The sequence below is a fragment of the Elusimicrobiaceae bacterium genome (assembly GCA_017528825.1).
Lineage (GTDB): Bacteria > Elusimicrobiota > Elusimicrobia > Elusimicrobiales > Elusimicrobiaceae > Avelusimicrobium.
Genome location: JAFXOI010000023.1, coordinates 1 through 57,671 on the forward strand (window position 1 = coordinate 1; position 57,671 = coordinate 57,671).

At 43.4% G+C, this 57,671-nt stretch carries 58 protein-coding genes and 1 tRNA gene (1 of these 59 running past the window's edge); 25 read left to right on the top strand and 34 right to left on the bottom strand.

The annotated features are described in order from the left end of the window. Together IKN49_04740 and IKN49_04745 are read right to left on the bottom strand one after the other, a co-directional pair. A partial coding sequence (locus IKN49_04740) for an AIDA repeat-containing protein (protein ID MBR3632343.1) occupies positions 1–1,448 on the bottom strand: 1,448 nt, incomplete at its 3' end. Beyond that, entirely contained in the window at positions 1,445–2,848 is a 1,404-nt protein-coding gene (locus IKN49_04745) for an autotransporter strand-loop-strand O-heptosyltransferase (protein ID MBR3632344.1), read from the bottom strand. The genes IKN49_04745 and IKN49_04740, both read right to left, overlap by 4 nt. A 62-nt stretch (positions 2,849–2,910) precedes the next feature. On the opposite strand from IKN49_04745, the gene IKN49_04750 reads away from it, so the two are divergent. Continuing rightward, entirely contained in the window at positions 2,911–3,423 is a 513-nt protein-coding gene (locus IKN49_04750) for a hypothetical protein (GenBank protein ID MBR3632345.1), read from the top strand. Positions 3,424–3,491: 68 nt separating this feature from the next. On the opposite strand, the gene IKN49_04755 is transcribed toward IKN49_04750, so the two are convergent. The 11 genes from IKN49_04755 to IKN49_04805 all read right to left on the bottom strand — a co-directional run bounded on the left by IKN49_04755 (position 3,492) and on the right by IKN49_04805 (position 11,650). Then, positions 3,492–3,582 (bottom strand) — tRNA-Ser (locus IKN49_04755). Positions 3,583–3,678: 96 nt separating this feature from the next. Beyond that, entirely contained in the window at positions 3,679–4,239 is a 561-nt protein-coding gene (locus tag IKN49_04760; protein ID MBR3632346.1) for an inorganic diphosphatase, read from the bottom strand. A gap of 42 nt (positions 4,240–4,281) precedes the next feature. Then, positions 4,282–5,250: an NAD-dependent epimerase/dehydratase family protein gene (locus IKN49_04765; GenBank protein ID MBR3632347.1), complete on the bottom strand. Its 969-nt coding sequence runs from the start codon at positions 5,248–5,250 to the stop codon at positions 4,282–4,284. After that, positions 5,247–5,762, bottom strand: a complete 516-nt coding sequence (locus IKN49_04770) for a hypothetical protein (GenBank protein MBR3632348.1) — start codon at positions 5,760–5,762, stop codon at positions 5,247–5,249. Before IKN49_04770 ends, IKN49_04765 begins: the two co-directional genes overlap by 4 nt. A 1-nt stretch (position 5,763) precedes the next feature. Further along, a complete protein-coding gene (locus IKN49_04775) occupies positions 5,764–6,486 on the bottom strand; it encodes a TonB family protein (GenBank protein MBR3632349.1) in 723 nt (240 codons plus the stop codon). Beyond that, a complete protein-coding gene (locus tag IKN49_04780) occupies positions 6,487–6,888 on the bottom strand; it encodes a biopolymer transporter ExbD (GenBank protein ID MBR3632350.1) in 402 nt (133 codons plus the stop codon). 3 nt (positions 6,889–6,891) lie between these two features. Continuing rightward, positions 6,892–7,530, bottom strand: a complete 639-nt coding sequence (locus tag IKN49_04785) for a MotA/TolQ/ExbB proton channel family protein (GenBank protein MBR3632351.1) — start codon at positions 7,528–7,530, stop codon at positions 6,892–6,894. Positions 7,531–7,582: 52 nt separating this feature from the next. Then, positions 7,583–8,077 carry a phosphatidylglycerophosphatase A gene (locus IKN49_04790; GenBank protein ID MBR3632352.1) on the bottom strand — a complete coding sequence of 165 codons (495 nt, stop codon included), beginning with the start codon at positions 8,075–8,077 and terminating at the stop codon, positions 7,583–7,585. After that, a complete protein-coding gene (pgsA, locus tag IKN49_04795) occupies positions 8,061–8,687 on the bottom strand; it encodes a CDP-diacylglycerol--glycerol-3-phosphate 3-phosphatidyltransferase (GenBank protein MBR3632353.1) in 627 nt (208 codons plus the stop codon). Before pgsA ends, IKN49_04790 begins: the two co-directional genes overlap by 17 nt. Position 8,688: 1 nt before the next feature. Further along, positions 8,689–9,339, bottom strand: a complete 651-nt coding sequence (locus tag IKN49_04800; protein ID MBR3632354.1) for an outer membrane lipoprotein carrier protein LolA — start codon at positions 9,337–9,339, stop codon at positions 8,689–8,691. Continuing rightward, the gene (locus IKN49_04805) at positions 9,320–11,650 is read right to left on the bottom strand and encodes a DNA translocase FtsK 4TM domain-containing protein (protein ID MBR3632355.1); all 2,331 of its coding nucleotides are present in this window, start codon (positions 11,648–11,650) and stop codon (positions 9,320–9,322) included. The genes IKN49_04800 and IKN49_04805 overlap by 20 nt, the downstream gene beginning before the upstream one ends. Before the next feature lie 299 nt (positions 11,651–11,949). Between IKN49_04805 and IKN49_04810 the strand changes: the two genes are divergently transcribed. Further along, positions 11,950–12,486, top strand: coding sequence for a prepilin-type N-terminal cleavage/methylation domain-containing protein (locus IKN49_04810; protein ID MBR3632356.1), 537 nt, complete (start codon positions 11,950–11,952; stop codon positions 12,484–12,486). A gap of 84 nt (positions 12,487–12,570) precedes the next feature. On the opposite strand, the gene IKN49_04815 is transcribed toward IKN49_04810, so the two are convergent. The 17 genes from IKN49_04815 to IKN49_04895 form a co-directional block, all read right to left on the bottom strand. Then, on the bottom strand, positions 12,571–13,596 hold the full coding sequence (locus tag IKN49_04815) for a hypothetical protein (protein ID MBR3632357.1): 1,026 nt from the start codon (positions 13,594–13,596) through the stop codon (positions 12,571–12,573). Positions 13,597–13,731: 135 nt separating this feature from the next. Beyond that, positions 13,732–13,971: a hypothetical protein gene (locus IKN49_04820; protein ID MBR3632358.1), complete on the bottom strand. Its 240-nt coding sequence runs from the start codon at positions 13,969–13,971 to the stop codon at positions 13,732–13,734. 2 nt (positions 13,972–13,973) lie between these two features. Beyond that, positions 13,974–14,474: a hypothetical protein gene (locus tag IKN49_04825; GenBank protein ID MBR3632359.1), complete on the bottom strand. Its 501-nt coding sequence runs from the start codon at positions 14,472–14,474 to the stop codon at positions 13,974–13,976. Between the two features lie 62 nt (positions 14,475–14,536). After that, positions 14,537–15,925 (bottom strand): trypsin-like peptidase domain-containing protein, encoded by a 1,389-nt coding sequence (locus IKN49_04830; GenBank protein MBR3632360.1) that lies wholly within the window; start codon positions 15,923–15,925, stop codon positions 14,537–14,539. Next, positions 15,922–17,019, bottom strand: coding sequence for a UDP-N-acetylglucosamine--N-acetylmuramyl-(pentapeptide) pyrophosphoryl-undecaprenol N-acetylglucosamine transferase (locus IKN49_04835; protein MBR3632361.1), 1,098 nt, complete (start codon positions 17,017–17,019; stop codon positions 15,922–15,924). The genes IKN49_04830 and IKN49_04835 overlap by 4 nt, the downstream gene beginning before the upstream one ends. After that, on the bottom strand, positions 17,020–18,255 hold the full coding sequence (gene ftsW, locus IKN49_04840; GenBank protein MBR3632362.1) for a putative lipid II flippase FtsW: 1,236 nt from the start codon (positions 18,253–18,255) through the stop codon (positions 17,020–17,022). A gap of 1 nt (position 18,256) precedes the next feature. Then, positions 18,257–19,342 carry a phospho-N-acetylmuramoyl-pentapeptide-transferase gene (locus IKN49_04845; protein MBR3632363.1) on the bottom strand — a complete coding sequence of 362 codons (1,086 nt, stop codon included), beginning with the start codon at positions 19,340–19,342 and terminating at the stop codon, positions 18,257–18,259. Positions 19,343–19,345: 3 nt separating this feature from the next. Then, entirely contained in the window at positions 19,346–20,689 is a 1,344-nt protein-coding gene (locus IKN49_04850) for a UDP-N-acetylmuramoyl-tripeptide--D-alanyl-D-alanine ligase (protein ID MBR3632364.1), read from the bottom strand. 18 nt (positions 20,690–20,707) lie between these two features. Continuing rightward, positions 20,708–22,417, bottom strand: a complete 1,710-nt coding sequence (locus tag IKN49_04855) for a penicillin-binding protein 2 (GenBank protein ID MBR3632365.1) — start codon at positions 22,415–22,417, stop codon at positions 20,708–20,710. Continuing rightward, on the bottom strand, positions 22,418–22,672 hold the full coding sequence (locus tag IKN49_04860) for a cell division protein FtsL (GenBank protein ID MBR3632366.1): 255 nt from the start codon (positions 22,670–22,672) through the stop codon (positions 22,418–22,420). It abuts the gene before it with no gap. After that, on the bottom strand, positions 22,669–23,553 hold the full coding sequence (rsmH, locus tag IKN49_04865) for a 16S rRNA (cytosine(1402)-N(4))-methyltransferase RsmH (GenBank protein MBR3632367.1): 885 nt from the start codon (positions 23,551–23,553) through the stop codon (positions 22,669–22,671). Before rsmH ends, IKN49_04860 begins: the two co-directional genes overlap by 4 nt. After that, a complete protein-coding gene (locus IKN49_04870; protein MBR3632368.1) occupies positions 23,553–24,806 on the bottom strand; it encodes a hypothetical protein in 1,254 nt (417 codons plus the stop codon). The genes rsmH and IKN49_04870 overlap by 1 nt, the downstream gene beginning before the upstream one ends. After that, positions 24,806–25,438, bottom strand: coding sequence for a 16S rRNA (guanine(527)-N(7))-methyltransferase RsmG (rsmG, locus tag IKN49_04875; GenBank protein ID MBR3632369.1), 633 nt, complete (start codon positions 25,436–25,438; stop codon positions 24,806–24,808). Before rsmG ends, IKN49_04870 begins: the two co-directional genes overlap by 1 nt. After that, positions 25,419–27,203 (bottom strand): tRNA uridine-5-carboxymethylaminomethyl(34) synthesis enzyme MnmG, encoded by a 1,785-nt coding sequence (gene mnmG / locus IKN49_04880; protein MBR3632370.1) that lies wholly within the window; start codon positions 27,201–27,203, stop codon positions 25,419–25,421. Before mnmG ends, rsmG begins: the two co-directional genes overlap by 20 nt. Next, on the bottom strand, positions 27,204–28,562 hold the full coding sequence (gene mnmE / locus IKN49_04885) for a tRNA uridine-5-carboxymethylaminomethyl(34) synthesis GTPase MnmE (GenBank protein ID MBR3632371.1): 1,359 nt from the start codon (positions 28,560–28,562) through the stop codon (positions 27,204–27,206). Positions 28,563–28,663: 101 nt separating this feature from the next. After that, positions 28,664–29,578, bottom strand: a complete 915-nt coding sequence (gene era / locus IKN49_04890) for a GTPase Era (protein ID MBR3632372.1) — start codon at positions 29,576–29,578, stop codon at positions 28,664–28,666. A gap of 23 nt (positions 29,579–29,601) precedes the next feature. Then, on the bottom strand, positions 29,602–29,880 hold the full coding sequence (locus IKN49_04895; protein MBR3632373.1) for a TIGR03905 family TSCPD domain-containing protein: 279 nt from the start codon (positions 29,878–29,880) through the stop codon (positions 29,602–29,604). A 149-nt stretch (positions 29,881–30,029) separates the two neighbouring features. On the opposite strand from IKN49_04895, the gene IKN49_04900 reads away from it, so the two are divergent. The 9 genes from IKN49_04900 (at position 30,030) to ribF (ending at position 39,513) form a co-directional block, all read left to right on the top strand. Next, the gene (locus tag IKN49_04900) at positions 30,030–31,583 is read left to right on the top strand and encodes a hypothetical protein (protein ID MBR3632374.1); all 1,554 of its coding nucleotides are present in this window, start codon (positions 30,030–30,032) and stop codon (positions 31,581–31,583) included. Between the two features lie 169 nt (positions 31,584–31,752). Beyond that, a complete protein-coding gene (locus IKN49_04905; GenBank protein MBR3632375.1) occupies positions 31,753–32,211 on the top strand; it encodes a ribosome maturation factor RimP in 459 nt (152 codons plus the stop codon). 26 nt (positions 32,212–32,237) lie between these two features. Then, positions 32,238–33,599, top strand: a complete 1,362-nt coding sequence (locus IKN49_04910) for a transcription termination/antitermination protein NusA (protein ID MBR3632376.1) — start codon at positions 32,238–32,240, stop codon at positions 33,597–33,599. After that, positions 33,583–35,820, top strand: a complete 2,238-nt coding sequence (gene infB / locus IKN49_04915) for a translation initiation factor IF-2 (protein ID MBR3632377.1) — start codon at positions 33,583–33,585, stop codon at positions 35,818–35,820. The genes IKN49_04910 and infB overlap by 17 nt, the downstream gene beginning before the upstream one ends. Before the next feature lie 309 nt (positions 35,821–36,129). Next, positions 36,130–36,483 (top strand): DUF190 domain-containing protein, encoded by a 354-nt coding sequence (locus tag IKN49_04920; protein MBR3632378.1) that lies wholly within the window; start codon positions 36,130–36,132, stop codon positions 36,481–36,483. 59 nt (positions 36,484–36,542) lie between these two features. Further along, positions 36,543–36,905, top strand: a complete 363-nt coding sequence (rbfA, locus tag IKN49_04925; protein ID MBR3632379.1) for a 30S ribosome-binding factor RbfA — start codon at positions 36,543–36,545, stop codon at positions 36,903–36,905. After that, the gene (locus IKN49_04930; GenBank protein ID MBR3632380.1) at positions 36,898–37,890 is read left to right on the top strand and encodes a bifunctional oligoribonuclease/PAP phosphatase NrnA; all 993 of its coding nucleotides are present in this window, start codon (positions 36,898–36,900) and stop codon (positions 37,888–37,890) included. Before rbfA ends, IKN49_04930 begins: the two co-directional genes overlap by 8 nt. Continuing rightward, complete coding sequence (truB, locus tag IKN49_04935) at positions 37,880–38,602, top strand: tRNA pseudouridine(55) synthase TruB (GenBank protein ID MBR3632381.1); 723 nt, start codon at positions 37,880–37,882, stop codon at positions 38,600–38,602. The genes IKN49_04930 and truB overlap by 11 nt, the downstream gene beginning before the upstream one ends. Further along, positions 38,599–39,513: a riboflavin biosynthesis protein RibF gene (gene ribF, locus IKN49_04940; protein MBR3632382.1), complete on the top strand. Its 915-nt coding sequence runs from the start codon at positions 38,599–38,601 to the stop codon at positions 39,511–39,513. Before truB ends, ribF begins: the two co-directional genes overlap by 4 nt. Here the strand turns inward: ribF and IKN49_04945 are convergent. After that, complete coding sequence (locus tag IKN49_04945) at positions 39,510–40,877, bottom strand: hypothetical protein (protein MBR3632383.1); 1,368 nt, start codon at positions 40,875–40,877, stop codon at positions 39,510–39,512. The two genes, ribF and IKN49_04945, sit on opposite strands and share 4 nt — an antisense overlap. A gap of 113 nt (positions 40,878–40,990) precedes the next feature. On the opposite strand from IKN49_04945, the gene IKN49_04950 reads away from it, so the two are divergent. From IKN49_04950 to traF, 4 genes are all read left to right on the top strand, one after another. After that, positions 40,991–42,343 carry an acetate kinase gene (locus IKN49_04950; protein MBR3632384.1) on the top strand — a complete coding sequence of 451 codons (1,353 nt, stop codon included), beginning with the start codon at positions 40,991–40,993 and terminating at the stop codon, positions 42,341–42,343. Positions 42,344–42,404: 61 nt separating this feature from the next. Beyond that, positions 42,405–43,022, top strand: coding sequence for a DUF47 domain-containing protein (locus tag IKN49_04955; GenBank protein ID MBR3632385.1), 618 nt, complete (start codon positions 42,405–42,407; stop codon positions 43,020–43,022). 1 nt (position 43,023) lies between these two features. After that, positions 43,024–44,073, top strand: a complete 1,050-nt coding sequence (locus IKN49_04960) for an inorganic phosphate transporter (protein ID MBR3632386.1) — start codon at positions 43,024–43,026, stop codon at positions 44,071–44,073. A gap of 107 nt (positions 44,074–44,180) precedes the next feature. Continuing rightward, entirely contained in the window at positions 44,181–45,749 is a 1,569-nt protein-coding gene (gene traF, locus IKN49_04965; GenBank protein ID MBR3632387.1) for a conjugal transfer protein TraF, read from the top strand. 85 nt (positions 45,750–45,834) lie between these two features. Here the strand turns inward: traF and IKN49_04970 are convergent, their stop codons facing one another. Further along, a complete protein-coding gene (locus IKN49_04970) occupies positions 45,835–46,584 on the bottom strand; it encodes a magnesium transporter (protein ID MBR3632388.1) in 750 nt (249 codons plus the stop codon). Between the two features lie 88 nt (positions 46,585–46,672). Between IKN49_04970 and IKN49_04975 the strand changes: the two genes are divergently transcribed. The 7 genes from IKN49_04975 (at position 46,673) to lptB (ending at position 52,566) form a co-directional block, all read left to right on the top strand. Continuing rightward, on the top strand, positions 46,673–47,848 hold the full coding sequence (locus IKN49_04975; protein ID MBR3632389.1) for an ATP-binding protein: 1,176 nt from the start codon (positions 46,673–46,675) through the stop codon (positions 47,846–47,848). Further along, positions 47,841–48,368, top strand: a complete 528-nt coding sequence (locus IKN49_04980) for a pilin (GenBank protein ID MBR3632390.1) — start codon at positions 47,841–47,843, stop codon at positions 48,366–48,368. The genes IKN49_04975 and IKN49_04980 overlap by 8 nt, the downstream gene beginning before the upstream one ends. A gap of 28 nt (positions 48,369–48,396) precedes the next feature. Then, positions 48,397–49,224: a 3-deoxy-8-phosphooctulonate synthase gene (gene kdsA, locus IKN49_04985; GenBank protein MBR3632391.1), complete on the top strand. Its 828-nt coding sequence runs from the start codon at positions 48,397–48,399 to the stop codon at positions 49,222–49,224. 189 nt (positions 49,225–49,413) lie between these two features. Continuing rightward, positions 49,414–50,409: a KpsF/GutQ family sugar-phosphate isomerase gene (locus IKN49_04990; protein ID MBR3632392.1), complete on the top strand. Its 996-nt coding sequence runs from the start codon at positions 49,414–49,416 to the stop codon at positions 50,407–50,409. Then, positions 50,406–50,942: an LPS export ABC transporter periplasmic protein LptC gene (gene lptC / locus IKN49_04995; GenBank protein MBR3632393.1), complete on the top strand. Its 537-nt coding sequence runs from the start codon at positions 50,406–50,408 to the stop codon at positions 50,940–50,942. Before IKN49_04990 ends, lptC begins: the two co-directional genes overlap by 4 nt. Beyond that, positions 50,939–51,835, top strand: coding sequence for a hypothetical protein (locus IKN49_05000; protein ID MBR3632394.1), 897 nt, complete (start codon positions 50,939–50,941; stop codon positions 51,833–51,835). Before lptC ends, IKN49_05000 begins: the two co-directional genes overlap by 4 nt. 11 nt (positions 51,836–51,846) lie before the next feature. Further along, positions 51,847–52,566: an LPS export ABC transporter ATP-binding protein gene (gene lptB / locus IKN49_05005; GenBank protein MBR3632395.1), complete on the top strand. Its 720-nt coding sequence runs from the start codon at positions 51,847–51,849 to the stop codon at positions 52,564–52,566. Positions 52,567–52,627: 61 nt separating this feature from the next. On the opposite strand, the gene IKN49_05010 is transcribed toward lptB, so the two are convergent. After that, positions 52,628–53,155: a hypothetical protein gene (locus IKN49_05010; protein ID MBR3632396.1), complete on the bottom strand. Its 528-nt coding sequence runs from the start codon at positions 53,153–53,155 to the stop codon at positions 52,628–52,630. Positions 53,156–53,199: 44 nt separating this feature from the next. Beyond that, positions 53,200–54,378 (bottom strand): [FeFe] hydrogenase H-cluster maturation GTPase HydF, encoded by a 1,179-nt coding sequence (hydF, locus tag IKN49_05015; GenBank protein ID MBR3632397.1) that lies wholly within the window; start codon positions 54,376–54,378, stop codon positions 53,200–53,202. A gap of 89 nt (positions 54,379–54,467) precedes the next feature. Here hydF and IKN49_05020 point away from each other — a divergent pair, with 89 nt between their 5' ends. The 3 genes in view from IKN49_05020 to IKN49_05030 are tightly spaced (at most 9 nt apart) and all read left to right on the top strand, a layout consistent with a single transcriptional unit that may run on beyond the window. After that, on the top strand, positions 54,468–55,523 hold the full coding sequence (locus IKN49_05020) for a polyprenyl synthetase family protein (GenBank protein MBR3632398.1): 1,056 nt from the start codon (positions 54,468–54,470) through the stop codon (positions 55,521–55,523). Positions 55,524–55,532: 9 nt separating this feature from the next. Beyond that, on the top strand, positions 55,533–57,386 hold the full coding sequence (locus IKN49_05025) for a 1-deoxy-D-xylulose-5-phosphate synthase (GenBank protein MBR3632399.1): 1,854 nt from the start codon (positions 55,533–55,535) through the stop codon (positions 57,384–57,386). Continuing rightward, positions 57,383–57,671, top strand: the start of a protein-coding gene (locus IKN49_05030) for a TIGR00730 family Rossman fold protein (protein ID MBR3632400.1). The gene runs 548 nt beyond the window's last position; the window shows 289 of its 837 coding nt (coding positions 1–289); the start codon lies at positions 57,383–57,385; the stop codon falls past the right edge of the window. The genes IKN49_05025 and IKN49_05030 overlap by 4 nt, the downstream gene beginning before the upstream one ends.

Below are 57,671 nucleotides of genomic sequence, written 5' to 3' on the forward strand. Positions count from 1 at the left end.
ACGGTATAAGTGGTACTATCAAACGTAAAAGGCACATCGCTCCAACCGGAAGAGACACAAGCTACCCCCCCACTATTTACAACAGGGACTAAAGACTGTCCACCAGATGAAATAATATAGATGTTATCGGGATATATATAGGTACGATATGCCACACCATTACTTTCAATAATTTGTGTTCGGCCATTGCTTTCATGAATTATAAAGGGTACTCCAGCTATTGTTATGACTCTCGAATCAAAGGTGTTTATTGCACTTCCATTAATGATATGTTGACTACCATTAGAATTAAAGTGATTGGTAATAGCTACCGCATTATTGTTAATTTCTTGCGTACCCTTGCCTATCCAATTGGTATGAGCAGAACCACCATGCACAAATTGACCACCATCCAATTCTTCATCATCATTATAAAAATAGTTACTAACTGCTATTCCACCATGAATAGATTGCCAAGCTCCATTTCCGCTGATCGTATTTACAACCGCCAATCCGTCTTTAACAAATTGAAATCCTGCATTGCCTGCTTGTCCAATAGTGTTTGAAACAGCCGTTCCACCGGAAACCAGTTGTGCCCCGGCGTTAATGGTAGTTTTGAAGGCAGAACCGCCGCTAATACTCCATTTGTAAGCCGTTAAATCTTCTAGATTGTCTTTGTCATAGGCCCCGGAAGCTACGGTAGTGCTGATTGCAGTACCCCCCGTAATTTTTACGGCACCTCCTGCATAGACATTGGTATTACTAGTGGTTCCTCCTTTTACATTTTGGGAACCATTGATTAAAATTTGAGTGTTACTTGCGACACCGCCAGACACTACTTGTTGTCCGCCTCCACTGATGATGCTGCTTGTCGCAGTTCCATTGTAAACGATTTGAGAACCGCCATTTGATATGATGGTACTACTGGTTTGTCCTCCGATACGAACAAATTGAGAACCGCCGTTTGATATGATGGTATTAGATGTAACACCATAGTTGGAAACTACTTGGGATCCACCATTGTAAATAATGGCAGAAGAAGCAACCGCTGAACTGGTTGCATTCCCTTCTACATATTCTATTCCACCATTATAGACAGATGTTTGTACAGATCTACCACCGGAAGAAATAGTAATATGTCCCCCATTGTTTACTACAAATTTAGAAAATGTATCACCATCATTCGCCACATATCCATAAACCGGAGGATCAACATCTAAATTCGGCACTACATACCCGGTCCAAGTATCTGCATATGCCGGTAAAGCCATGTTTTGCGCTAACATGGCTGCCATTGTACCCGTGTACACAATGCGCTTCCCGCCTTCAACAATACGGCTGTAATGAGCCGCAAAACCACAACTGCTGGAAAGCAAATACTCACTGGTAAGTGCTGCACGGCTGGCGCACCATTCGTGCTCCAAATTTACAATACATGAACTGACGGGAATATTTTGATGTTTTTTCATTTTTTCTTATCCTTGTTTGGCGGTGTTAAGCGCAAATCCGCCATTAATCTTTTAATATGGCCAATGACTTGTTTGCCCGTAATTAAACGGGTGCATTCATACTGACGGTCTGTGTTCTTAAACTTTGGACACCAGAAATAATCATAGTGGTCAAAGTTTTCATTCACATTATCCCAACAGCCTTTGCAGCCGTGGGTACTATATACACGGTACGGCGTAAAAAATTCACAAATGGGCAAAGTAAATCCGCTAATCATAATTACCGGCGTATGGGCACACCAGGCTAACCATGAAAGACCGGAGGAAAGCCCAATAAAGAAGTCCGCATGTTCCAAGAGGGCAATCCGCTCTTGCAGCGGTTTTGGCCCTGTAAAATCTTCCAGTCCCTGCGGCATGCGATTCCATACAAAACCGGAACCTACTATGGGTTCTTTATCAATGCACAACACGCGATAACCCATTTCTTTCAAGTAAGCAATTACCTGCTCCCAGCCATATCCATTATTCCAAAACTTAGCTTGGGAACTGGATTTTGTGGCTACTACTACATAGCGTTCTTTAATCGTACGTTTATTTCCTAAACGCACACGAGGAGCTTCTTCTCTCGGGTCTACCCCTAAAATATATCCTGCTGTTTTGTGTAGGCCTACTTGACGGAAATCGAACGGTTGGTCTATGTTATTACCCCGGAAAAATAGTCCCATACGATAAGAGGCATAGGGTTTTGGAAAGCGAAATTTTTTCGTGGGCAAATGTGTAAAAAATAAATTAGGATATTGTGCTTCAAAAATTTCTGCCATTGGTTTAGCCAGGGTGATTTCTGTCGCACATTGGTGTTTTTCTTGAAAGCGGTGCGCGTAGGTCATCCAACCGATCGTGTCACCCAAGGTGCCCACCGGAAAATTGATTTGTACTTCTTTGCCTTTCAAATTCATGGTATGATTGAGAATCGGTTCTGCTTGCCCCTGTATCCAGACTTTCAAACGGAAGGGAATGTAATACTTTTTGGCACTTAATACCCAGCCTTCTTCCGTGTCACAGGCAAAGATGATATTGTCGCTTTCATCATCCTCAATTTGCACGTGCCATTTACCTTTGGGTAATAAAATACGCGCTCCGTCGTTAAAATCATACCGGATGCCCATGGGCCCTTCTTGGGTAGGAATAGCCGGAACAGGCACTTGGAAAGGGTTGTAAGGTTGATTTTTACCTGCCGTGTTGACCGAGCCGGTTACATCTTGCGGAGCTGCAACAGCGGAACTGACCTGTACGGTTCCTTGCGGAGGTACAGAGGCTTGGGCCGAAATCCCTGAGGTAGTAACAGCCGAATTTTGGGCAGTATTTACCGTCTGAGAATTAGTATTTTGAGACGCAGCAGATGCAGATGTATTTTCTGGCATAAAATTCCCTTAAAAAGTTAAAAATAGTTTCCTACGTACGCGAGGAAAGACTCGCTCTCTTTATGATACAAGAATTTTTGGATTTTGTCTATAGAAAATTTCAAGAACCGAAAAATGATTATTTACTGGGAATGGTAGCACCCACTGTGGCAAGATGGAAAATAGGACGAAAAAAACGGAGAGAGATGAATTTGAATAATCAGTTCCAGAAAAAGTTTTTCAAAGTAAAAAGCTCTAATTCTAGGCGTTTGCGAGGAAGGTATATTGTCGGAAACGCGCGCGGAAGCGCGGAAGTATCCGACCGAGCAAATAACAAAGAATTAGGGATTTTTAGGCAGAAAAAAAACGGAGAGGGAGGGATTTGCCTTCCGGTCATTTTCCTGACAGAAAATGCCTGCAGTCCGGCCTCGCGGTTTTTGCCTTTTGCCGCATACTACAGCGGCTCAAACAAAAACATCGCTCCGGCTTTCAAATCCCTACGCGGCATAAAGCAGTTTATGCCGTTCCAACCTATCACATTTTTTCTAACTATTTCCCCCAGTAACAAGGCCGCAACGACCGAGCGTGTACTGTAAAAGGGCAGAGCCCGAAGTACCCGAGGGAGTGAGAACGAAGTTACCGGGGAAAATAGGACGAAAAAAAACGGAGAGGGAGGGATTTGAACCCTCGATACAGGAGTTAACCTGTATGGCGGTTTAGCAAACCGCTGCCTTCAGCCTCTCGGCCACCTCTCCTAAACAAAGCTGTCTTATACCTCAAACAGCTATTATTATTATAACAAAAATTTGTCCATTCGTTCTAATTTTTCTCAACTGCTACATTGCGTCCAATTAGAAATTACTGAATTTAACAAATTTATTTTCGTACGCTTCAAAAGCTTCTTGTAAGACCTTAACGGCCGTGTCTTTATCAAAAATCTTTTCCACAACCACAGTTTTGTTTTCCAGCTTTTTATAATCTTCAAAGAAACTCATAATTTCGGATACTAAATGTTCCGGAAGTTCGGATATATTACGATAATGGCTGACATTAGGATCCCCTTGTGCCACGGCAACAATTTTGTCATCGGCTTCTCCATTATCTAACATGCGCATTACTCCGATAATCCGTGCCGGAACGATACAAAGAGGCACCACTTCTGCCTGAGATAAAATTAAGATATCCAACGGATCTTTATCAGCCCCGTAAGTACGCGGGATAAAACCGTAGTTGGCGGGATAATAAACGGACGAATAGAGTACGCGGTCCATTTTTAATAATCCGCTTTCTTTGTCCAGTTCATATTTTGCGCGGGTTCCTTTCGGAATTTCAATAATACCGTTTACAATGTCTGGCAAGGTTTCTTTATTGCCGGGGGATACATGATGCCAAGGATTAAAATTGGTAAACATATCAACCTCTCTAAATAGATGCGGTGAGGTACTAACACCGATTTAAGAATTTTTTGTAAAACTTTTTTGTAATCCTTCTTTCAGAGGAGTAAAATGTTGTCCGCTCAGCGCACGCCATTTCGCTGCACTGCAAATCCAATGTCCGGGCACCACGGCTTCTTTCACTTTATCGTAGTTTAAGGCGGGCTGTGTACCGGTTAGACGGGCTATCAGCATATACACTCCTCCTGCTAAATGCAACATCCACTGAGGAGCTTGCGGCATAAACGGAGTGCGCACGCCCATTGCCTGCGCCATTTGCTCAATAAATTCAGTCCACGGATAATCTTTCTCTTCGCATACAAAGAAAGTTTCTTTCTCTGTTCCGGGCAGTGTCAGTACCTGTATTAAGGCTTCCACCAAATCATCCACATGTACAAAACTAAACAAAGCATTGCCCGACGTATTTACCATCAATCCGCGTTTAACCCAAGTGGCAATTTTAGAGACACCCGATTCACTGCCTCCATAAACAATGGGGGCACGCAGAATGGTCCAGTTTATCCCCTCTCGCAACGTTTTTACGGCTTTTTCCCCTTCTAATTTTGTAATCCCGTAATCAGAAATCGGATGGGGTTCATCTGTTTCAACGCGCGGAGAATTAGTTTGCGTGGCAAATCCGCTGGCAGCCAAGGAGGACATATAAATAAACCGCTCCACTTCGGGTGTTGCATTGGCGGCTTGTACTAAATTTTGTGTAGCTATTGCATTGGCTGATTTGAAATCTTCATAGTTAAATCCAAAGATAGCGGCGGCTAAATGATACACCACACTGCAACCCTGCATGGATTGTTGTAAAGCGGCTATGTTCTGGTAGTCTGCTTGTATGACAGAAACATCCGGGTTAACAGGTTGTTTTTTAGGAAGGCGGCGGGAAAGTATCCGCACTTTATATCCTTCTTGTAAAAGCGCGTCTGTTAAACGTTTGCCGATAAACCCGTTTCCTCCGGTAACTAATGCTATTTTTTTCATTCCTCTTCCTCAGGTTTGAATTGTTCCACCACAATATCTAAAGTTTCTTGTTGTTTTTTTACTATCTTTTTGATTTCTTGGGTGGTTTCCGTGGTAGTTTCCTTGCCATCATCTAATTTTTGATTAATGTAATTAGCATCTCGATGCACATTGCGGCGCACAAAATCAAAATTAAACGTAAGCTGTTTGATGCCTTCTTGTATATCCTGCCCGGAGGGCCACTGGTTCGCTTTTAAGCGTGCCCAAGGTGTTTGATGGTTAATCAACGGAAAATAGTACAATAAGCAACCTGCCATGACTACCACAAAGACAATACTGATAATACGGTGCAACCATTCTACTTTGTAAATGGCAAACATATTGATCAGTACGGACAATAAAATAGTGATACAGGTCCACAGCACAAAATACATTCCCAAAAATGCAAGGCTTGCTCTATTATATTGAGGCCATAAAATCAAAGTAACAAGACAACAGACTAACAATAAAAAGAATCGTGCCCATCCGTTCATACTATTTCTCCTGTTTGAATTCTACAGTTACCGTTAACTCATCCTTTTCATATAGCATTGGTAAAGGCGGGAAAGGCCCCGCATTGATAACCGATGATCTGGCTGCAAAATCAAAACTGTCATCTTCTGAAGATTTAACTATTTTCAAATCTTTTATTTTACCGTCCCGTGCAATGGCAAATGAAACCATCGTAGCCAAAGTAGATCCGATAGGACGACGTTTCTCCCATTCACTCCACAAGCTGTTACGTACTTGCGTAATATACCAAGGATAAGGGAAAGTGGCAAAATCTGTTTGGATGTTTCCCCCCTCAAATTCGCCTTCTTCGTCGTTACTATCCGAAGGCGGAGTATCTGCCGGTTTTTCTTCATCATCCAATATGCTTGGAGTTTCCAAGGGGGCTGCCGGTTTTGGCTCCTCTTTTTTCTTAGGTTGTTTTTTGGCTGAAATTTCAGCCTTGGAGTCATATGCTTTTTTAGTCTGTTTTTTTGCTTCGGGAGCTTTTTCAGCCGGTTTTTGTACCTCTTTTTTGACTTCCTCGGCTTTAGGAGTTTCAACCGGCTGTTGCACTTTGGGCTGTTGCATAGACACCACTTTCCCAGTGCCGATAAAGTCTATCGTATAAGTGGCTTTTTCTTCTTTTTTTGACGACGAAAACGCCACCAGCACTATTAGCGCTAGCAACAAATGAAATGCACAGGATAAAGCAAAATAGCGATTCATTTAGTTTTTAGAAAGCACTCCGATTCCCAATTTGGCAGCTCCCAATTTTTTCGCCACATCAAATACATCTACCACGGTTTGTATGGGTACAGATTTATCGGCTTCTACCAAAATGGTTTTCTTATTGGCTTTTCCCATTCGTAATACTAGTTCACGCTCCAGATTTTTAAGCGTATAGGTGCGGTTATCCAAACGGATATTCCCATCCTTTTGCACCTCAATCCGGATCACATCATCTTCTGCTGTGGTATTAATAGCATTAGACTTAGGCAAATCTACATTCATTTGCATTTGAACCAAGAGTGGACTCATGACCATAAAAATAATCAACAAAATTAACGTGATGTCTATAAAAGGCACCATGTTAATTTCTGCCATGACAGTTCGTTTCTTATGAGACATAACTTACCCGCGCTGTTGGAAGATAATTTCGTCAGAAATATTTTCTAATTCTTTACCAAAATAATTTGTTTTGGATAAGAAATAGTTATACGCAATTACGGCCGGAATAGCTACAAATAAACCGGCTGCCGTGTTTACCAAAGCCTCTGCAATACCGGCAGCTACAACGGAAGCCCCTCCGGCGGAAGCAGAAGCGGCGGCCAAATCCTTGAAGGCATGAATAACGCCGATAACAGTACCGAATAACCCAATAAACGGAGTAATACTGCCTAGCGTACCCAAAATGGTCAGTTTCCGTTGTAATTTAGTCACTTCCCAATCAATAACTGAATTGGAGATTTCTTTGAGTTCTTCTTTATTACGGTCACGTTTGTTAAGCAGGGCCATAATTACTTTAGCGGCAGAAGTTTCTTTGGTCGATTCTTTTTGGCAAGCATCTTGTACTTTTTCGTAATTATTAGAGTGAATAGGATGGCGGCAATATGCGATTAATTTGCGTGACATTCCGATATTTGTACGAAACTTAAAAAAACGCTCTGCAATAACTGCCCACGAATAAATGGACAATAATAACAGCAAAATAAATATGGGTCCTCCCGCGGCAAATAACTCCCGCACATTTGTCATACTTGATAATTCCATGTTTTTTCTCCTTTACTTATCTAAATCAGCGGTAACACCGCAAACACGCAGGTTATAAAAGACCCGCGTGGGTTAAAATTACAAAAATCTGTATCAATATATTAGACACCGCTCCGGCGGCCACATCGTCTAATACCACTCCCCAAGCATTGGGAATGCGGTCAAAATAAGATACCGGCCACGGCTTAAGCGTATCCAAGGTGCGAAACAGCACAAAAGCCGCCAATAAATACGGCCACGAATGAGGCAACAGCCACATGGCTGTAAAATATCCCACTATTTCGTCTAGTACAATTTTAGGGTTGTCATGCCCTTTGTATTGCCCGGGCAATTTGGCTTTCGCACATACCCATACACTAAATAAACAAAAAACGACTAATAATACAGTTTGCCATACGGCTTGTTTAGGCCACAGTAAATAAACACAAGGAACGGCAAGCAATGTCCCCAAAAAACCGGCTCCCGTATTTTTCTTGAAGGGAATTACTAAAGCTGGTAAATAACTAATGTAAAAACCGCTAGCTAGTAAATTAATGAGTTTTTGCATTTGGCAAACTCCATGATTTTCGGAGCAATTCCCAATTATTTTTCAAATAAGAAATAGCACTTAGCCAAGTTACCACGGCTGCAATAGCAGTAATGGCATATGGAATCTTGTGCAATGTAATAAAAATAATACAGCACACCGTTTGGGCAGTACCCTTGAGCAGATGTGACAAATGATAAATATCTAATACAAAAAAGACAACTCCTACCGCTACCAATTGAATAACTGTTTTGAATTTCCCCCACCGCTCAGCTGCCATCACTTTGCCTTCCAAGGCGGCAATCACGCGTAAGGTGGAAATCATCAGTTCGCGCAGTAAGATAAAAAATACAGCCCAAATGGGGACATCTAATTCTTTAATCCCCACAAAGGCAAATAAGGCAGCCGCCACCAAAATTTTATCTACGAACGGATCTACAATCGCCCCAAACGGAGTGACGGTATTGGTCTGACGGGCAATTTTGCCATCCACCCAATCAGTAGAAGCGGCTACGATAAAAATCAGCGTAGCAGTAAAACGAGCCCATCCATACGGCAATAAAATGAAAATAAACATGACAATGGAGAGCGCCGCACGAATTAAAGTGATTTTGTTGGCAAGAGTCATCATTTTATTTTAACCCCTTAAATGTATCAGCTTCCATAGGCTGATTAAGTTGTGTATTATCTAAAGTTGCAACGGTAACCATTAAGTCCGATTCAATACTAATCTTCATGGGGAAACAAGTATCGGCCGTCACCGTAATATGCAACACATACAAATTTTTCTCTTTATCCTTCGGCTCTAACCGTAACACAGCGTCAGAGGCATTTGTCTTGGTTACGGAAACCTGGTGTTTTTGAAGTAAAGCCGTATAATTGCCGAAATCAAATAAAGCCTGATTAGGTTGTCCGACGAGCCAATCTTTCCAAGCAATTTTATCTATTTCTTTTCCCTTTTCATCTAAAATGTAAATTTGTTTTTTATTCGTCAAGGCAGTTTGGGTAATTTGACCCTCTTCCAAATTATCTAGGCGCAATTTTGGGCCTTGTTGGCTGTAAGCAATACGCCCCTTTGAATGGCTAATAGGTATATTATCGTACAGGGTCTCTTGCGTAAAATCAGTTTGCAAAGTATTTAGTTTACTGTCCCATTCCATCAAGCAGGCTGCGTAATCTTTTTGCACAGGAGTCTTGACCGGCTCGGAGACTTCAGCCCCCGTCACTAAAACGGGACAACAGATGATACAACCCACCAACAGTTTATTTATAAACCGTTTCATATTCAGGTTCCTCCTCTGCATATTTATTAAGTTCCCGATTTTGCAAAGCCTCAATTTGGCTGTCAATTAAATCATAATGGATTTCCCACCGATTAGAACCTTCCGGTTTGGTAATAAATCCTTTCATCTCCAGCACACTTAAAATGTTGGTGGCGCGTGCCGATGAGCCGAAATTAGCTTTTAGTAAATCTTGCGATACCCGGCGACGTTCTTTAATAAGTTGCAATGCCTGCAATAATTCCTCCGGGGTAGTGCCTAAGCCATCCTGCGGGCGCATGGCCGCAGAATGGTCTTCCATAATTTGCACCGGGTAATCCGGCCCGCCTTGGGCACGTAAGAAATCCGCCACGGCTTGTATTTCTTCCGGAGAGACATAAGCTCCCTGGATACGTAGCGGCGTTTGAGTCGAAGAATCCAGTAGCAACATATCTCCACGCCCCAATAGATTTTCGGCTCCGACAGCATCTAAAATAACCTTAGAGTCAATACCGGAAGCGACTTGCAAAGCAATGCGAGACGGCATATTGGCTTTAATAATACCGGTTACTACTTTCACGGACGGACGCTGCGTACACAAAATCAAGTGAATGCCCATCGCGCGGCCCATTTGTGCCAAACGTTGTACGGAATCTTCAATGGAGGCTTTTGTCTGCAACATTAAGTCTGCCATTTCATCAATAATGACGAATACATAAAACATTTTTTCTTCATTATTCTTTTTGGCCCACGCATTATAACCTTCGATATTTTTCACCTTGGCAAGCTGACACATATCCAAGCGCTTTTCCATTACTTTCACTAACATCTGCAAGGATTTAGCCGCATCATGTGGTTTGGTAATAATATCTGCATCATCGCAAGAGGTTTTCGGGTCGTATAGGTAGGGGATCCCTTCATACAAAGTTAATTCCACCCGTTTAGGGTCAATCATCAAAAATTTAACTTCGTCTGGTTTGTGTTTGAACAACAACGACATAATAATCGTATGCAAACAAATAGATTTACCGCTGTTCGTGGCTCCGGCAATTAAGATATGCGGCCATTTTTCGGCAACGGTGGCGGCAGGATCTCCGTTTGCATGGCGGCCCAACGCAATCGGTAAAATGGCTTTGGAATGAGCATAGACCGGAGATTCCAAAATTTCCCGCATAGTTACCATGACTGATTTTTCATTCGGGATTTCAAAACCCATGGTATTTTTGCCCGGAATAGGCGCCTGCACACGGATAGAGCGCGCCTGCATACTGGCTTGAATATCTTGTGTTAAAGCCGTAATGGAGGACATTTTCACCCCTGCATCAGGCAAAATTTCATATCGCGTTACTACCGGCCCGGGTGATACGCCGGTCACGTGTGCCCCTACTCCAAAGTTTTTAAGGGTGTTTTCTAAATGTTTAGTAGCTTTTTCGATTTCTTCGTCGGTGGGCCCCACCACCCCATTATTGGCTGCGCTGGCTAACAGATCTAAAGAGGGCAACTGAAAAGTAGCAGGGTCAAAGGGTTTGACTTCCTTTTCCGGTTCTGCTTCCGTATCTGTTTTTTCTTCAGTTGGCTTAGTAGTTTGGGAGCGCGGTAATTCTTTCACAAGCCCAGCCACCGGCGCTTTAATGGCAGAAGCGGAGCGGTAAATGGTAGGCTTTGCGGGAGTTTTTTCGCCAATTTCTTCTTCCGTTTCTTCCGTCTGTGCTTGCACTTGTGGTTTTTCTTTTTTCATTTCCGCTTTGGCTTCTTGCACTTTTTCTTTCAATTCCGCGCGGGCTTCCATCCACCCCTGAAAATCTCGTTGCAAAAATTCAATACTTTTCTGCCATACCACTTTCCAGGGGATAGATACCAACATATTTCCCCCCACCAAAAGTAGCGCTAGCGAAAATAAGGAAGCCCCGACGGGTCCCACCACTTGGGCAAACCCTTCAAATACTTTGCTGCCCAGTAAGCCGCCGTTGATATGAGAGGCCTCAAAAATTTTACGTAGCATGGTCAACACAGAAGAGAAGGCAGTTAGGGTAACTACCGCTCCCAATAAGAAGAAAAAGAAAGCGGTCGTTTTCTTAACAATACTGCGTATTAACCAATACGTCAATAAAACAGGAATAAGCGGGGCACTTTGCCCAAACATCTGATAAAGATAGTGAGATACGGTTTCCCCTACATTACCGCCGCGAGAGGCATTAAACCATAAAATAGCCAACAACCATAAATCCGCGGCAAACCCCAAGATGTACAATACCGAGGCTAACCAACGCACAGAGCTTTGTTGTTTTTTAGTTTTCTTTTTAGATTTTTTATAGGTGGAATAATATCTGGGCATATAGAGATATTCTACAATTTTATTACTAAATATGGAAATATATTTATCTTGCGCAGTGGAAATAACTTTGATAGAATAAATCTGAAGTTAAAATTTACGAATTATTTGGTGGAAGTACAGGGAAAGCCTGTATTAGCAAAGCGGTTTAACCGCAGCGCCTATTCCAGTCCAACAAATAATCGTCTGCTTTTACGCCTATCCCAATGGGATAGGCGGGCGACGGTTATTACATGGGTTACTGGAATAGCTTAGGTGATAATCTGTCGCTTTTTTTGCGCCTTCTGCCAAGAGGAGAAAGTATGCAAAAAGTAAAAACAGGGTTTACCCTCATTGAACTATTGGTGGTGGTGCTTATTATTGGTGTTTTGACAGCCATTGCATTGCCGCAATATAATATTGCTGTCATTAAATCTCGTACGGCCACTATGCTCCCTATTCTAAAAAACCTCGCTGAAGCACAAGAAGTCTATTATATGAACAATGGAAGATATGCCGGCAAAATAAGCGAATTAGATATACAGTTACCCAATAGTTGTTCTCATGTTGATCATGCTTCTTATGATTCTTCTGAAAGAGGAGAACTCATCAAATGTGATGAGTTTTTTCTGATAGATAACGATGGTAATGGAATGAGTATAAATGCCAACTATTGTCCCCAAAATAACACTTCGTGGAGCACTTGTTCTCCTAATAGAGATTTTCAAATTGCTTTTCGTTTGGCACACAGAGATTCCCTATATTCTGGTGAAGGAAATAAAAGATATTGTGCGGTGTATAATCAAAAACTAGGGAAACAAATTTGCTCTGCATTTGGTGGATTGGAATATAAAAACTAATCTTATTTCTTATTCAAATCATATCACACAAAAAGGGCGGGCACTCCGTAGGAGCTCCGCCCTAAGATTGAACCCAAAAAATACTTATTTTGCTTCTGCACCCTGTTCGCTGTCATATGTTTGCAATAATTCTGCACTAATATGCACCAGCGTGCAATACTTGGCTGTATTGTCAATTTCCCTCGAAAGCCAGTTTGCATTCGCGGTACCCTTTAAGTAATCCCACCATGAAGCGTGCCGTTCCTCAAGATGGCGTATATATTGTCTGATATAGACATCCTTAATTCTACGCTTCTGCCGTTTAATTTTCGCATGAATGTCGGTAGTGGAATCTTGTTTTTCCTTGATAATATGCAACATTTTATCCAAATCAAATGAAGGGTCACTGTACTTGTGATTTAAGATAACGGCGTTTAGCGTGTCTTGCACGCACTCATTAAACCAAGGCAATTCCTTCATATATTGTGCCATGCGTTTGGCAGGCATTCCCTGTTGGCGGTAGTGTACAAAATTATATCGTGAGCCTTCTAAAACCTGATACGGAATTTGGAGAAATTGCAAGGCTAACAAACGATGTAGGATTTGTGTGTTATCGGGTACCTCTTCAAGTTCCTTTTTCTTTTTCATTTTCTCCTCATCTAGTTGCCAATCGGGTTCGGACTGGACCATAGGAGCATACCGCGGAACTCTGGGATTGACCACTTTTTTAAGTTCATCTATTTGTTTCTCCGTCAGCGCGCAGATAAGCATTAAGTAGGTAGGCCCTAAGAAATAGTTAGTGCCTAAGACATAATAATAATCCCGCATCATATCAATTATTTCCCAATCTAACCATTTTTCATTTTCTTGCGGGTAAGAGGACGAATCCGGCTGTTTCCACTCGGTAAAGCGGGAGATTTCACCTATATTGTATTTTCTAGAATGAACGGAATGGTGTAACGTAGTTTTATCCAAGTCCGGAGATATAATCCCGGCCTGATAGGCCTGCATGGCTTTGATACGCAGCTCATCAAATTCCTCTGCACTCAAAGGAGCCAGCCGCTCGGCCATAACTGCGGTGGTGGAAAAAAACATAGATAAAGTTAATATACAAGCGATTATTTTGTTCATATTAAATCCTTTTTATAACCTCTCCATATTATCTCAGAAAAGAAAGCCCCTGTCAACGTGCCTTTATACCTAATGCTTCTCTAGAACTTTTGGCCTGTAGACATTAAAAAAGGCCCCAATAAGAGGGCCTTTTGATTAGAAGGGATTATTATTGGGCGGTAAATCCGGCACCGGCAGAGAAACTTTATAGTTAATACCATCGGCTTCTAGACGGATTTTACCTTGTTCTTGCAACATGCCCAAGCATAAATAAAGCACAGAACTGGACACATGCAGAGCCAATTTGACCTGCCAAGAAGAAACTTCTTTTTTCTCTTGCAGATATTCCATAATGCGCCCGCAGGCGGCTTGAAGCGTTTCTTGTAATGGAGTCATAGTTAGATCCTTTCAATGGCAAATAAAGCGTCCCCTTGTTTAATGGGTTTGCCATTTTCTACCAATACTTTTTCAATAGTGCAGTCAAATTCTGCGCGCACTTCGTTAAATACCTTCATGGCTTCAATTAAGCAAATCACTTCGCCTTTTTTCACCGTGGCCCCTTCCCGAACAAACGGAGGAGCACTGGGCGTGGACCCACGGAAGAAAATGCCCATTAACGGAGAGGCAATAACCTCTTTATATTGTTCTTGCGCGGCAACAGCAGATCCGGTGGAAGTCCCCGCGACGGATACTTGCCCCGCTACCGGAACGGGTACTACGGCCGGTTTGGCCTTCACCAAACGCAGATACAGACCGTTTTGGTCATATTCAATCGTGTCAATGGAATTATCCTGCATAAAAGCATACAGTTGCTTCACATCTTTCAAAATGGGAGATTCCTTCTCAGTCTTTTTCACAGCGGCCTTTTTGGTAGCTGATTTTTTAACCGTTTTTTTCATATGTAAACCTCTTGAAATCTGTTTCTATTATTTTACCTTATTTTGAAGTGCTTTGTCCGTCTTTAATCTTGCAAATCAGATAACTCATCCGGATTTATAGGTTGTGATATCCCCAAAGTACGAGTTACTTCAAAACTGGATATCGCAAAATTTAAGCCATGCGTTCCCCGCCGTAAGGAGCGGGTATCCGGTTCTGAAATCCGGCCCCAGCTATTTACCCCTAACACCTTACCGGTTTTAACATCAATCAAAGGCCCTCCGCTATTGCCACCATTGATGGCCGTATCCGTTTGAATCGTATCCACCCCATTTTGGTCACGGGTGGCACTAATAATGCCTCTTGCCGCACTCCATTCAATGCTGAGCGGAGCGCCTAAAGCCACCACTGCTTTACCCGTTCGATAGGCATTTCGGTTAGTTTCTAATTCTAACCACGGATAATTATCTCCCTCGATTTTTAATAAAGCTAAATCGCGCCCCTTATTTCTTTTAAGCACTTTGGCAAAACGCACCTTATTTCCCAACGTTTCTGTAGTAGGGAAAGCCGTGGCATCTGTTTTATCCATTATTTGACGTTCATCGTACAAGATAACACTCACATCCCGTTGTCCCTCCACCACGTGAGCATTGGTTACAATGTATCCGCGCGGATCAATCAAGAAACCGGATCCCATACTATCTCCGGAATGAATATATACCGTGGCTCTCATGAAAGGCATAAACTCTCCGTCCACACGGGTGTTGGTTTTTTCGGTGAGATGCTCTTTTGTAAAGTTCAGGCGGTCATCGGCCATAGCCGGCATAATTTTTTGATGCAAAGTATAAGCAATATTCTTTTCTATAACCTTGCGTAACTTGCCGCCAAAAATCTGTATTTCTAACGGAGTCAACAGTCCTAAACTTAATACCTTTAATAGGCCGGCCGTCCACAGTAAGCCGTCCGTATCCGAAGTGGGTACTAGCGAAGTAGAGTTTTCGTTATAACGTGCTACGGCATAGCCCGTTTGCGGATTGCGCATAGTGATGACCAGATGGCTGGTTAATTCCGGATACACTATGTAACGAAACCAAATAGGATTAGGTAATAGAAAACGCCCCAAATGTATCGTGACATCTGCGCTATAGTCAATTTCGGCAACATAATCATAATTTTTGCGATAACGTTCTTCATTGACTTCCACTTCCGTGAACAAAGTACCTAATGCATCTGCTATTGCTACCGGCAGGCCGTCTGCCAGACGATAAGAGTATTTGGCTTGAGCATCTTCTACTGAAAGAGTGACCGGGAAATGTTTGTCGGATACTACCATCACGCGGGAATTTATCTTTTTATCAAAATCGCTATGCTTATAAATACCGCGATGAATTTTGCCATGATATGTACAACCGCTTATTAATAACGTTGTGGCACATAACATACAGATACTGCGTAGTAGAAAACGATTCATCATATGTTTTTAAGCAACTCCGTTATTCGTTCTGCGGCAGTTAAAGGATCGGGTAAATCCAGTTTGGCATAATTGGCTTTCATCGTTTGCAATATGGAATTGTTCGCCGAGTTCAAAATCCGGTCCATCAATGTGTATAACTCTTCCTGTAATTGGGGGCCTTCCTGCACCAACGCAGCACATCCAACACTCTGCAAAATCTTAGCATTATAAAACTGATGATTAGCGGCAGCCGTCGGCAACGGTACCAAGAGAGCCGGTTTTTTACAGCAAATCAACTCTGCCAATGTCCCCGCCCCGCTACGACATACCACCAAATCGCTGGCTTGGATCAGATCATAAATTTCATTAGAATAAGGCAAAATTTGTACGCGATTTACTTTACCATAACGATTGACGATAGTTTGATACCAACGGGTCCCGCTGATATGTATAAACTGAATATCGTCATTTTCAGCTACCAGCTTTTTTACGGCATTTATTAAGGCCGCATTCAAGGCCTTTGCCCCTTGACTTCCCCCAAACAGCAGAACCGTCTGAAAAGAAGGATTAAGCCCTAAATCTTTTAATACTTTGTTGCGATTTATCGGTTCGGCAAATTCTTTGCGGATAGGCGTTCCCACCAACACACTACGCGGCATTTTTTTATGCGTAGGCAACCCTAGCAATAATACATTAACAAAACGGGCACAGACTTTGTTGGATAAACCAATTTTAGTATTGGAATCGTGAACGGCTGTTTTAATTCCTTTCAGCCACGATATAAAGACCAGCGGAAACGATACATATCCTCCCGTACCAATAGATACTTGCGGCTTAAATTGAGTGATTGCTTGATTTGTTTGTCGTAAAGCCTTTATAAAATGCCACATAAAACGAATGTGTTTCAAAGGATTAATGGAACGCGGCAAAGCGCAGATATCAATTTCTTGATACTTTAGTTTAGCCTCTTTCAAAACCTCACAAGAAGAATCCCCCCTCCTCACGATAAAGAGAACGGCGCAACCTTGTTGATTTAACGTTCTCCCTAAGGAAAATCCCGGATAAAAATGGCCGCCTGTTCCGCCGGCAGCAATCATAAAACGTTTGTTTTTCATTTATCTATTCCTCGCACGATAATCCGTCGTCTCTTCTGCGTAACGGTTTTTGGGGGCAGATGCTTGCGCCGCCAAATTGGCAATGATCCCCATCATCACCAACGTCATAATTACTGAAGATCCGCCGTAAGAGAAAAAGGGCAACGGAATCCCTTTGGTAGGCAATAGGCCAATTGCCATAGCCATATTAAAGAAAGCTTGACCGCAAATCGTAATGGTAAGTCCAAAAATGAGTAAGCTATGGAAACTATTTTTACAAAGACGTGCCAGCCCAATTCCTCTACCCAATAACCAGCAGAATAACAAGATGATAATCAGCAAGCGGATAAGTCCTAATTCCTCACTCATGATGGAAAAGATAAAATCTGTATGAGCGGCCGGTAAATACTCTAATTTCAGTTCGCTATTTCCAAGCCCTTTTCCAAACCAACCGCCGGAACCCACCGCAATCATGGATTGCCACAACTGATACCCCGCTTTTTGCGCCTGAGCTTCCGGATTTAAGAAGGACAATACACGTTCCAACCGGTACGTATAAAAAATTAATTGATACAACACATAGGGCACCGCGCATACACCTAACACCAATAGATATTTTAGACGGGCCCCCGCCACAAACAACATCATCATCACTACCACGGCCATTAACATAACCGTTCCCAAGTCCGGTGCTTTTGAAATAAGAGCAAATGTAATACCGCTAATAAGTAGCGGTTTTACAAGCAGCCGCCAATTTCGAGCTAATTTGCCTTGTACTTGGCTTAAATAATCGGCAATATAAATCACCAAAGTTACTTTGGCTACTTCGGAAGGTTGCAAATTGAAAAAACCTAAATTAATCCAACGATGCACGTTGGCAATAGGCTGCGTAAACAACACTATCACTAATAAAATCCAAGTGATATACATCAGCCAAATGGGTTTGATATGCGCTTGGATACGCGTGTAAGTCTGGCTTAAAAACAAAGCGGCCGCCACCCCTATTAGATCAAAAATCAGTTGTCGCTTAAAGTACGCCGTGGAGTCAAAGGCCGAAGAAGAATAGGTGAAAATTAATCCAAAACATAAAAAGAAAAAGCAAATAAAAGCTAATTTTTTATCTATCTGCAACCATTGCCAAGCCGGAGTTTCTTTGCGGGGTTTTTTGCCAAAAGAATAGCGCCCCTCTCTGTCTGCTCCACTGAGAGAATGCCCCGTCGCTCGTCCGGATGCGGATTTATGATATAAAATAGCCATATTAACGTATTTTTAGGGAAGCTAATGCCAGCAACATTAACATTGCCCCGGTAATCCAAAATCTGACAATTACTTTTGACTCCGGAATACCGCACAATTCAAAATGATGATGAATGGGAGCCATTTTGAATAAACGTTTCCCATGTGTCAACTTAAAATATCCCATTTGTAACATTACAGAAACAGTTTCTAATACAAAAATACCGCCGGCGATAGGGAGCAATAATTCTTGTTTAACACACAAAGCTGCTGTTCCCAAGACTCCCCCTAAAAACAAGGAGCTGGTATCTCCCATAAACACATTGGCCGGATAAGCATTAAACCACAAAAATCCCAAACAAGCACCGACCAATGCTCCTAAAAATACGGAAATTTCCCCGGCACCCGGCACATAAATGATTTTCAAATAGTCTGCAAAATTTATGTTACCGGCCAAATAAGCAAATACCGCATAAGTAATTGCCGCAAAAACCATACATCCGCTGGCTAACCCGTCTAATCCATCGGTCAGATTAGTTGCATTGGAAGCGCCTACAATGATTAACATTGAAAACGCTAAATAAAATGCAGATAGGTCAATAAAGGTTTTGCTGACATAAGGAATAATCAAAGAAGTGGCATATTCCCCGTTGGGAGGATTAAAAGCCAAATAGCCTACTACTCCCACAGCTGTAATGAGTTGAATCGTTAATTTTACAGAAGAAGGAATGCCTTCTGGGTTACGTTTGACCAATTTAGTGTAATCATCCAAGATGCCGGCAAACGCCAAACTGACCGTCGTAAATAACATGAGTCTGACATACGGGCTGTCCAACCGTGCCCAAAAGAACACACTAATCAGTAAAGTGAACAAGATGAGTAATCCCCCCATGGTCGGAGTACCATTTTTAGCCAAATGAGAGGCCGGACCATATTCCCGCTCAATTTGTTGCACTTTGAAAGCACGCAATTTAGCAATCAAACTGGGTCCAAAAATCAGCGAGAGCACAAAAGAAGTCACAATCGCGCCACCGGTGCGGAATGTAATGTAGTTGAAGATATTTAAAAAACTAATATCGTCGGTAAATAAAGACAAATAATATAGCATGACTTAGATCTCCTTAAGTAGATTTTCAAATTGCATACTTCTGGAAGCCTTCAGCAAGCATACGCCGCCTTTTTCTTGAAGTAGTTTTTGTAAAGAAGCCGTCCATACTTGTGGGGTTTCTCCGTAGTACCAACGCAGCGAAGTATTTCCTTGTAATACATCTGCCGCGTGTTTCATTTCTGCACCTGCTAAAAAGGCATAATCAATCCGGTTGTCTAATAACCAGCGGGCAATTAAGCGGTGAAAGTTCTTAGAGGTTTCTCCTAATTCTTTCATATCCCCCAGCACTGCAATGCGCGGTGAATCTGCGGTATGGCCCAAAATTTCCAAGGCATTTTTCATACTAGCCGGATTAGCATTATAACAATCTAAAATAAACTGTGTATTTCCGCGTTTCATGCGTTCCATACGCATAGGCATTGGCGTATAAGAGAGTAGTCCCTTTTTTATTTCATCCATAAACAGTCCAAGCCCTATAGCGGCTGCACAAGCCGCCGCGGCATTGAGTTTATCATGGCGTTGTAAATTCAAGCCAATTACGTAGGCCGTATTTTTGTAAGTAAACGCAAAACCTTCTGTGTCTAAGATACGCAGGTCTGCCTGCGGATTAAATCCAAAACTAATACGCTTGCCTTTGTAATCATTCAAACGGGCCAACATCTCGTCATCACTATTATATACTAATGTGCCCGACGGTGCCATACAATCCACTATTTCCGTTTTCGTTTTATATACCGTCTCTACATCTTTAAAGAATGCCAAATGCGCGGCTGACACATTGGTAATCACCGCTACATCCGGTACTACTAAAGAAGCTGTTTCCGTGATGTCACCCGGATGAGAAGCCCCCAATTCAAACACACCATATTCGTGTTTGGTTTGTATCTCTAACAAGGAAAACGGAACGCCAAATTGATTGTTAAAATTTCCCATATTAGCCACGGTTTCTCCCGCTTGGCTACAAATAGATTTAAGCATTTGTTTAGTCGTGCTTTTCCCGTTAGAACCGGTAATGGCAGCTATTTTGAGGGTGTGATTTAAGCGGTGGTATTTGGCCAATTCCTGCAATGCTATTAAACTATTCTTTACGGTAATGCTGGATACTTGCGGAGGCAAAACAGGGATACGGTTTTCTTCTCCGATAATCAGCGTAGCACCTTGTTTCACAGCCTGCTCAATAAATTGATGACCGTCATGCGTAGCCCCTTTTAAGGCCCAAAAGCTATCTCCGCTGGCAATTACTCGGCTATCTGTCACAAAAGACTGTATGATCCGATTAGGCTCGGCAGTGTGTAAGGCGCCCTTTATAACAGAAGCCAATTTGGTTAAAGATAAGTTTAATTTCATAATTTCTCCTTAAATTCGTTATTTGTTTTGTTTCACTAGTTCTTCCGGCTTGTCCGGTGCAACCGCTTGCATGGATAACAATCCCTCTGCTACTTCCTTAAATACCGGAGCCGCTGCCGTACCACCAAAGGTGTATTTGGCAGGATTATCTAAAATAATCAAAATCGTAAATTGCGGATCTCCAATGGGAGTAAAACCGCAAAATGATACCACGTGTCGCCGCTTGGCATAGCCGCCTTCTTTATCTAATTTTTCTGCCGTTCCGGTTTTGCCGGCCACGCTGTAACCGGGTATTTGAGCTTTTTTACCGGACCCTTCTAATACGACGTGCTCCAACACTTTTTTCATAATTTCAACGGTTTCCGGTTTAATGACACGGCGAATTTTTTGCACTTTGGCTTTAACTTCTTTGCGGCCGTCGGCATATTCAATACGGTCTATTAAATGCGGTTGTAACAGCCAACCGCCGTTGGCAATAGCCGAGTAAGCACTAATCAACTGAATGGGAGTTAAAGAAATACCATAACCGTAACCTTTGGTGGCAGTATCTACCTTCGTCCATTGGTTATAGGGCGGTACATATCCTTTTGATTCCCCGGTAAAATTGATATCTGTTTTAGTGCCAAATCCAAATGCCTTAATATAGTAAAACAAATTTTTGGCCCCTAATTCCAAAGCTATTTTACCGGCCCCGATGTTGGAGGATAAGGCCATAATTTCAGGAATTGTCAATTCCTCTTGTTTATGTTGTTTGTCTTTTACCACCACTCCCCGAGCAATTTCCCAATTGCGACCACTCATGTCAATGGAATCATTAATAGACACTGTACCGGCATCTAAAGCAGCGGTAATGGCAATTGTCTTGAAAGTAGAACCCGGTTCGTAAGTGAATTGAAAAGGTAAGGACTGACCATCTTTTTGCGGATAGGAAGCGGCGGCCAAAATACGTCCGGTTTGGGGCTGTTGTACCACAATAATGCCGTGTTCCGGCTCATAATCTTTAACCGCTTTAGCTAAAGCCGTTTCCGCATAATATTGCGCCAACATATCAATTGTTAAATACAAACTACCCACCGATTTTTCTTCTTTCAAACTGCGATTATAAATCACTTCTCCCCGACGGGCACGCTTAGCGCGGCGTTTACTAATATCCTGACTTAACTCATCATTAAACATCAGTTCTAAGCCGGAAAGTCCTAAATTTTTAGAATTGGCTGCACCCAATAGGTCAATCGCACTATCCCCGTACGGGTGAATGCGCTCATATTCCGGAGTCACTTCTAGTCCTTGACCTAATGTGGTGTGTAATACCGGTGCCAAATTCATATACACATCAGGCTTTATTTTTTTAGCCACGAAGAAAAATTTACTATCCTTGCGGCTCCACTTCCGTTCTAAATCTTTACGTGAAATTCCCAAAGTATTTATCAGAAATTCTTGTGTTTTGGCTGGATCTTTAACATATTTCTTACTGATTCCGCACGAATGAGTTCGCACCGATTCCGCCAAAGAACGGCCTCGCACGTCATAAATTTGACCGCGCAGGCGATCTTCTTTTAAGTAATCGTAAATAGAGCGTTCCGCTTTACTGACAAATTTATCGTGCTGAAAAGTCTGCATATAAAACAAACGCCCCATAATGATGAGCGGTGCCACCAAACAAATGATTCCGCATAGTTTCATGCGGGCTTTGGCATCATACATAAAAGGGGTTTTCTTCTTCAGCATTTATTTATCCAATACCACAACCGATTGCGGCGGTGTACGACGCAATTTTAATTTCTCTTGTGCCAAGGGTTCGATAGTCTGCGGACCGCCCAGACGTGCTTCTTCTAATTTTAGGTACTGATTACGCGCTTCTTTAATTTCCACTTCGTTTTGTAATTTACCAATCGTTCGGCCGGAGCGGGCTACTTCTATGCGCATCATGACAATTCCAAAGGTGATAATACTGATGATAAATACGATTTTGAATAGTTTCATTTTATTTTCTCAATGACTCTTAATTTTGCACTACGTGCACGTGAATTTTGCCGAATTTCTTCATAGGACGGCACAATAACATGTTTATTAACCAGTTGCCATTGGCCACCAGCCACTAACTCTTTGAAACGGCGTTTAACCAAACGGTCTTCCAAAGAATGAAAGGTTAGTACCGCTGCTCTCCCACCCACACCTATCACCTGCGGCAACAAAGAAATCATTTGTTCAACGCATTTTAATTCCTCATTGACCGCAATGCGTAAGGCTTGAAAAGTTTGAGTAGCCGGATGAATTTTCCCGCGTCCGTGCACCACACTCTCTACTAATTTTTTGAGTTGTCCGGTCGTAGTAATCCTTTCTTGCCGGCGGCTGGCCATAATAGCCATAGCAATGGCATGGGCATGAGATTCTTCGCCATATTCTGTCAAAATCCGTTCTAATTCAGCCAAGCCCCACTCATTCACTATTTCTTCTGCCGTTAAGGAAGAATCTAAATCAAAACGCATATCCAGCGGCCCGTCTCGTAACAAACTAAACCCTCTGGCAGGATTATCTAATTGGTAGGAGCTAAGCCCCAAATCAAACAGAGCGCCGTTTACATCCTTCACTCCATACTGATCTAACACTTCCCGTGCTTGCGTATAGGAAGCATGCACCGCGGTCAAGCGATCATCCGCTACATTACGTTTAGCCATTTGCAAGGCTTGCTCATCTTTGTCAAATCCAAATAAACGTGCTTGCGGCCCTAAGTGGCTCAAAAATAATTTACTATGTCCCCCCAGTCCTAAAGTACCGTCCATATATACCCCATTGGGCTGGGTTAATAGAATGGCCGCAATTTCCTTAGCTAAAATAGGAATATGAGTCCATATCTCTTGCATTAAAAATTCCCCTGATATCCATTCGTTGGCACCATCTTCAACTTAGGAATTACCGTATGCTGTTGAGTCTTCTGAGTAGGTTGTGTAACCGGTATAGAAACGGTTTGGGTAGAGGACAAAACCTGATTGGATACGGCACCGCCAGCAGTCTTAGAATTAGAAGCCCCTTTTTTCCCTACCTTTTTAGACAAATCAAACAACCATACATTTTGCAAGACAGATATTTTATTAAAAGGCATACCATAGGCACGATAGAGCGCCTGATATACGGGGGTGCCGTCTTTTAACTCATTACAAAAACGGTAAAACTCGTCGCGGCTATGGCTGTTGAGCAAATAATCCACAATACTATAGGATTCTGTATACCACAGTTCAGCCTGTTGCGTGGTCAAGGAAGAAATATCGTTTGTATTCATCAAGTCTTCCAATTGAATATATTTCCCGGCCAAAATTCGCTGTAACCCGTCGTCTACCCAGCTTGGTTTGCGATTGGTCACATTGATTTGCATATACACGGCCATTCCTTCCGATAACCACAAAGGAGAAACACTAGGTAAGAAATAACCGTCGAAGTACAAATGGGTCAATTCATGTACGGAGAGTTGATAAAAATCTTTCCCTTCCAACACATACATAGTATCCGCTCGTAAATCCGAAGCCGCGCCAGACCAAGACGGACGTTTTGTGAAATCCATGTAGCTGTCTTTATTTCCAAACAGCATAATCAGAACCTTATTGGGTTTCATCACCAATGTAAAGGGTGTCAAATCCAACATCAAATTGCCATGAATATTATCCAATACGGTCTTTAACTTATCGGTTACGGGTTGATCCTGGCGATAAATCAAATAACTGTATGTTTCTGCCGTCATAAACCCCGGCGGTGGCGGAACCCAACGCACTTTATGTTGGGCACTGCTGTCATAGCGGAACATAGAAGGAACTTCCTGCACTTGGCTACCGGCCACAGACAAATCCTTATGCACGCTTTCCAGTCCACTCAACATTTTTTCAAATTCATTCTTGGCATTATCTCGCTCTTGCGGTGTTTCGGGCTCATTAAATAGTTCATCAAATACTTCCTGAGATACCTCATGACGGGTAATTGAGCCATCCTGCGAGGAAGAGGAGTTTTCTGGCACGGCAAGTATTTTACGATACACTGCTTTAACATCTACATTAAAATGGCGCAAAATAGGCGGGGTAATGAGTAAGATTACCAATACCCAAAGCAAAATTTTAATTTGTTTCATTATATCCATGATGAGAATACCGCCAAATATCGTATTTTCATTTCATCCGGTAAGATATATTGTATCGGATTTTGAGCTTGTATGCCTAGACGAGTTACTAAAGCCTCGTTTGCTTGCCCGGGTTGACTTTGATAGGCAGCCAATGTCCCCCCCTTTTTTACACAAGGAGCCAGTAGCGGCAATATATCATTAATCTGTCCCATAGCACGCTCAGTTACTAAATCAAAGCTGCCCGCTGTATCCTGTCCCAAACGGATATTAGAAACTGTCACATTTTTTAACCCCAGTTTCAAGACAGCCCAATTCAAAAAAGTACAGCGTTTTTGCAAACTTTCCACCAAGGTTACTCGCACGTGCGGACAAAGAACCGCCATTGTAATTCCAATATATCCGGCTCCGCTTCCCATATCAGCCGCCAGGCTGTTTGCAGGTAAATGCTTGCATATACCGGCCACGGGGAAAGCATCCGCAATATGACGAGTAAAAATCTCATTTTTATCAGCTACGCTGGTCAAATTCAATACTTCTTTTTTTCCCCAAACCAAATCTACGTATTGGGCCAATATGTCCCATGCCGTATCGGTAATTGTAAGGCCTAGTCCAAGGGCAAAATTATTCAACTTTTGACGCATGTTTAAGTCTCCGATAGCGTTCTATATGGATGGCCAAGAGTTGAATATCAGCCGGTGTAATACCCGGGATACGAGAGGCTTGTCCCAATGTGCGCGGGCGCACCGTTTTCAATTTTTGACTGCTTTCAATTAAAAGACCTTTCACTGCGGCAGGATCAAAACCTTCCGGAATAATAATGTTATCGGCCTGAGCTAATTTTTCAGCATCTTTTTTGTTACGTTCATAGTATCCGGCATATTTTTGATGAACATCTACGTGAAAACGTACCTTCTCAGCAGTCCACGGATATAAACCGTCTTCTTCTACGACGTGATTGCTATTTTCAAGCAGTTTCTCCACTTGTTGGCGATATTTTTCAAAAGCCGGTTGATACTTTTTGTCTAAAGTACCCAACTTAAATCCGTGCGGGCACAGCCGCAAATCCGCATTATCATTACGCAGCAAAATACGATACTCTGCCCGGGAAGTAAACATACGGTATGGTTCATTAACGCCTTTGGTAACCAAATCGTCAATTAATACCCCGATATAGGCTTCATCGCGCCGCAAAACAAAGGGAGCTTTACCCAGCACTTTATGAGCGGCATTGACCCCCGCCATAAACCCTTGTCCGCCGGCTTCTTCATAACCGGTGGTACCATTCATTTGCCCCGCACAAAATAATCCGGGTACAATTTTACTTTCCAAAGAGGGATACAAATCCATCGGATCCGAGAAATCATATTCTACGGCATAACCGGAGCGAGTAATAGTTGCTTTCTCTAGCCCGGGGACAGATTTCAATAGCATTCGTTGTACTTCTTCAGGCAAACTGGTTGAAAAGCCTTGGATATAATACTCTTCGGTATTATTTCCCTCCGGTTCCAAGAAAAGCGGATGGCTTTTAACATCGGGAAATTTTTTAGTTTTATCTTCCACCGAAGGGCAATACCGCGGCCCCATGGCATGGATTTTGCCGCTATACATAGCCGAACGGTGCAAGTTTTCGCGCAAGATTTTATCCGTTTCTTCCGTTGTGCGCGTAATGTAACAGGATAAAAATTTTCGTTTAGCCAAGGCACTGGCATCACTAAAATGCGAAATGGGTTGAAAAGGATTGTCCGATGGTTGCAAACGAAATTGCGAGAAATCAATATAGCGGGCATTAATGCGCATCGGCGTGCCCGTTTTGAAACGAATAATATGCAATCCTAACGCTTTCAAACTATCGGAAAGGCGGTTACTGGGCATATCGTTATAACGACCACCCGGGAACATTTCTTCTCCGATATGAATAGTACCGCCTAAAAAAGTACCCGTGGATAGAATAACTGTTTTTGCGGAATAGAAAGTATTACGTAAAGTTAAGACGCCGTTCACGCCTTGGTCACCGGTGGTAATTTGCACCGCTTCATCTTGCATGATATCCAGATTAGGTTGCAATTCCAAGGTATGTTTGAAGGTGAATTGATAGGTTTTTTTATCGCATTGTACCCGCGGTGAATGTACCGCAGGGCCTTTGCCGGTATTGAGCAAATGATAATGTACGGCAGCTGCATCGGTTACCAATCCCATGGCTCCACCCAAAGCATCTACCTCACGTACAATTTGGCCTTTTGCAATGCCGCCGATTGACGGATTACAAGACATTTGAGCAATGGTATCTAGGCTTTGCGTAAGTAGCAAAGTACGTACTCCGATTTTAGCCGCGGCTAATGCGGCCTCACATCCGGCATGTCCGCCGCCAATTACAATCACATCATATAAATCTGGACAAGTAAACATTTATTTTCCTATGCAAAATTTAGAAAAAATAACATCTAATACATCATCGGGAGTTACCTCCCCCGTTAAATCTTTCAGCGCACGCAAAGCCCCGCGGATATGTTCGGCATAAAGCTCCAATCCGCGTTGATGATTTAATTGCACTAAGGCACTTTCCAATTCCGTTTGCGCCTCTAAAATGGCTTGGTATTGCCGCAAATTGGAAATCAAAATACCCTCTTGGGCTTGGGCAGGTGGCACCTCCACAAATTGCAGCAACTGCTTACGCAGAGTCTCAATTCCTTCTCCGGTTTTGCAGGACACATACACCGTATATTGAGCCCTCCCTTCCAAGGCGCAACGTTCCTGCGATGCCTTATCAGTTTTATTTAATACAAGTACCGTCGGTTTTCCCGTATGCTCTACATTGTCCCACAAGGCCTCTTCCTGAGTCGTTAAAGAACGAGTTAAATCTGTCACGAAGAAAACTACGTCTGCTTTTTCCATGGCTTTTAAGCTGCGTTTCATGCCTTCTTGTTCCGCAGGGTCTAAAGCATGGTCTCGGATGCCCGCTGTATCGGTTAGAATAATTTTTTGACCCTCTATATCCAGGGTTTCTTCTACCGTATCTCGTGTAGTGCCGCTTTGTGCAGACACGATAGCCCGTTCAAATCCTACCAAGGCATTAAGTAAACTGGATTTACCGCAATTGGGAGCCCCTACTAAAGCGACTTTCAATCCTTCCTTAAGCAATCTGCCAACGGAAAAAGTATCTGCCAAACGTCCTAAAAGATTTACTTGTTGGCGTAAGGCTTTCATCACACCTTCTTCATCTAATGGAGACATTTCTTCGTCCACGTCATCTAGGCGTACTTCGATTTGAGCCAATGTTTCCGTCAGAATTTGCTTTGTGTTTTGTAGTTGATTACTCAGTCGCCCGTCTAAAGAAGAAAGGGCTACTTCGTGAGCCGATTTATTGCCCGCCGCGATTAAATCACACAGAGCCTGGGCCTGTATCAAATCCATCTTTCCGTTTAAGAAAGCCCGATAAGTAAATTCCCCCCGCTTGGCCGGCACGGCACCCAAAACACATAACAGTTCAAGTAAACGTCCGCGAATATAAGCAGAACCATGTAGAGAAATTTCCACCACCTCTTCTCCCGTAAAACTACGTGGGGCCGGAAAATAAGTAACCAAGGCCTCATCTAGCAATTTGTTCCCATCATATAGACGGCAAAAAGTTTGCACCCGCGGCAGAAATTCTTTCTTTCCGTTTGTTAATTGCAGCAACAAAGACAGTGCTTTCGGTCCGCTGATGCGCACCAAAGACACTGCACCTTGTCCCGCAGCAGTTGCGGGGGCGCAGATAGTGGTAATCATATTTATTATTTTATAATTTTTTGAGAGGTCTGTGAAGGATTTTTTCCGTACGCGCGCGAAAAATCCCGCCGTTTGGCGGGAGATAATAGAAAATTGTGCGGTTAGCTGTCTTTTTCAATATATCCAAACCGCTCCAAAAAGGAATCTTCGTTACGCCAGTTGGGGCTAACTACTACTTGCAATTCCAAGCGGTAAGGGCGTCCGAGGAATTCTTCAATGCGTTTTTGTGCTTTTTGCCGCAAAGCCGCAATAGCACTGCCGCCTTTGCCAATCAAAATTGGTTTTTGGCTTTCACGTTCCACATGGATAATGGCCCGAATATAATTCTTAGCGCCCAAATTTTCTGTGAATTTTTCTATTTCCACTTGGGTACTGTACGGAATTTCTTTTTGATAAAGTTTGAAAATCTGCTCTCGAATAAATTCAGCCGCATAAAAACGTTCCCAACGGTCTGTCCACTGCCCTGCCGGAAAATAAGCCGGGCTTAGCGGCAAAGCGGATGCAACGGCATTTTTGAGAGCGTCCACCCCTTGTCCGCGCAAAGCACTAATTTCAAATACTTTTTCAATTTTAGGTAATGCCTGTTTAATGCTTTCCTGCAAAGCTGCCAACGCAGTTTTGTCTTTGACAAGATCTGCTTTATTAAGCACCAAATAAACAGGACAATAAGTCGTGGCAATTTTGGCAAATAAATCCTTATGGGCCGGCAAATCCGGCGCAGAAGCATCTATTAACAACAAAATAATATCGGCATCTTCTCCCACCGCTCGATCAACGCAAGAGACCATCGTTTGTTGTAATTTGTAATGAGGGCGTAGGAAACCCGGTGTGTCGACAAATACAATTTGAAAATTTTCCCCCTCGGCAATGGCCAAAATGTTTTGCCGCGTGGTTTGAGGCTTATCAGTCACGGGCGATAGAAGCCCTCCCGCCAGTGCATTAAGCAAAGTGGACTTACCGGCATTAGGTAATCCGGCCAGTACAGCAAAACCACTGTGAAAATTTTCGGAAGACATATATATATTGTACCTGATTTTCCTTATTTAGAAGCGTGTGTTTTTAACGCTTGATGAGCTAGGGCCTGTTCCACCGCTATAGCCAGTTGATCCGCACACGAAGTGCCCTTGCCGCCGCAATCGTTTCCTTTTAATAATTCTACAATACGTTTGGCCTCTGTGCCTTGTAACAGTTTAGCAATGGCCGCCGTATTACCCGGGCAACCGCCATCGAAGCGGATATCATAAATTTTGCCATTTTCTAAAGCAAAAGAAATTCCAGACGGGCAAATACCTTGCGTAGTAAAAGAATAGGTTTGCATAAAAATACTCCTATATAGTTTTTTATATTTTACCATTTAGAAGGGCCTATCTTGCAACATAGGTCCTTTGAACAAGAAAAAATAGGTCTAAATTCCCTTGTAATATTAGGATGGATTAGCTATGATATAGGTATATAAAAGGAGAAAATATGAAAAAACAAATCACAACTGTTTTGCTAGCTATTGCCTTTCTTTCTACTAACTTGTTCGCTATCACACCGCAAGAACAAATAGATGGCGTGGATAAAGAACTTCACAAACAATCTGCTGCACAAGCCCAGGCTGCACAAGAAGATAAAGAAGATGAAGAGGAAGAGGAAAATCAAGCCAGCGGAGAAATAGACTCCATGGTCGATGAGGCTAATCAATCTAATTCTTCCAAATCCGCCTCTGCAAAAGAGAAATCGACTGCGTCACAAGCCAAATCTTCTAAAACCAAAGAAAAACGCCTATCCAAAGAGGAAAAAAGACAAGCTGCCGTCGCACAGAAAGAAAAAGAACTCCAGTGGGAAAAGCTGCGCAATGAATTGGATCATTATGTAGCAGACAGCTATTGGATTACGTGGAAATGGGAAAGTATCGGAGATGTACAAATGGCTCTGGGCATAACCAGATTAGGATTTATTCCTGTTAGACTGGTTACGGCTGTGTTCGGCGCAAGCTCTCTGTCGGACAGTCTGGAAGATTGGATTACAAAGATATTACTTAAAGATCGAGGCAAAAAGTTCTTTGCCCTATCTCCCTCACACAGAATGGAGTCGTTGTATGTCAGAATACAGTACAATGCTTTTAACTTATTGCGGATTTCTACGGATGATTATTTTGATTTAATTGAAGAATATCCGGAAGTTGAATATTTATTTAACGACTTATATACCTTTTTCAAATGGCGCTCTCATTTGCACGGATATTATGCCGAATATGCTGCTACAACCAATAAAGATTTAGCAAAAATTTATGAAACATATTCGGAAGCAACTGATAACAATGAGAGTTTCTACTCCTATCTGCTCAAAAATGCTGACAAAAAAATACTGGCGGAATATTTACAAGCACCTAATGATTATCGGTACAATGAGTATTTCCTTTACAAAATATTTCAAAGAGCAGTGAGAAGAAATTCTTTCTTGGCTTGGGAACAATTGTCCCGTATCGCCAAACAACAAATGTTACAAGCTATTGAGAAAAACGCTACTTTGTTAACGACCCAAACAGCCGAACAAGAAGAAATATCTTTACAGGATTATGCATTTCAGGCGTACAACGCCCTTGAAAAAGGCCGCAAATGGAATGGCTATCAGCGTTACGCTGTGTGGCACAACAATGCTCTTCCTCTGGCTATGAATCCTAGATTAGGAGCCGGTATAGCCCTCAGAAAAGAGATTGAAAAAAAGATGAAAGGGAAATCAAAAGAAAACATTAGAAAAGCCTTTGAAGAAAAGCGGATGGATTATCTCCAGTCTCGCGAAACAAACCCTGTTGATATCCAATGGAAAAAACTGTTGGCAACCCCTGTTGAAGGTCAGAATGGATCCGAACAAAAAGAAGGGCAGACAACCAATCCGTTGAGTAAATATAAACGCATTCCGGACGAAGACGGATATATTGCTACGCCTAAATCCCGGCCGGATCCCATCGCAGATGATTTTACACTGTTAGATGAGATCGCTGAAAAATTAACTAAAAAAGCACTCGAATTATAATTTTGAGTAGATGGATAAAAAGGGCCGCTTAGTAGCGGCCCTTTTTACGGGGTATATGTTTTCCCCTTGAGTCATAATTTGACAAACACGCGCGGTTAATGCTAAGATAAAGTATCTGGAAAAGCGACGTGGTCTCACGTCGCTTTTTACTTAATCAGGCAGGTGTACAATGAAAGATCCTAAAACAATTGAACAAACCGTGGCCGCCGCATTAGCCGGACAAAATGTGGAGTTAGTAGATTTAGTCATTCAAAATCAAGGCCGAAAAAAATTGTTGCAGTTCTTCGTGGACAAAGAAGGCGGTATTACGCTGGACGATTGTTCCGCGCTTACTGACAAAATTGATTCCATTTTAGAAATGGAAAGTTTAATAGATGGGGCTTATATTTTGGAGGTTTCTTCTCCGGGCGTAAAACGCGCTTTGAAAAAACCGGCCCACTTTAAACGTTTTATTAATGAACGTATCCGCGTGGTAGTTAAAACCCCGATTGAAGGCCGCGGATTTTTTACGGGCCAACTGGCCTCTGCCGATGATGAAGGTTTCGTACTCGATGACGGCACCACCCAATTTAATTTTAAGTACACTGACGTTAAAAAAGTCAATTTGGACCCTGTACTTGAATTTTAACACTAGATAAAAGGAGAACACATAAAATGGAAGGAACAGCAAAAGATTTAATTCAAGCCTTGGAAGGTTTGGAAAGAGAAAAAAATATTAAACGTGATGATATTTTGAAAACGATTGAAGACGCCTTAGTTTCTGCTCTGCGCAAAAATTTAGGTAGAACTGCTCAATTGAGTGCTAAAATTGATGTACAAACCGGCTCTATTCAGGCCTTTCAAACATTGAACGTGGTAGAAGCAGTCACCAATCCGGAAACCGAAATTGACGTGGAAGCTGCCAAAGCACATCTTAAAAATCCGAAGGTCGGAGATGTAGTTACGTTGACGCAGGACGTAGAGGATTTTTCTCGTATTGCCGCACAAATTGCCAAACAAGTGCTGATTCAAAAGGTGCGCGGTATTGAACGGGAAAACTTTTACAATGAATTCAAACCTCGCGAAGGCGAAGTGATCACCGGCTCCGTTCGCCGTTTTTCCGATAGAGATTTAATCGTAGATTTAGGCAAAGTAGAGGCTATCTTGCCTTATTGCGAACAGATTAAAAAAGAACACTACACCAACGGTTCCCGTGTAAAAGCTATCATTGCCAAAGTGCTCAATCAAAATGATTTAGCTAACATTGGGGATGATCCTGTACTGAGCCGCTATAAATCAGCTGCTTTCAAAATGGATAAAGGTCAACGTGGACCCTATGTGATTTTATCCCGTGCCAACAGCAAATTTATGGAAGAGCTTTTCAAAGTAGAAGTCCCCGAAATTAGCGAAGGCATCGTGGAAATCAAAGCTATTGAACGCGACCCGGGATTCCGCGCCAAAGTGATTGTGTCTAGCATTGATCACAAAATTGACCCCATCGGTACCTGTGTAGGTATGCGGGGTATTCGTATCCGTGCGGTAATGAATGAACTCTCCGGCGAACGTATTGACTTGATTAATTATTCAGACGAAATCACCACCATGTTGGCTAATTCCATCGCGCCGGCCCGTGCTAACTTTGTCAAAATTCTCAGCATGAGTGAAAAGAAGGCCTTAATCATCGTTCCCGATGATCAGTTGGCTATTGCCATTGGTAAAGATTGGCAAAATATCAAATTAGCTTCCCGCTTGACCGGATGGGAACTCGAAGTAAAGAGCGAAACCCAAAAAGCCAAAGAAGCTGAAGACGCCGCCGCCGCGACTCAGAACACCATTGCTAACATTGAAGGCATCGGCCCGAAAACTGCTGAAATCTTGCAAAAAGCCGGCTACGAATCGGCTGAGCAAATTGCCACCGCAGAAGCGGAACATTTGTCTGCTTTACAAGGAATTGGCGAAAAAACAGCCGCTAAGATCATAGAAAGCGCCAAACAATTTATCGCCGCGCAGGAGCATGCCGATGACCAAGCCAACTAATAAGGAAGAGGAAAAGGCTGCTAAAAAGAAGCCGGCCGCCAAAAAACCGGCTACTAAGAAAACAGCTGTCAAAAAAGAATCTACGGTTAAAAAGACTACCGTTAAAAAAACGGCGGCTGAAAAACCGGCTAAAAAAGAGGCGGACAAGAAACCTGCCGTTAAAAAGGTAGCTGTCAAAAAAACGACCGCGCCCAAAACGATTCCCGCCAAAGAACAATCAAAGCCCGTGGAAACAAAGCCGGCTCCGGTAGAGAAACCTGTTGCGCCCAAACCGCAACCTAAACCGGTAGAAACTCCGGCAGTCAAACCGGCCGCACCTACTCCGGCTCCACAACCGGCTCCTGTTCAAAAGCCTGCTCCGGTTCAGAAACCGGCTCCGGTACAGCAACCTATTGCGCCAAAGCCGCAACCTAAACCTCAGCCTAAACAAGAGGAACCGGCCAAGCCTCAAGGTAAAGTGGTCCGCTTAATCGGTACGGAAACCGTAAAAGATTTAGCGGAAAAAATGAATTTTAAGATTAATGACTTCATCAAAAAGTTAATGATGATGGGCGTGTTCGCCACCATTAATCAACGCTTGGAAAAAGATATGGTGGAACTCATCTGCTCCGAATGTGGTTTTTCCATTGAAACCGCCGAAGCGGAACTGGACGAAGAAACCGTCAACATTATGGAAGCGAAAGATGATCCGGCCAGCTTGAAACCGCGCAGTGCCGTCATTACCATCATGGGTCACGTAGACCACGGTAAGACCTCTCTGTTAGACGCCATTCGCAGTTCTAACGTCGTCGCGGGAGAGGCAGGTGCCATTACACAACATATCGGTGCCTATCGCGTCCGCACTCCAAACGGCGAGTTGACCTTTTTAGACACACCGGGACACGAAGCCTTTACCGCTATGCGTGCCCGCGGAGCTCAAGCAACCGATATTGTGGTACTAGTCGTGTCTGCGACTGACGGCATTATGCCGCAAACTATAGAAGCTATGGAACATGCCAAAGCCGCCGGTGCACCCATTATTGTGGCCGTCAATAAAATTGATTTGCCGGGTGCCAATGTGGACCGTGTCAAACAAGATTTGGCTGCCCGTGGACTGGTGCCGGAAGAATGGCAAGGAAATACCATTTTCGTCGAAATTTCTGCTAAGAAAAAAATCAACATTGATAAACTGCTGGAAATGATTTCTTTGCAGGCAGAAATGATGGAGCTCAAAGCCAATCCGGATCGATTGGGTGTCGGGGTTATTTTGGAAGCTAAACGCGATAATAAACGCGGTGTCGTGGCTACGGTACTTGTACAAAAAGGTACCATGAAAGTGGGAGACCCGTTTATCGTGGGTACCAGCTATGGCCGCATCCGCGCATTAGTAGACGAAAACGGCGGACGATATCAAAAAATCGGCCCCAGTGTGCCGGCTGAAGTATTTGGTATTAACGGTGAGCCGCCACAAGTGGGTGACACCCTCTACATTATGGAGAGCGAAAAAGAAGCTCGCTTTGCCGCTGAGAAACGCAAATTAGCCCAAAAAGAAGACATCAATGCCCGCCGTGCCAAACAAGTATCATTGTTGAATTTGAAAAAAGATGAAAACGATGAAAACACGGTCAAACGTTTGCCGATTGTGCTCAAAGCAGATGTGCAAGGTTCTATCGAGGCTATTAAGGACGCGCTGTTGCGCATTCCGTCGGATGAGGTGGAGCTCGACATCATTTTATCGGCACCGGGCAATGTAAACGAGTCAGACATTCTGCTGGCTAAGGCCAGTAATGCTGTGGTGATTTGTTTCCATGTTGACGTGGAACATAAGGCCGAAGAAGAAGCTGAGCGCGAAGGCATTGAAATCCGCAAATACACGATTATCTTTGAACTCTTAGAAGATATCAAAGCCGCCATGGAAGGTTTGCTTGAACCGGATGTGGTGGAAGTATCTTTAGGAAAAGCCACCATTAAAAAGGTCATGCGCTTAAGCTCCGGCATTATTTCCGGCTCTTTAGTAGAAGAAGGGAAAATGGTACGCGGCGGCGAAGTAAAAGTGCTGCGCAACGGAGAAGAAGTAGGCCATGGTAAAATCGGTGGGCTCAAACGCTTCAAAGACGACGTCAAAGAAGTGGAAAAGGGCTTTGAATGCGGTATTTTAGTCGAGGGCTTCAAAGCTGTACAAGAGGGCGATATCATTGAGTGCATTAAGCATGAAAATGTCACCCGCCGCATTAAAATGTAAGGTTTACAAACCCGCTGAAAACCCCGAAGCGTAAGCGACGGGGTTTTCTTATGCGCCCGAGGTAGAGGGCTTCAAAGCCGTACAAGAGGGCGATATCATTGAGTGCATCAAACACGAAAACGTTACCCGAAGAATTAAGATGTAAGAATTAGGACATCACAAAAAAACCCCGAGGCACGAACCTCGGGGTTTTTACAATCTAATCTATCGAGTTTCTTGCCTTGATTTCCTACCGGAAAGTGATTATAATAAAAGTAGGAGCAACACGATTTTAAACACGTCCAAAAAGTTCTATACAAGGGGGCTGTTATGCAACCGAAAAAACTCAAACAGTTACGCATTTTTGTCAGTAGTACCGACGTGGTGGACCATCATTTACTTTATGAAGGCATCATTCGCCGCGCCAAAAAATACGGCCTGGAAGGGGCCACCGCCATTAAAGGCCGCATGGGATATGGCATCAGCAGTGAACTGCATAATGAACGCTTTTTTGAACTGATGGAAAAATTCCCTGTGGTGGTGGTGATGATTGATCAACCGGCAAAAATAGAAGGCTTTTTGAAAGAACTGCTTCCTTGGCTTGAATCGCAGCCGAAAGGATGTTTGGTCACCACACAAGATGTAGATGTGTATCTGGCTAAAAAGGGCGATTCCAAAAAATAATTTTCCCCCCGCTTCGGCGGGGTTTTTATTGCCCTAGTCTAAAATGCTATAATGACTGTATGATAGACAGAATTAAACGTTTGGAAGCCCTGTTTTTACAGGAAATTAATACGCAGATTACTAAAATGACTGCGGCGGGCAGTTTTGGCGGATTTGTCACCATTACGGCGGTACGCGTGACCAAAGATTTGGCTACCGCAAAAGTATATTTCTCCGTCTTTGGAAGTCCGGAAGATAAAAAGAAAACGCAAGAACAATTGTCTCTTTTGCGTAAAGAATTAGGGGGCTTGTTACGCCACCGTTTGCATCTAAAACGAATTCCGTCTTTCAGCTTTGAATACGATGACACGCCTGAACAGGCCAGTCGGGTAGAAAGCATTTTTAGAATCATTGAAAAAGAGAAAGAGCAAGACCATGAATAGCGAAAAATCATTTGAGCAGGTATGGAAGGCTATTTTGGAAGGGCAGAACTTCTTCGTCGCCGGACACTTAAATCCGGACGGAGATTCTTTGGGTTGTACGCTGACGGTATGCTCTTTATTAGAGCGCTTGGGTAAAACGGCCTATGCCTATGCTTCCCCCGCCATTGGAACCGATTTGTTATTCTTGCCCGGACTAGAAAAAATTCACTTAAGCGAACTTCCGCAAAAACCTCAATTTGATACTGTTATTTTACTGGAATGTTCGGATCGTAAACGCGGCGGTGATTTGGAAAGTGTATTAAAAAATGCCAAAACCTTAATTAACATTGACCATCACTTGGTCAGTGATGCTTACGGCCACGTCAATCATATTGATTCCACGGCTTCGTCGACTGCGGAAATTATTTTTCAACTCTTTGAAGCATCCCCGGACAATTTATTACCTACGCCGGAAGAGGCCACTTGTCTTTATACCGGTCTGGTTACCGATACCGGCCGCTTTTTGCATACAAACACTACCGCAGAAGCATTGCGTGTGGCATCGGCTTTGGTGGCACTGGGAGCCGATGTAAATAAAATCAATCAAGTTATTTACTTTACCAAATCTTACACCGAACTCAAATTATTGGGCCGCGCGTTGGAAAAAATGCAATTGCGGTTTCAAAAGAAATACAGTGAAATTGTACTCACGCTGGCTGATTTTGAACCACTCAATGCAGTTCCTTCCCAAACACAAGGAATTGTGAGCCAGCCCACGATGATTCCGGGCGTAGAAGTATCTGCCTTGATTAAAGAAGAGCCGGATAAAGTATCCGTTAATTTACGCTCTCGCAATAAAATCGACGTCAGTGCCATTGCCCAAAAGTTCGGCGGCGGCGGCCATGCTCGTGCGGCCGGCTTCAAAATAATTGGCAAACCGGTCCAAGTTGTAGCCGATGAACTGGCAAAAGTCGTGCAAGAAATTTTACTGTCTCATGGACAATAAAACAGCCTCTATATCCTCTGTTAAAAGTGGACTTTTACTGCTGGATAAACCCCAAAACTTTACTTCCAATGACATGGTGGCTATTGCGCGCCGTGTCTTGCGTACCAAATGTATCGGTCACAGTGGAACTCTAGATCCTATGGCTACCGGTTTGCTGATTTTACTGGTGGAACGGCAAGCTACACGACTACAAAATCAATTTTTACAATTAGATAAGGTTTATCAAGCCACCTTAAAATTGGGCATAGATACGGATACTTGGGACGCACAAGGAACACCTCTAAATAGTGCCCCCATTCCTTCCATAAGTATCGCTGATATTGAACAGACTGCACAGACACTTACCGGTACCGTGCGTCAACAAATCCCCCCTTTTAGCGCCAAGAAAATAAACGGCCAAAAAATGTATGACCTGGCTCGGAACGGGCAACCCGTATCAGACCGCTACAATGAAATTAAAATTTTTTCTTGGCAAGATTTTATATGGGATGGAAAAGACCAGCTGTCCTTTACTTTGCATTGCTCGTGCGGTACCTATGTACGTTCTGTAGCGCGTATGTTGGCCCAAACCTTGGGAACGACCGGTCACTTGACGCAACTGCGACGGCTTAGCATCGGTCCTTTCCACGTGCAAAATTCTTTTGATGGCAGTAAATTAAAAACAGTTTCTCACGCAGAAATAGTACAATGGTTACAGGAGCCGCAGTTATGAGAGCCAAACACATTATAACCATCGGAACTTTTGACGGAGTACATTGGGGACACCGCGCTTTGTTTAATCGCTTAGAACAAGCGGCTATACGCTACCAATTAAAACCCTTGGTACTTTATTTTCCTTATCCGCCCAAAACATTTTTATCCGATGCTCCGGCCATGACTGTGCTTTCTACCCCACCGGAAAAAAAATCTCTGCTAAAAAAATATTTATCCGGCATAACTTGTGAGGAGCTCAATTTCCAATTATATCGGGAGTATTCCCCAGAACAGTTTTTTAAGAAAGTATTATTGGAAAAATATCACTGCGCAGCCTTGCTGGCAGGGCCAGATTTCGCTTTCGGTAAAAACCGTCAAGGAAATGATACTTGGTTGGCCCACAAATGTGAGCAAGCCGGTATAAACTTTGAGATAATGCCATTTTATGATGGCCCTCACGGAGAAAAAATATCCTCTTCACTGATCCGCAAAACATTAGCATCAGGCGACATTTCCACCGCAAGCGGACTATTAGGCCGTCCCTACACCGCAGAGGGAAGAATTATTACCGGACACAAACTTGGACGCCAATTAGGTTTCCCGACTGCTAATTTAGATATTAATTTTTATAAATTATTGCCGCTGGGGGTTTATGCGGTCAAGGTTAAATTAGGCAAAAAAATATATCGCGGAGTGTGTAATATCGGTTTTCGCCCGACCGTTAATACCCTTGCCACTCCTCTGACCGAAGTACATATTTTAGATTTTAATCAATCTATTTATGGTCGCCGCTTGGAAATCACATTTATAGACAAAATCCGCGGCGAAGTAAAATTTGACGGATTAGAAGCCCTCAAAGCTCAATTAACCCGCGACAAACAAGCCGCCCAATCACTAATTCCGGACGCCTTATTAAACGCCACGTATTAAGATCCTTTCTTCTCAGCGGCTTCTACCTGCGGTTTGTATAAAACATCATAATAACTACGATTATCTTGCGGTTCTGTAGCTGCTGCCGAATAGTCCGTATAAGTGGTGGGTACGTGAATAGTAGAAATTCCTTCCACCCGTCGGATTAGATTATTACCGGAATCGGTAATATACAACATATCCCGCGGCGTAATGGTTATCCCGCTGGGATAGGCCAGCTTGGCATCCCAAGCATTTATATCTTCCCCATTATAACCGCGCCGGCCGTTACCGACTACCGTTTCAATGCGGGTTTGTCTGCGTTCAAAATCAATGCTAATACGGCGGATACGTTGATTGTCTGTATCGGACACATAAATACGTCCTTTACTGTCCATGGCCAGTCCTGTCGGATGATTAAATCGAGCATCTACACTCCGGCCGGTGTTATCCCCCATATAACCGCGTTTTCCGTCGCCAGCTATTGTAAAAATACGTTGACTGCGGTGTTCTACCACGCGAATTTTATTATTACCGGTATCAGAAATAAATAAATTTCCTTGCTTATCAAATGCAATATCCGTAGGATAGTATAATCGTGCATTGACTGCCAGCCCCGAATCACCGGAATCGCCGGGTTCTCCATTTCCTACCACCGTAATCAGTTTACCGGTATTACGGTCAATTTTACGGATACGGTGGTTATCCGTGTCGGAAATATATAATTCTCCGGCTGGGCTGATTGCCACGGCCGAAGGTCCATTCAAACTGCTGGCAATTGCTTGAGCACCTTCCCCTTCATATCCAGCCCGGCCGTTACCGGCTACCGTGTAAATATAACCGCGCGGAATATGAAAAGAAGCCACTTCTTCGTCAGACATATCATCCGGCGTAGCAATTTGTGCAAATGCCCAACGCTTCATAGGATCATTATCTTGCAAAACCATATCCGGATAATTTTTGAGCGTAATCATCCGAACGCGGTGATGGCCGGCATCAGCTACAAACAAAAAGCCATGTTCTTCGTCTATGGCTAAGCCGGAAGGGCCTCTCAAAGAGGTCATGTCTGCATTGCCGCCATCACTAAAAAAATCAATCCGTCCATTACCGGCAATCGTCTCAATATAGCCACTACGCGCATCTACCCGCCGAATGCGGTGATTATTTGTATCGGCAATATAAATGTTGTGAAAGCGGTCCACGGCTATGCCGGACGGGTTAGCCAAACGTGCACGCAAGGCATCTTCTTTATCACCGGAGAATGCCCGTTTGCCCGGCATACCGGCTATATTTTTAATAAAACCTTTACCGGCTAGCGGCACCGGTTGAGCATGGGATATAGTTAAAAAAGTAGTAATGATTAGTAGTGTAATTAATTTTTTCATATTCGCTCCTTTATAACATCTTAACAAAAAAAATTCCCTATCGCCAAGTTTATCTGTAATTTGTTACAATAGAATAGAAGTCTTAGGCTTTACTTTTCAACACAGAGGAAACAATGATTATACTTTTCTTAAATTGCGGTAGTTCTTCCGTCAAGTATAGCGTGTACGATTGGGATAAAAAACGCAGCTTGGCAGCCGGTGGCGTAGAACGCATCGGTATTGCAGGTTCTTTTATCACACACGAACGCCCGGGTTATCCCCCCTATGAATTAAAACAAGATTGCAAAAATCATAAAGATGCCATCAACTTGGTAATCAATACGTTGACAAGCAAGGAACAAGGTGTCATCGAAAACATTAACATGATTGCCGCGGTAGGCCATCGTATCGTGCATGGCGGTAAATTTACTAAATCTGTAGTAGCTACTAAAGAAGTAGTCGATGAATTGAGAAACATCTCTGACTTAGCTCCTTTACACAATCCTGCCCATATCATGGGTATTGAAGCAGCTCAATCCATTTTACCGGATGTCATGCACGTGTGTATCATGGACACCGCTTTCCATCAAACCATGCCGGATTATGCGTATATGTACGCTTTGCCGAGAGAATGGTACACGGATTATTCCATGCGCCGCTTTGGTGCCCACGGCTCTTCCGTTTTATATTGTTCCCGTCGGGCGGCAGTATTGTTAGGCAAAGAAGTAGATGAAGTCAACAGTATTGTATGCCACATCGGAAATGGGGCCAGTTGTACCGCTGTAAAAAATGGTCAATGTTATGATACCAGCATGGGTCTTACCCCGCTAGAAGGTTTAATTATGGGTACCCGCAGCGGTGATATTGATCCTTCCATTTGTTTCCATATGATGAAGAAACTCAATATGGCGCCGGAAGAAATGTACCGCATTCTAAACCGTGAAAGTGGTGTGAAGGCCATTACGGGCGGACGTTTTGCAGATAGACGCGATATTGTCAATCATGCTCAAGAAGGCGACGAACTATGCAGGTTGGCCATTGCCATGGAAAGCTACCGCATTAAGAAATATATCGGTTCTTACATGGCTGCACTGGGTCACGTAGATGCCATTGTGTTCACGGCCGGCGCCGGAGAAAGAAGCCCGTCTATCCGGGCCAAAGCGTTGGAAGGCCTTGAAAATTACGGCATCCGCATCGATTTAGAGAAAAACAAAGATGCGGTAACCAAAAATGCCGAAAGTTGCATTTCCACGCCGGATTCTAAAGTAAAAGTATTTGTTATTCCGACGGATGAAGAAATTGTAGGTGTGCAAGACATTGTGGCACTCAAAGCCGGAACCTATGACGTATATACCAAATTCCGTTATATTTTCCAGGAAAAAGACTACCGCAACAGCTTGCGTGATGAAGCGTTTATGGAAGAGGTTAAGAAAAAACCGTTCTTGTTAAACGCTGCTGTTAATTTGCCGGAAGGTATGAAGAAGTGATTTTTCCCCCGCGTGTCATTTTGGCCGCGGGGTTTTTTATAAAACCCAATGGAGGAAAAAAATGTTAATTCCCAAAGAAGTAAAGTTTTTTGATTTGTTTGACAAACAGGCTGAAAATTTAGTCATCGCAGCTGATTTGTATAAAAAACTGACTGATGAAAATGCTTTCACCGCCGAAAATGTGCGTGCCATGCATGAAAGAGAACACTATGGAGATGAATTGGCTCACACCATTCTCAACACGTTGAACGAAACTTTCATTACTCCTTTCGACCGTGAAGATATCATGGCTTTGGCCAATCATATGGATGATATTGTAGACGGTATTTACATGATTACCAATCGGTTTGCCTTGTACAAAATCAAACAACCGTCCGAAGCCTTCAAAAAGTTGGCCGATATCTTGGCTCGTTCTACCAAAGCATTACAAAAAGCGGTCGGCGCGCTACGCAACAAAAAACTGATGAAAGAAACCTTGGTGCAATGCGTAGAAATCAACCGCTTGGAAAACGAAGCTGACGTCGTACGCGATGAAGCTATTTCCGATTTGTTTGAAAATGAAAAAGATCCTATTATGATCATCAAACAAAAAGAATTGTATGAAGAAGCGGAAAATGTGGCCGATTATTGCGAACATACGGCTAATGTTGTAGAGTCTATTTTAGTGAAGAACAACTAATATGACTTGGATTATTTTTCTGGTTGTACTAGCGTTGTTTTTTGACTACTTAAACGGATTTCACGACGCGGCAAACTCCGTCTCTACCGTTATCTCTACGCGGGTACTTTCGCCTCGTATTGCGGTCATTTGGGCGGCGTTTTTCAACTTCATCGCGTTTCTGGTGTTTCACACCGGGGTCGCCATGACCGTCGGAAGCGGTATCGTAGATATTAATATCGTAGATACCAACCTCGTCTTTGGTGCGCTGTGTGGCGCGTGTGCGTGGAATTTAATCACGTGGTGGTTCGGACTTCCCTCCAGTTCTTCTCACGCCTTAATCGGCGGACTAATTGGGGCGGGGCTGATGAAGGCCGGCGTCAAAGCGCTGGTGGCCAGCGGTATTTTTAAGACGATTTTGTTCATCTTTGTTTCTCCGTTACTGGGTTTCCTGCTTGCAGGATTTATCGGCACGGTGGTATTTAATGCATTTCGCCGCGTTAACCCTTACAAAGTAGACAAAATCTTCCGCAAATTGGAGCTGCTCTCCGCCTCCGCTTACAGTTTATCCTACGGCGGTAACGATGCCCAAAAAACAATGGGTATTATCAGCATGTTACTCTTAGGCGGTGTAGCCAGTGCGCAAGCGGCGCCTATTCGTGACTTTTTACTTTCGTATGAAGAACTGCAAAAAGTATCCCAAGGGGAATTTATTATTCCACTTAGTGTGGTGCTTTTGTGTCAAGGCGCAATTGCTTTAGGAACGCTTTCCGGCGGATGGCGTATTGTGAAAACAATGGGGCAAAAGATTACCCGTTTACGCCCGGTAGATGCTTTCTGCGCAGAATCCGGCTCTGCTATCTCCATTTTGACAGCTTCGTTCCTCGGAGTACCTGTCAGCACCACCCACACCATTACGGGCGCCATTGTAGGCATTGGCTCGTTACGTCGTTTATCCAGCGTGCATTGGAGCGTAGCCAACCGCATTGTATGGGCATGGTTCATTACCATTCCGGCCTCTGCACTTATTGCCGCGGCGGCCTATCAACTGAAAGTCTTAATTTTCAGATAAAAAATATCTTTGATTTTTTCCCCCTGCCTAAAAGCAGGGGGTTTTCTTTTATATATAAGTTCAGGTTTGATATAATACACTTAACTAAAACCAATAGGGAGGATGAGATGTTTAGCAACGTATTTCGCAAGTTAATATTTGTTGGATTGTGTGCCACGTTAGCGTCTTTAAGTTATGCACAATCGTGGCAATTTGTTGGTTCCCGTGCCATGGGTATGGGCGGTGCCGGTGTAGCTACCGCCTATGGTCCCGATGCTCAATACTGGAACCCTGCCGGCTTGGCTCAAGAAGAAGACCTCAATGAAACCGGCCTTTTACTTAATGCAGGGGCCGATATACAAGCCACTAAAGATGTATTGGAAGGCGTACGAGATTTAACCGATATGTCTAAAAAATATAAAAATTTGGCAGCAGCTATTGCCGGAAATGCAGAAGCCAACGCGGAAAATATCAGCACTATCTTTAAAGGACTCAGTGATATTGACAAACTCATTGGTAACGGTGCCGGTGCTTTGGTAAATGCTAATGCCGGGTTAGGCTTTAAAATGAAAAACTTTGCAGTTAGTGCCCGCGCCATCGGTACAGGAGCCGTTACTCCGGTCGTTGATACCAAAAACTTAAAATTTAATACCGGCTCCGGTTTAACCTTAGGGCTCCCCACCCAAACCGCAGGTTATGAAAGTGCTACCGCCCGTTTGGCCCAAGCCATTGATGACAAAGGAGTATTATCTTCCTTAAATACTTTATTAAATCAATCCTACGCTGACAGTACCGAAATGGCCAATGCGCTGATCAATGCGGCTCTTGATAACGGAGCAACTACTGCACAAGTAGAACAAATGGTCAAAACCATAACCGGCAATATCGGTGGAGCCGCCGGCTTAATCAATCAAGCCGCCTCCGCTACCGGAAGCTATGCCCAAAACGAAACCTTGGCCATGGCTGATGCCGCCACATTCGGAGAAGTAGCATTGGGATACGGTACCCGCGTAATCCGAGGATTAAAACTGGGAGCCAACTTGAAAGTTATTGACGGGTATATGGCCCAAAGCGGCGTGATGATTTTATCGGAAGACAAAAAAGTAAAAGATATTTTAGACAAAGCCTATGACAATAAAAAATCCAGCGTTAATTTAGGTGTGGACGTAGGTGCTATGGTCAATTTATCGGAATTACTGGACAAAGAGATTTTGTTAAATCCGCAAATCGGTTTAACTGCTAAAAATCTAAATGGTCCAAAATTTGACCGTCCGGATGCCCCTTCAGATATAGCAGTACCCGTGAAAGCACATTGGAACACGGATAAATACCAACTCAAACCGCAAGTACGCGCGGGCGCGGCCATTAATCCTATCAAAAATATCACGGTGGCGGCCGATATAGACTTGACGGAAAATGATACGCTGATTTCCGGTATTGATTCCCGCCAATTGGCTCTGGGTATGGAAATTAATTTATTCAACCGGCCGAAATTTCATATTCCCCTGCGTGTAGGGTATAACAAAAACATTGCCGAAAGTGATATGTCTGACTTCTTTACAGCAGGTATTGGGCTCAACATGTTGCACTTCTATATAGAGTTGGCCGGAGCTATGAGTTCAGGCTCTACCAACGTGGACGGACATAACATCCCCAATTCTGCGGCGGCGTCCTTGTCTCTTGGTTTCTTATTCTAAGTATTGTGGACACACTTAATGCAAACACCCCCGCTCATTGGAGCGGGGGTGTTTTATAACTCAAAGTGCAGGTAAACAGCACTGATTAAAACCAGCCAAATCGTTTTTTGGGTTTGTTTTCTGACAGTTCAGCCCAAGACAGCGTTCCCAAAATCACTTGTGAAGTATCAACAACAGGAACAAGCACTTGGCCTTGTTGCAGAAGTGTTTTGGCCTCTTCGGCCGGTTTTTCCGGTGAAAGACTACGGCTCTCACTCATGACAGAGCCCGCCACGGCAGTAGGAGCCAAAAACGCCAGTTCCGCCGTACGGATATAACCTTTCAGTTGTCCGTCTTTATTGACAATAAAGCAGGCAGATGGGAATTTCTTACGAGGCCAATTTTTCAATTTCTCTAAAATTTCAGCCACCTTTGTTTCCGTCTTAAACGAAATAAATTCCCGCTTCATGTAAGCTCCGGCACTTTCTGCAGGCCACTCTGTTGCATTCGAAAAAGCCTGTAACAAATTGGATTCTAGCAAGGCTTTCATTTTGGCTTGTTGCGGTACTGAAAAGGCATGATAAATAGCCGCCGCTTGCGGCAAAGGCAAGCGTGAGAGAATATAAGCCGTCTGACGGGAAGGAAAACGCCGCAAAATGGCTGCCGCTTTTACGCCGTCCATTTCACGCATACACACCACTACCTGCTCGGCTTTAAGCGGTTTTAGAAGAAGTACCGCTTCGTGCGTAGCTAGTGTTTGCAAGGCAAGCGCCGCCGCCGCAGGAGCGGTAGTAATAAACTTCTCCGTTACCCACGCAGTTAGATGGCTTGCATTGAATTCTTTTCCTTGCATCATAAATTCCTCTGGCAAAAGTAGCTGTTTTTATTATAATAAATATAGAAGGGGCTGTGCTGGCGGTAAGTTTTCTGTAGAGGAGAAACTTATGTTTTTCAATAAACCCATTCACGAAATTACTTTTGAAGATGTAGTCGCTTTCTGTAAACGCCAAATTCCGGAAGGAAAACAACTGGACTACAAATACCTCTTGCCTAAGAATAAGGAAAAGTTTGCCAAAGTAATTGCCTCTTTTGCCAATGCCATGGGCGGCACGGTTATCATCGGTGTCAATGATGATAAAAATGACAAACCCTGCCCCCCCTTTACCGGTATTGCCTACCATGAAAAAATACGCAATACCATTGAAGATATTATTCAGGTCTATATTGATCCGGTAGTGTTTGTGGATGTAAACATTTGTGTTAGTAAAGACGGACAACGTATGTTCGTGGTGGTAGATATTCCGCAAAGCAATTTAACCCCTCACTTGGTGGGTAAACTCAAACGGGCTTATATTCGTACCGGCCAAAGCAGTCGGCCGGAAATGATTGTACACCCCAGTCGCTTACCTTGGTTACTCGATCACCGTAAAAAGTCCGAACGTTTGCGCCACATTTTGTATGACAAAGCAGAAAGTCATTTTGACAATTACTTAAAAAATCACAATCTCAATCCGTCTACGATGAGCGTAGCTTCCTTGTCTTTACTGCCGCTCTATCCGCAAGAACCTTTGCTAAATTATCGGCAACTTCCGGCATTGATTACGCATTGTCTGCAAGCACCTCCGGAAAAAATATCCTTAAAAGTATTGCCCGTGCAGGACGGAGCAGTGGTGGCAGCAGGCGGTATCTCTCGCAAAACGATTGAGTTTAATGCGTATGGTTTGTTAATGTCTAAATGGAATTTTGCCCAAGAAACTCTACAAGACGGAAAGCCCGTACAAACAGTTCCCTTCACGGAACTGGCGCGCAATATCGTGCTATTCTTTGATTATGCCTTGCGGTTCTTTGACAAAATATCCTTTGGCGGGCCTTTGACTTTTCGCCTCAAATTAAGTCATACCCGATCCTTACAGGTTCGCTTAAATACTCATAAAGCCACCGTACTGGAAGATTATGTGCGCTTGGATGAAGATTATAATTTGCCGCAGTTATCTTCTAAGTTACACGAAATTTTGTACCATATCTTACAAACATGCGCATGGTCTTTAGGACTACAAATCACCGAAAAAGAAATTAAAACACTGATTGAAGCATGTATTCAGGAGCAGCGTCATGTATAAAAATAAATCCGGATTTTCATTAATAGAAATGATGATTGTCTCTGTAATTATCCTTCTGCTGACAATGGCCGCTATTCCATATTATCAAAATGCCATAGAAGCCACTTATATGACAGAAGGCACGCTGCTTTGGAATTATGTGCGCCGTTATGGCGAAGGGCAGGATTTGACTTTCAAGAAAAACCGTATGGCCAATGAGCTCAATGCCAATCGGAGATTCAAACATTTCAACGTCACTATTAACTGTCAAGTTCCACCCGAAGAAGAAAAGGAAGAGGCGGAAAATAAAAAAGAAGAAAATGCGCCGGTCCACTCCGGCTTGTGCTGGGAAGCAGACTTTTCTTTGCAGGATCCTAACCAACGCATCCTTTATTATTTAACCACGCAGCACAATTTTTCACAACTACTTTGCGTACCTCTAAATGAGGCCGGAGATTCATTCTGCCAATCACAGGCCGAAAAAGAACATCGCCAATCTATTCCCTTTCTAGAGAAAGAAGCATATATTCTGCATAATTAAAATGTTGTAAATTTGCTATGATGTAAGTATGCAAAAAACAGTAAAAGTAGGATCTATCTGTATTTCTAATACTCTCCCGCTGGTATTTATGGCGGGCACTTGTGTCATTGAAAGCGAAAAACATTATCTAAATACTATCAAAACATTAGCGAAAATTATCGCAAAAACGGGGCACCCGTATATTTTAAAGGCCTCTTTTGACAAAGCCAACCGCACCTCTCTCACGGCATACCGCGGCCCCGGCCTTACCAAAGGATTGGAAATTTTAAAGAAAGCAAAAAAATTAACCGGTCTTCCGCTGGTAGTTGATGTACATGAGCCCTGGCAGGCGGAAGAAGTGGCTACGGTAGCAGATATGTTGCAAATACCGGCCTTTTTATGCCGTCAAACCGATTTAGTCTTGGCCTGCGCCGCCACGGGAAAAGCCGTCAACGTGAAAAAGGGTCAATTTTTAGCCCCGGGCGCTATGGAACAGATCATCAAAAAGATAGAATCCCAAGGAAATAAAAACATTTTACTGACCGAACGCGGTGCCAGCTTTGGCTACGGAGATTTAATCGTCGATATGCGTTCTTTGCAGATTATGAAACAATTTGGCTATCCTGTCATTTTTGATGCCACTCATTCCGTTCAAAAACCGGGAGCTTTAGGAACGGCTACCGGCGGGAACAGTGCTTTGGCGCCTGTACTGGCAAAAGCGGCCACCGCCTTAGGCATTGCAGGGGTGTTCTTTGAGGCTCATCCCAAACCGCAGGAAGCGTTATCCGATGGCCCCAATTCCCTGAACATGAAACAAGTGACCCAAATGACCGCCCAATTGGCGCAGTTGGACCAATTAGTCAAAAAGTGGAAATAATTTATTTATGAATACCCGGCCCTTTATTCCTACGTGGAAATGGCATATAAAAATGTTAGCTGTATTCGCTTTTTTGTGTACAGCGGCGTTCTTTATATTCTCTTGGGCTCAACATCAACTTCCACAATCTTATAGAACTCAAACGGCTATTGCGCAAACCACTCCGTGGTTACATACAGAGGATACTCCATGAAATTAAACGAAAAAGAAATTACAAGAATTGCCCGCAAAGTGCTTGATATTGAGCACAAAGCATTAGAATTATCCCGCCGCAGTATTGATGCCGGATTTTTAGCCGCGGTAAAAGCGTGCGCCCAAACTAAAGGACGTGTTGTAATTTTGGGCATTGGGAAAAGCGGTCTTATCGGACGGAAAATAGCGGCCACCTTAGCCTCTACGGGCACCCCCTCCTTTTTTGTTCATCCGGTAGAAGCATTACACGGAGATTTGGGAATGATTACGAACGGAGATGTTATTATAGCCATTTCTTTTTCCGGACAAACCGAAGAAATTAATAAAATCCTCCCCTCTCTATCCCGCCGCAAACTTACGATTATCGCCATGACGGGGAACCCTCATTCCAGACTATCTCAAATGGCAGATATCCATGTGCAAATTCATATTGACCAAGAGGCCTGTCCTTATAACCTAGCGCCTACAGCCTCTACTACCGCTACACTGGCGGTGGGTGATGCTTTGGCAGTATGTTTGATGAAAATAAAACATTTTGAAAAAACAGATTTTGCACTTTTTCATCCGGGCGGCTCTTTGGGCAAATTGCTTACCCAACACGTCAGCGATTTGATGCGCAAAGGGAAAAATAATCCTACTATCGGAGAAAAAGCCACCGTAAAAGATGCCCTGTTAGTAATGACACAAAGCAATGCCGCCGGTGCAACGAGCATTATAGATAAGAAAGGCAAACTACTGGGTTACTTTACGGATGGAGATTTACGTCGGGAGCTCCAACACGGAGAAGAGGTCTTACACAAAAACATTACCCAAGTAATGACCCGCAATCCGTACCATATTTTAGATACCGCTCCGGCTATTGAAGCCGCCAAAATGATTCATGCTACGCACGTAGACAACATCCCGGTGCTCAACAAGCACGGCAAAGTAGTGGGAATCATTGACGAAAAAGATTTAATTGAATTTATTGCCTTATTGGATAAAAAAGCATGAATAAAATCATCCTGATCACTTTACTGGCTTGTACATTAACAGCTTGTAGCTCAGAGAAGTCGTTTTCCCCTGAGGAAGAGGACGTGCAAAAAGCCAACCAAGTGGTCATTTTTGAGTCTAAAGATAGCCAAAATAAGTGGATTTTACAGGCGGCCGAGGTGGATTTTGAAGATATGGAGCATGCCGTGCTGACCCATCCTCACCTGTTGCTGCGGGAACAAGGAATGGATAGTGCCGAAGTAACCGGCAAACGCGGTCTGCTCAATTATTCCAAAAAATTAGTCGCCATTGATGGGGATGCACGGGTACACTCCTTTAAGCAAAAGGCCACCTTGACCACGGACCGCTTTTTTTACGACGTAGATAAGGACCGCATTTGGTCGGATAAAAAAACCATCGTTATACGCGGCAATACTAAAATGACAGCACAAAAAGGAATCGAAACCGATTCCAAACTGCGCAAAATTGAATTCAAAGAGCAAATTACCCAACTGCCGGATAACCCCGACGAATTAAGAGAGGCCGTGCAATGAGATATTTGCTTGTACTGATCGGGAGTGGATTACTAATCAGCGGATGTTTTTCGCTTACTGACAAAAAACCGTCTGTTACTCCCGTCATGGATTCTCCATTGCAAATCGCGGCCGCGCCTGCAAAACCTGTTAAAAAAACGACTAGCCAAACTTTACCGAAAACGTTGGGTGGAGTACTGCAAAGCGACAGCTGGATTGTTTATCAGGAGAAACAAGAAGAAGAATTTAAGGGAAATGTATCTTACCAAAGCGATGTTTATCAATTTAAAGCGGACTATGCTTTGTCCCAAAGAGCGCAAAATCTTTTTACCGCCAAAGGAAATGTCTTCTTACATAAAAAAGATCCGGACGGTTCTTGGTATGAATTACATGCCGATCAAGCCGTATATAATTACAAAACTGGCAAGGGATATGCAATTTCCTCTTCCACTAAACCGGTACAATTAGTCTATCACACCCGGCAAGGAGATACCATCCGCGCGCATGCCAACCGGGCCGATTTTGATACTCAAAACAAAATCTATCAATTAATGGGATCGGCGGTGATCGTTCGTACCGATCCGCAAGGAGAAAAAACCACCTTAAAAGCCCGTAAAATTTTGGCAAAACAAGCCACACAATATGCTCTTTTGCAAGGGAATGCACAGGCGTTTAATGACCAATATCGTTTGCAAGCAGACCAAATTGAATATGATGGGCAAACCCAAACAGCAACGGCGTCCGGACAGCGCGCCCTTGCTAACGGCACCACAGAAAACGGTACATTTGCTATAATAGCAGACGAAGTGATTGCCCAAACGGACACCCGCCGAATCCATTTAGAAGGCAATGTACAAGGGTGGCTACTGTCTGACCAATTAAACGAATTGGAAAAAAACAAAGGCCGTAAATAATAAGGATTTATATGCAACTACGCAGCGAAAATGTAATCAAAGTATATAAAGACCGCATGGTGGTAAAAGGCGTAGATATCCATGTAAAGTCTGGAGAAATTGTGGGCTTGTTAGGCCCCAATGGTGCCGGCAAAACAACCACTTTTTACATGATGGTTGGTTTTATTCGACCGACTAAAGGAAGAGTATTTATTGATGACCAAGAAGTCACTCCCCTTCCCATGTACGAACGGGCCAGACACGGACTGGGATATCTGGCGCAAGAACCCACTATTTTTAAGGGCTTAACAGTGGAAGAAAATTTGCTGGCTGTGCTAGAGCGTATTTCAGACGATAAAAAAGCCCAAAAAAATCGCGTAGACGAATTACTGGAAGAATTTGGACTTACTAAATTGGCCCGCCAAAAAGCATGGACTTTATCCGGCGGTGAAAAACGCCGTATGGAAATTGCCCGCTGTATGATTAGTAACCCGCAAATTATTTTGTTAGATGAACCGTTTGTAGGAATTGACCCCATTACAGTATCGGATTTGCGTCAGATGATTTTTAAACTAAAAGACAAAGGAATCGGTGTATTGATTACAGACCATAACGTACGTGAGACTTTGCCTTTGACGGAGCGAGCTTATTTGATTTACGACGGTAAAATTTTGGTGGAAGGAAATCAAGATACTTTGATTAATGACCCCAATGCCCGCCGCTTATATTTAGGAGAAGATTTCAAGATGTAAAAAATCATTCGACATAAAAAACCCCGTCCATACAAGACGGGGTTTTTTACTGTCAAAATTACTATTTACGTTGAGTGGCTTTTGAGGCTTTCTTATTTTCTTTATTCAATTTATCCATAAAATCCGAAGGAATTTTTGCTTTCTTCATAACCTCTTCTACCGAGGGTTGCGCACTCTCCGCCTTGGGAGTAGAAGACACCTGGCTTCCCTTCTTATCCGCATTAGCATCTCCTCCGAGGCCCTTCTCCCCTTTGCCCAATTTATTGGCCTTTGGGATATCTGTAGTATTGGGAGCTAATGTTTTGGCATTTTTATACGAAGCATAACTTCCACCGGACTGTATCGTTTGCCCTCCTGTAGAGGTGGGTTGTAGTGTAGGGATTGTAGTGGGATGAGTTACTTTGACCGTGGTAGGAGTATGCGTGACTTGCACCGTCGTAGTAGGCTGTTTTACAATTTGGTTACTATGCGGTTGTTGCATCATGGCATTAGGAGTCGTAGGGTGGGTTACTATCACGTTCGTTTGAGGCGCTGCCCATAACATTACCCCACTAGCCATAAATCCTATTGTAAAAAATGTTTTTTTCATATAAATCCCTCTCTTTTACAGTATAAATTACTAGGCACTCGTTTTCAAGCATTTTCTTGGCGAAAAATTTCTGTAGCGCGAATAAAAATGCCGTGGCACCAAGCAATTGCCATACCATAATTGGTCACCGGCACGCCGGCCGCAACCAGACGTTGTAGCCGTTGCAAAATTTGTTGCCGCGTCACCATACAGCCGCCACACTGTAAGGCCAATTTGTAGCTGGACAAATCCGCGGGCAACGGGTCCAAATTCGATATCGTTTCAAAATGCAATTTTTTCCCAGTCTTCTTTTGTAGCCAAGCCGGAATTTTGACTCGACCGATATCATCACACTTATTGACACTGTGCGTACAGGATTCCAACACCAAAATTTTGTCTCCATCTTGCAAAGTATCAATTTGCGGCGTACTGCGTAAAAACAGATTAAAGTCACCCTTTAAGCGAGAAAACAAAATGCTAAAACTAGTCAGGGCAATATGAGCCGGAACAATTTTATTGACTTGTCCAAAAGCCTGTGAATCCGTCACCACCAGTTTGGGATGATGGCAAGTTAAATACTCCGCCAGTTGCGCCGGTTGCACACAAGTCGCTACCGCGTGTAAATCCAATAGTCCGCGCAAGGCTTGTACTTGCGGCAAAATCAGCCTTCCTTGCGGAGCCGAAGCATCTATGGGCGTAACTAATAACACCTCATCGCCGGCTTGAATAAATCCACCGAATAAATCTTCCTGTCGGTAGGCGGTTGCCGGCATATGCCGAATTAATGCCTCCAACACTGGGGTGGTATCTGCCTGCTTACACGAAAATTCTACTACTTCTTCCCCCGCCAGTTGCGCAGAGGCCGGCGGAAATAAATCTGCCTTGTTATGCACGATGAAAAACGGGATTTTCCGAGCGCGAAAAAATTCCGTCCATTGCTCTTCGTAACTTCCGAATTCCTCAGCAAAAACCAATACCGCCAAATCAATTTGCTCGGCGGCCGCCTGAGTCTTTTCAACACGTTTGGCACCCAAAGCGGAAACGTCATCTATACCGGCAGTATCAATAAACGTCACCGGTCCTAAACCCAAAATTTCTATATTCTTCTTGACCGGATCCGTAGTGGTTCCGGCCACTTCCGAGACGAGAGAGGTTTCTTGCCCCGTCAGTGCATTAATTAGGGAACTTTTCCCCACATTCATCCGACCAAAAACACCGATATGCGGTCTATTCAGTTGTACCATACACAAATTATACTAACTTTTTTTCATACTTTTCTGGCTTGTGACGCTGTCATTATGTATAATAAAAGAAATAGATTTTAGAGGTGAGTATGACAAAACCCCATTGCAAAGCCTGTACAAAAACAGTACCATCTGAAACTCAGTTTAATGGATATTTGAAAGAACGAGCCAAACTCGTAGAAAAAAATTTAGTTAAGTGGATTGATAAAATTCCCAATGCACCCAAAATTTTAACCGATTCCATGGCCTATTCATTGCAGGCCGGCGGCAAACGGGTGCGTCCCGTACTGGTAATGGCTACCGCAGAAGCCTTTGGCAAAAAAGCCACCGATGTGCTGCCCGCCGCTTGCGCAGTAGAAATGCTACATACCTATTCGCTTATTCACGACGATTTGCCCTGTATGGATAATGATGACTTGCGCCGCGGGAAACCCACCAATCATAAAGTATTTGGAGAGGATTTATCCTTGCTAGCCGGAGATGCATTGCTCACGTATGTGTTTGAAGTGTTTGCACAAAATGGAAAAGTGAAAGCGATCGGTCCTGCCAACACCTTAAACGCTTTACAGAATTTTGCTCACCGTGCCGGAGCATCCGGCATGGTCGGCGGACAAACTGCAGATGTCTATGCTGAAGGAATGGGCACACAAGAAGCCGCCAGCCAGCGTGCTGATAAATTAAAAAAGACCTCTAAAAAAATGGCTGACAAAGGCCTGCACTATTTCTTGCTTCCGGCGTCCGTCAAAGAGACGACACCCGAAACGGTCCTGCGTTATATTCACGCCAATAAAACCGGCGCTCTTATCCGCGCTAGCGTAGAAACCGGTGCCTTACTGGCCGGCGCAAAAGGAGCTGATTTGAAATACATTCAACAGTATGCCGATTGTATTGGACTGGTATTTCAAATCGTAGATGACATTTTAGATGTAACCGCTACCGCCAAGCAGTTAGGCAAATCCAATAGCGACGCGCAAAACGGCAAATTAACCTTTGTCAGTTTATTTGGCTTAGAAGGTAGCCGCAAACATGCTCAGCTACTCATTGCCAAAGCACAAAAAGCTCTAGACCATTTGAAACACGTTAAGAAAAAACAATTAGCCCCTTTATACGGCATGGCTGAATTTTTCAAAACCCGAACCTATTAAGGAGTTGGCATGAAAGTATTGTCTACGGTCAGAACCCCATCTGATTTACGCCACATCAAGCGCGAATTACTGCCCACTTTGTGCGCAGAAATACGCGAAGAAATTATCAAGACTACCAGCAAAAACGGTGGGCATTTGGGATCCAGCTTAGGCGCGGTAGAAATTATTACTGCCCTGCATTATGTGTTTAACACACCTAAAGACAAAATTGTGTTTGATACCGGACACCAATCGTATGCTCATAAACTACTTACCGGTCGTCAAAACAAATTTCGCACCATCCGCACTAAAGGCGGTCTGAGTGGTTTTCCGAAACGAAGTGAAAGTCCATACGATACGTTTGGAGTCGGACATGCCAGCACTGCTTTATCAGCGGCTTTAGGAATGGCAATTGCACGCGACCAAAAACAAGAAAAATCAAAAGTAGTGGCCCTCGTAGCCGACGGTGCTTTAACCGGAGGCATGGCCTATGAAGCGATGCAAAATGCCGGCCTACTGGCCACAGATATGTTGGTTATTTTAAATGATAACCAAATGTTTATCTCTCAACGGGTAGGCCAACTGGGTCAATTTCTCACTAAATTGCTCACCAAAAAGTATGTGCAGTTAGCCGAAGAAAAAGCGACCAATTTCTTAAAACGTTTTGATGATTTGGGCAATAATGCCGCCAAACTGGCTAAAAAAGCCCGCTCTATTTTATTTCCGGGTACCATTTTTGAAGAAATGGGTTTCCGCTATTTTGGGCCAGTCAATGGAAATGATATAGATGCTATGATTGATGTATTGGAAAGCGTCAAAGAAATTAAAGGCCCCGTTTTATTACACGTGGTTACTAAAAAAGGGAAAGGATACGCCCCCGCAGAAGAAAAACCCACCAAATTTCACGGAATTGGCATGTTTGATGCCGACACTGGGGACAGTTTAGGCAAAAGCAATCAAATTACTTTTACGAAGGCTTTTTCCGATGCGCTAGTGAAACTGGCCAAAGAAAATAAAAAAATCAATGCCATTACCGCGGCTATGCCGGAGGGAACGGGGCTAGCGGAATTTAGAGAAACTTTTCCGCAGCGTTTCTTTGACGTTGGAATTGCAGAAGAACACGCCGCCACTTTTGCTGCCGGACTTGCCGCCGAAGACTTACAACCGGTGGTAGCGGTATATTCTTCCTTCATGCAACGTTGTTATGATCAGCTGGTACATGATATTGCTTTGCAGAACTTGCCGGTCGTATTTGCACTGGACCGCGCCGGCTTAGTCGGAGAGGATGGCCCTACACATCACGGCTCATTTGATTTAAGTTTTTTGCGTAGCACACCCAACATCGTTTTGGCCGCACCGGCCGATGAGAATGAATTGGGGCATATGCTTAAAACTGCCTTCGATGCCAAAAAACCTTTTATCTTGCGCTATCCGCGCGGCGCCGGTTTTAATGTACCGGTGGACAATCATCTCAAAAATCTTCCGATCGGTAAGGGCGAGTGGCTGAAAAAAGGAAAAGATATGACCTTAGTAGCAATCGGCAACTACGTACATCCTGCTTTGGAAACGGCCGCGCTATTGCAAAAGAAAGGAATAGATGCCGGTGTGATTAATGCCCGTTTTGTCAAACCATTAGACATCGAAATTCTGCAAGAGGCCTTGCAAAATTCCCCCAAAATAATTACCCTAGAAGATAATAGCTTAGCGGGAGGATTTGGTTCGGCCGTAGCGGAATATCTCACCTCGCAAGAAGAGCCGTTCAAACTCTTGCGTTTGGGTTTGCCGGACAAATTTGTAGAACATGGAAAAGTAGCTCTCTTAAAAGACCAACTGGGCCTTACGCCACAAAAAATGGCTGAAACTATACATAAATGGAGCAAATGAACATGAAAAAGACCATTCAACGAAAACTGCAAAAACAACTACAGCACAATTCGTCTTATTTGCGTGCCTATGAAGATATTGAATTACTCAATCAGCCGGCATTGCGTTCCGTACGTTTACAGTTAGAAGCGTTAAAACCGGAGCTATATCTACTGGCAAGAGATATCAGTGAAACGATTGTATGTTTCGGCAGTGCGCGTGTACGCCCTGAGAAAGAAGCCAAGGCAAAATTAAACGCCGCTAAAAAAGAATTGGCCAAACATCCGAAAAACAAAAAATTACAAC

What these genes read in the sequence shown, in the direction of transcription:
- IKN49_04745 (MBR3632344.1), bottom strand. Translation starts at nt 2,848, where the DNA reads ATGCCAGAAAATACATCTGCATCTGCTGCGTCTCAAAATACTAATTCT.
- IKN49_04750 (MBR3632345.1), top strand. Translation starts at nt 2,911, where the DNA reads ATGATACAAGAATTTTTGGATTTTGTCTATAGAAAATTTCAAGAACCG.
- IKN49_04760 (MBR3632346.1), bottom strand. Translation starts at nt 4,239, where the DNA reads ATGTTTACCAATTTTAATCCTTGGCATCATGTATCCCCCGGCAATAAA.
- IKN49_04765 (MBR3632347.1), bottom strand. Translation starts at nt 5,250, where the DNA reads ATGAAAAAAATAGCATTAGTTACCGGAGGAAACGGGTTTATCGGCAAA.
- IKN49_04770 (MBR3632348.1), bottom strand. Translation starts at nt 5,762, where the DNA reads ATGAACGGATGGGCACGATTCTTTTTATTGTTAGTCTGTTGTCTTGTT.
- IKN49_04775 (MBR3632349.1), bottom strand. Translation starts at nt 6,486, where the DNA reads ATGAATCGCTATTTTGCTTTATCCTGTGCATTTCATTTGTTGCTAGCG.
- IKN49_04780 (MBR3632350.1), bottom strand. Translation starts at nt 6,888, where the DNA reads ATGTCTCATAAGAAACGAACTGTCATGGCAGAAATTAACATGGTGCCT.
- IKN49_04785 (MBR3632351.1), bottom strand. Translation starts at nt 7,530, where the DNA reads ATGGAATTATCAAGTATGACAAATGTGCGGGAGTTATTTGCCGCGGGA.
- IKN49_04790 (MBR3632352.1), bottom strand. Translation starts at nt 8,077, where the DNA reads ATGCAAAAACTCATTAATTTACTAGCTAGCGGTTTTTACATTAGTTAT.
- pgsA (MBR3632353.1), bottom strand. Translation starts at nt 8,687, where the DNA reads ATGATGACTCTTGCCAACAAAATCACTTTAATTCGTGCGGCGCTCTCC.
- IKN49_04800 (MBR3632354.1), bottom strand. Translation starts at nt 9,339, where the DNA reads ATGAAACGGTTTATAAATAAACTGTTGGTGGGTTGTATCATCTGTTGT.
- IKN49_04805 (MBR3632355.1), bottom strand. Translation starts at nt 11,650, where the DNA reads ATGCCCAGATATTATTCCACCTATAAAAAATCTAAAAAGAAAACTAAA.
- IKN49_04810 (MBR3632356.1), top strand. Translation starts at nt 11,950, where the DNA reads ATGCAAAAAGTAAAAACAGGGTTTACCCTCATTGAACTATTGGTGGTG.
- IKN49_04815 (MBR3632357.1), bottom strand. Translation starts at nt 13,596, where the DNA reads ATGAACAAAATAATCGCTTGTATATTAACTTTATCTATGTTTTTTTCC.
- IKN49_04820 (MBR3632358.1), bottom strand. Translation starts at nt 13,971, where the DNA reads ATGACTCCATTACAAGAAACGCTTCAAGCCGCCTGCGGGCGCATTATG.
- IKN49_04825 (MBR3632359.1), bottom strand. Translation starts at nt 14,474, where the DNA reads ATGAAAAAAACGGTTAAAAAATCAGCTACCAAAAAGGCCGCTGTGAAA.
- IKN49_04830 (MBR3632360.1), bottom strand. Translation starts at nt 15,925, where the DNA reads ATGATGAATCGTTTTCTACTACGCAGTATCTGTATGTTATGTGCCACA.
- IKN49_04835 (MBR3632361.1), bottom strand. Translation starts at nt 17,019, where the DNA reads ATGAAAAACAAACGTTTTATGATTGCTGCCGGCGGAACAGGCGGCCAT.
- ftsW (MBR3632362.1), bottom strand. Translation starts at nt 18,255, where the DNA reads ATGGCTATTTTATATCATAAATCCGCATCCGGACGAGCGACGGGGCAT.
- IKN49_04845 (MBR3632363.1), bottom strand. Translation starts at nt 19,342, where the DNA reads ATGCTATATTATTTGTCTTTATTTACCGACGATATTAGTTTTTTAAAT.
- IKN49_04850 (MBR3632364.1), bottom strand. Translation starts at nt 20,689, where the DNA reads ATGAAATTAAACTTATCTTTAACCAAATTGGCTTCTGTTATAAAGGGC.
- IKN49_04855 (MBR3632365.1), bottom strand. Translation starts at nt 22,417, where the DNA reads ATGCTGAAGAAGAAAACCCCTTTTATGTATGATGCCAAAGCCCGCATG.
- IKN49_04860 (MBR3632366.1), bottom strand. Translation starts at nt 22,672, where the DNA reads ATGAAACTATTCAAAATCGTATTTATCATCAGTATTATCACCTTTGGA.
- rsmH (MBR3632367.1), bottom strand. Translation starts at nt 23,553, where the DNA reads ATGCAAGAGATATGGACTCATATTCCTATTTTAGCTAAGGAAATTGCG.
- IKN49_04870 (MBR3632368.1), bottom strand. Translation starts at nt 24,806, where the DNA reads ATGAAACAAATTAAAATTTTGCTTTGGGTATTGGTAATCTTACTCATT.
- rsmG (MBR3632369.1), bottom strand. Translation starts at nt 25,438, where the DNA reads ATGCGTCAAAAGTTGAATAATTTTGCCCTTGGACTAGGCCTTACAATT.
- mnmG (MBR3632370.1), bottom strand. Translation starts at nt 27,203, where the DNA reads ATGTTTACTTGTCCAGATTTATATGATGTGATTGTAATTGGCGGCGGA.
- mnmE (MBR3632371.1), bottom strand. Translation starts at nt 28,562, where the DNA reads ATGATTACCACTATCTGCGCCCCCGCAACTGCTGCGGGACAAGGTGCA.
- era (MBR3632372.1), bottom strand. Translation starts at nt 29,578, where the DNA reads ATGTCTTCCGAAAATTTTCACAGTGGTTTTGCTGTACTGGCCGGATTA.
- IKN49_04895 (MBR3632373.1), bottom strand. Translation starts at nt 29,880, where the DNA reads ATGCAAACCTATTCTTTTACTACGCAAGGTATTTGCCCGTCTGGAATT.
- IKN49_04900 (MBR3632374.1), top strand. Translation starts at nt 30,030, where the DNA reads ATGAAAAAACAAATCACAACTGTTTTGCTAGCTATTGCCTTTCTTTCT.
- IKN49_04905 (MBR3632375.1), top strand. Translation starts at nt 31,753, where the DNA reads ATGAAAGATCCTAAAACAATTGAACAAACCGTGGCCGCCGCATTAGCC.
- IKN49_04910 (MBR3632376.1), top strand. Translation starts at nt 32,238, where the DNA reads ATGGAAGGAACAGCAAAAGATTTAATTCAAGCCTTGGAAGGTTTGGAA.
- infB (MBR3632377.1), top strand. Translation starts at nt 33,583, where the DNA reads ATGACCAAGCCAACTAATAAGGAAGAGGAAAAGGCTGCTAAAAAGAAG.
- IKN49_04920 (MBR3632378.1), top strand. Translation starts at nt 36,130, where the DNA reads ATGCAACCGAAAAAACTCAAACAGTTACGCATTTTTGTCAGTAGTACC.
- rbfA (MBR3632379.1), top strand. Translation starts at nt 36,543, where the DNA reads ATGATAGACAGAATTAAACGTTTGGAAGCCCTGTTTTTACAGGAAATT.
- IKN49_04930 (MBR3632380.1), top strand. Translation starts at nt 36,898, where the DNA reads ATGAATAGCGAAAAATCATTTGAGCAGGTATGGAAGGCTATTTTGGAA.
- truB (MBR3632381.1), top strand. Translation starts at nt 37,880, where the DNA reads ATGGACAATAAAACAGCCTCTATATCCTCTGTTAAAAGTGGACTTTTA.
- ribF (MBR3632382.1), top strand. Translation starts at nt 38,599, where the DNA reads ATGAGAGCCAAACACATTATAACCATCGGAACTTTTGACGGAGTACAT.
- IKN49_04945 (MBR3632383.1), bottom strand. Translation starts at nt 40,877, where the DNA reads ATGAAAAAATTAATTACACTACTAATCATTACTACTTTTTTAACTATA.
- IKN49_04950 (MBR3632384.1), top strand. Translation starts at nt 40,991, where the DNA reads ATGATTATACTTTTCTTAAATTGCGGTAGTTCTTCCGTCAAGTATAGC.
- IKN49_04955 (MBR3632385.1), top strand. Translation starts at nt 42,405, where the DNA reads ATGTTAATTCCCAAAGAAGTAAAGTTTTTTGATTTGTTTGACAAACAG.
- IKN49_04960 (MBR3632386.1), top strand. Translation starts at nt 43,024, where the DNA reads ATGACTTGGATTATTTTTCTGGTTGTACTAGCGTTGTTTTTTGACTAC.
- traF (MBR3632387.1), top strand. Translation starts at nt 44,181, where the DNA reads ATGTTTAGCAACGTATTTCGCAAGTTAATATTTGTTGGATTGTGTGCC.
- IKN49_04970 (MBR3632388.1), bottom strand. Translation starts at nt 46,584, where the DNA reads ATGATGCAAGGAAAAGAATTCAATGCAAGCCATCTAACTGCGTGGGTA.
- IKN49_04975 (MBR3632389.1), top strand. Translation starts at nt 46,673, where the DNA reads ATGTTTTTCAATAAACCCATTCACGAAATTACTTTTGAAGATGTAGTC.
- IKN49_04980 (MBR3632390.1), top strand. Translation starts at nt 47,841, where the DNA reads ATGTATAAAAATAAATCCGGATTTTCATTAATAGAAATGATGATTGTC.
- kdsA (MBR3632391.1), top strand. Translation starts at nt 48,397, where the DNA reads ATGCAAAAAACAGTAAAAGTAGGATCTATCTGTATTTCTAATACTCTC.
- IKN49_04990 (MBR3632392.1), top strand. Translation starts at nt 49,414, where the DNA reads ATGAAATTAAACGAAAAAGAAATTACAAGAATTGCCCGCAAAGTGCTT.
- lptC (MBR3632393.1), top strand. Translation starts at nt 50,406, where the DNA reads ATGAATAAAATCATCCTGATCACTTTACTGGCTTGTACATTAACAGCT.
- IKN49_05000 (MBR3632394.1), top strand. Translation starts at nt 50,939, where the DNA reads ATGAGATATTTGCTTGTACTGATCGGGAGTGGATTACTAATCAGCGGA.
- lptB (MBR3632395.1), top strand. Translation starts at nt 51,847, where the DNA reads ATGCAACTACGCAGCGAAAATGTAATCAAAGTATATAAAGACCGCATG.
- IKN49_05010 (MBR3632396.1), bottom strand. Translation starts at nt 53,155, where the DNA reads ATGAAAAAAACATTTTTTACAATAGGATTTATGGCTAGTGGGGTAATG.
- hydF (MBR3632397.1), bottom strand. Translation starts at nt 54,378, where the DNA reads ATGGTACAACTGAATAGACCGCATATCGGTGTTTTTGGTCGGATGAAT.
- IKN49_05020 (MBR3632398.1), top strand. Translation starts at nt 54,468, where the DNA reads ATGACAAAACCCCATTGCAAAGCCTGTACAAAAACAGTACCATCTGAA.
- IKN49_05025 (MBR3632399.1), top strand. Translation starts at nt 55,533, where the DNA reads ATGAAAGTATTGTCTACGGTCAGAACCCCATCTGATTTACGCCACATC.